The sequence below is a fragment of the Streptomyces sp. NPDC003034 genome (genome assembly GCF_053591375.1).
The window spans coordinates 78,001-134,732 of sequence record NZ_JBSFTS010000016.1 but is presented as its reverse complement, the minus strand read 5'-3'; the positions used below and the strand labels follow the sequence as shown (position 1 = coordinate 134,732).

Annotated in this window: 46 protein-coding genes and 4 pseudogenes (1 of these 50 running past the window's edge); 21 read left to right on the top strand and 29 right to left on the bottom strand. The window is 72.3% G+C overall.

All coding sequences use genetic code 11. The features are described from left to right. Both ACWDX7_RS18040 and ACWDX7_RS18035 read left to right on the top strand, forming a co-directional pair. Positions 1-1,205, top strand: the 3' portion of a protein-coding gene (locus ACWDX7_RS18040; RefSeq protein ID WP_451491043.1) for an acyl-CoA dehydrogenase family protein. 82 nt of this gene lie to the left of the window's left edge; 1,205 of the gene's 1,287 nt are visible here — the last part of the coding sequence; the start codon falls outside the window, past its left edge; it ends in the stop codon at positions 1,203-1,205. Then, entirely contained in the window at positions 1,205-1,678 is a 474-nt protein-coding gene (locus ACWDX7_RS18035) for a nitroreductase family deazaflavin-dependent oxidoreductase (protein ID WP_451491042.1), read from the top strand. Before ACWDX7_RS18040 ends, ACWDX7_RS18035 begins: the two co-directional genes overlap by 1 nt. Before the next feature lie 158 nt (positions 1,679-1,836). On the opposite strand, the gene ACWDX7_RS18030 is transcribed toward ACWDX7_RS18035, so the two are convergent. Further along, positions 1,837-2,484, bottom strand: a complete 648-nt coding sequence (locus ACWDX7_RS18030) for a TetR family transcriptional regulator (RefSeq protein WP_451491041.1) — start codon at positions 2,482-2,484, stop codon at positions 1,837-1,839. A gap of 350 nt (positions 2,485-2,834) precedes the next feature. Between ACWDX7_RS18030 and ACWDX7_RS18025 the strand changes: the two genes are divergently transcribed. From ACWDX7_RS18025 to ACWDX7_RS18015, 3 genes are all read left to right on the top strand, one after another. Continuing rightward, positions 2,835-3,629 (top strand): VOC family protein, encoded by a 795-nt coding sequence (locus ACWDX7_RS18025; protein ID WP_451491040.1) that lies wholly within the window; start codon positions 2,835-2,837, stop codon positions 3,627-3,629. Positions 3,630-3,917: 288 nt separating this feature from the next. Then, on the top strand, positions 3,918-6,419 hold the full coding sequence (locus ACWDX7_RS18020; protein WP_451491039.1) for a serine/threonine-protein kinase: 2,502 nt from the start codon (positions 3,918-3,920) through the stop codon (positions 6,417-6,419). A gap of 58 nt (positions 6,420-6,477) precedes the next feature. Next, a complete protein-coding gene (locus ACWDX7_RS18015) occupies positions 6,478-6,975 on the top strand; it encodes a peptidylprolyl isomerase (protein ID WP_451491038.1) in 498 nt (165 codons plus the stop codon). Between the two features lie 104 nt (positions 6,976-7,079). Here ACWDX7_RS18015 and ACWDX7_RS18010 read toward each other — a convergent pair whose 3' ends face one another. Next, positions 7,080-7,751, bottom strand: coding sequence for a hypothetical protein (locus tag ACWDX7_RS18010; RefSeq protein ID WP_451491037.1), 672 nt, complete (start codon positions 7,749-7,751; stop codon positions 7,080-7,082). A gap of 125 nt (positions 7,752-7,876) precedes the next feature. Here ACWDX7_RS18010 and ACWDX7_RS18005 point away from each other — a divergent pair, with 125 nt between their 5' ends. Next, entirely contained in the window at positions 7,877-8,497 is a 621-nt protein-coding gene (locus ACWDX7_RS18005; protein ID WP_451491036.1) for a hypothetical protein, read from the top strand. 202 nt (positions 8,498-8,699) lie between these two features. On the opposite strand, the gene ACWDX7_RS18000 is transcribed toward ACWDX7_RS18005, so the two are convergent. The 3 genes and pseudogenes from ACWDX7_RS18000 to ACWDX7_RS17990 form a co-directional block, all read right to left on the bottom strand. Then, positions 8,700-9,476 (bottom strand): enoyl-CoA hydratase/isomerase family protein, encoded by a 777-nt coding sequence (locus ACWDX7_RS18000; protein ID WP_451491035.1) that lies wholly within the window; start codon positions 9,474-9,476, stop codon positions 8,700-8,702. Continuing rightward, positions 9,473-9,907: pseudogene (locus ACWDX7_RS17995) on the bottom strand (Zn-ribbon domain-containing OB-fold protein); the annotation flags it as partial. The pseudogene ACWDX7_RS17995 and the gene ACWDX7_RS18000, both read right to left, overlap by 4 nt. A gap of 166 nt (positions 9,908-10,073) precedes the next feature. Continuing rightward, the gene (locus ACWDX7_RS17990; protein WP_451491034.1) at positions 10,074-11,225 is read right to left on the bottom strand and encodes a lipid-transfer protein; all 1,152 of its coding nucleotides are present in this window, start codon (positions 11,223-11,225) and stop codon (positions 10,074-10,076) included. Positions 11,226-11,413: 188 nt separating this feature from the next. On the opposite strand from ACWDX7_RS17990, the gene ACWDX7_RS17985 reads away from it, so the two are divergent. Further along, positions 11,414-13,018, top strand: a complete 1,605-nt coding sequence (locus tag ACWDX7_RS17985; protein WP_451491061.1) for a FadD3 family acyl-CoA ligase — start codon at positions 11,414-11,416, stop codon at positions 13,016-13,018. 172 nt (positions 13,019-13,190) lie between these two features. On the opposite strand, the gene ACWDX7_RS17980 is transcribed toward ACWDX7_RS17985, so the two are convergent. The 3 genes from ACWDX7_RS17980 to ACWDX7_RS17970 all read right to left on the bottom strand — a co-directional run bounded on the left by ACWDX7_RS17980 (position 13,191) and on the right by ACWDX7_RS17970 (position 18,018). Further along, positions 13,191-14,129: a methyltransferase domain-containing protein gene (locus tag ACWDX7_RS17980; RefSeq protein WP_451491033.1), complete on the bottom strand. Its 939-nt coding sequence runs from the start codon at positions 14,127-14,129 to the stop codon at positions 13,191-13,193. Between the two features lie 256 nt (positions 14,130-14,385). Next, positions 14,386-14,580 (bottom strand): hypothetical protein, encoded by a 195-nt coding sequence (locus tag ACWDX7_RS17975; RefSeq protein WP_451491032.1) that lies wholly within the window; start codon positions 14,578-14,580, stop codon positions 14,386-14,388. A gap of 195 nt (positions 14,581-14,775) precedes the next feature. Next, positions 14,776-18,018 carry a BTAD domain-containing putative transcriptional regulator gene (locus ACWDX7_RS17970; RefSeq protein ID WP_451491031.1) on the bottom strand — a complete coding sequence of 1,081 codons (3,243 nt, stop codon included), beginning with the start codon at positions 18,016-18,018 and terminating at the stop codon, positions 14,776-14,778. Positions 18,019-18,149: 131 nt separating this feature from the next. Between ACWDX7_RS17970 and ACWDX7_RS17965 the strand changes: the two genes are divergently transcribed. Next, on the top strand, positions 18,150-19,376 hold the full coding sequence (locus tag ACWDX7_RS17965; protein ID WP_451491030.1) for an amidohydrolase family protein: 1,227 nt from the start codon (positions 18,150-18,152) through the stop codon (positions 19,374-19,376). Between the two features lie 134 nt (positions 19,377-19,510). On the opposite strand, the gene ACWDX7_RS17960 is transcribed toward ACWDX7_RS17965, so the two are convergent. After that, positions 19,511-20,791, bottom strand: coding sequence for a ricin-type beta-trefoil lectin domain protein (locus tag ACWDX7_RS17960; RefSeq protein ID WP_451491029.1), 1,281 nt, complete (start codon positions 20,789-20,791; stop codon positions 19,511-19,513). 286 nt (positions 20,792-21,077) lie between these two features. On the opposite strand from ACWDX7_RS17960, the gene ACWDX7_RS17955 reads away from it, so the two are divergent. After that, on the top strand, positions 21,078-21,962 hold the full coding sequence (locus ACWDX7_RS17955) for a trypsin-like serine peptidase (RefSeq protein WP_451750973.1): 885 nt from the start codon (positions 21,078-21,080) through the stop codon (positions 21,960-21,962). On the opposite strand, the gene ACWDX7_RS17950 is transcribed toward ACWDX7_RS17955, so the two are convergent. Then, positions 21,948-22,322, bottom strand: coding sequence for a DUF4180 domain-containing protein (locus ACWDX7_RS17950; RefSeq protein ID WP_451491027.1), 375 nt, complete (start codon positions 22,320-22,322; stop codon positions 21,948-21,950). The genes ACWDX7_RS17955 and ACWDX7_RS17950 overlap by 15 nt on opposite strands. An 82-nt stretch (positions 22,323-22,404) precedes the next feature. Further along, positions 22,405-22,857 carry an NUDIX hydrolase gene (locus ACWDX7_RS17945; RefSeq protein ID WP_451491026.1) on the bottom strand — a complete coding sequence of 151 codons (453 nt, stop codon included), beginning with the start codon at positions 22,855-22,857 and terminating at the stop codon, positions 22,405-22,407. Between the two features lie 172 nt (positions 22,858-23,029). On the opposite strand from ACWDX7_RS17945, the pseudogene ACWDX7_RS17940 reads away from it, so the two are divergent. Continuing rightward, positions 23,030-23,518, top strand: a pseudogene (locus tag ACWDX7_RS17940) (class I SAM-dependent methyltransferase); the annotation flags it as partial. A gap of 2 nt (positions 23,519-23,520) precedes the next feature. On the opposite strand, the pseudogene ACWDX7_RS17935 reads toward ACWDX7_RS17940, so the two are convergent. Beyond that, positions 23,521-23,619: pseudogene (locus tag ACWDX7_RS17935) on the bottom strand (alpha/beta fold hydrolase); the annotation flags it as partial. A gap of 363 nt (positions 23,620-23,982) precedes the next feature. On the opposite strand from ACWDX7_RS17935, the gene ACWDX7_RS17930 reads away from it, so the two are divergent. The 8 genes from ACWDX7_RS17930 (at position 23,983) to ACWDX7_RS17895 (ending at position 33,739) form a co-directional block, all read left to right on the top strand. Further along, complete coding sequence (locus ACWDX7_RS17930) at positions 23,983-24,810, top strand: L,D-transpeptidase family protein (RefSeq protein WP_451491025.1); 828 nt, start codon at positions 23,983-23,985, stop codon at positions 24,808-24,810. Between the two features lie 276 nt (positions 24,811-25,086). Next, entirely contained in the window at positions 25,087-26,034 is a 948-nt protein-coding gene (locus ACWDX7_RS17925; protein WP_451491024.1) for an LLM class F420-dependent oxidoreductase, read from the top strand. A gap of 9 nt (positions 26,035-26,043) precedes the next feature. Then, positions 26,044-26,841 (top strand): SDR family NAD(P)-dependent oxidoreductase, encoded by a 798-nt coding sequence (locus ACWDX7_RS17920; protein WP_451491023.1) that lies wholly within the window; start codon positions 26,044-26,046, stop codon positions 26,839-26,841. 129 nt (positions 26,842-26,970) lie between these two features. Further along, the gene (locus ACWDX7_RS17915) at positions 26,971-28,092 is read left to right on the top strand and encodes an LLM class flavin-dependent oxidoreductase (protein WP_451491060.1); all 1,122 of its coding nucleotides are present in this window, start codon (positions 26,971-26,973) and stop codon (positions 28,090-28,092) included. Between the two features lie 96 nt (positions 28,093-28,188). Next, entirely contained in the window at positions 28,189-29,928 is a 1,740-nt protein-coding gene (locus ACWDX7_RS17910; protein ID WP_451491022.1) for an N-acyl-D-amino-acid deacylase family protein, read from the top strand. Between the two features lie 8 nt (positions 29,929-29,936). Continuing rightward, entirely contained in the window at positions 29,937-31,433 is a 1,497-nt protein-coding gene (locus ACWDX7_RS17905; RefSeq protein WP_451491021.1) for an aldehyde dehydrogenase family protein, read from the top strand. A gap of 301 nt (positions 31,434-31,734) precedes the next feature. Further along, positions 31,735-33,285 carry an APC family permease gene (locus tag ACWDX7_RS17900; protein WP_451491020.1) on the top strand — a complete coding sequence of 517 codons (1,551 nt, stop codon included), beginning with the start codon at positions 31,735-31,737 and terminating at the stop codon, positions 33,283-33,285. Positions 33,286-33,424: 139 nt separating this feature from the next. Further along, entirely contained in the window at positions 33,425-33,739 is a 315-nt protein-coding gene (locus ACWDX7_RS17895) for a hypothetical protein (RefSeq protein WP_451491019.1), read from the top strand. A 4-nt stretch (positions 33,740-33,743) separates the two neighbouring features. Here the strand turns inward: ACWDX7_RS17895 and ACWDX7_RS17890 are convergent, their stop codons facing one another. The 7 genes from ACWDX7_RS17890 to ACWDX7_RS17860 all read right to left on the bottom strand — a co-directional run bounded on the left by ACWDX7_RS17890 (position 33,744) and on the right by ACWDX7_RS17860 (position 43,938). Further along, positions 33,744-34,142: a VOC family protein gene (locus ACWDX7_RS17890; RefSeq protein ID WP_451491018.1), complete on the bottom strand. Its 399-nt coding sequence runs from the start codon at positions 34,140-34,142 to the stop codon at positions 33,744-33,746. 74 nt (positions 34,143-34,216) lie between these two features. After that, positions 34,217-35,509, bottom strand: coding sequence for an ATP-grasp domain-containing protein (locus ACWDX7_RS17885; protein WP_451491017.1), 1,293 nt, complete (start codon positions 35,507-35,509; stop codon positions 34,217-34,219). 71 nt (positions 35,510-35,580) lie between these two features. After that, positions 35,581-37,701: a prolyl oligopeptidase family serine peptidase gene (locus ACWDX7_RS17880; RefSeq protein ID WP_451491016.1), complete on the bottom strand. Its 2,121-nt coding sequence runs from the start codon at positions 37,699-37,701 to the stop codon at positions 35,581-35,583. Next, positions 37,698-39,614, bottom strand: a complete 1,917-nt coding sequence (locus ACWDX7_RS17875; protein WP_451491015.1) for an MFS transporter — start codon at positions 39,612-39,614, stop codon at positions 37,698-37,700. The genes ACWDX7_RS17880 and ACWDX7_RS17875 overlap by 4 nt, the downstream gene beginning before the upstream one ends. A gap of 51 nt (positions 39,615-39,665) precedes the next feature. Beyond that, positions 39,666-42,008 (bottom strand): tetratricopeptide repeat protein, encoded by a 2,343-nt coding sequence (locus ACWDX7_RS17870; RefSeq protein ID WP_451491014.1) that lies wholly within the window; start codon positions 42,006-42,008, stop codon positions 39,666-39,668. Between the two features lie 788 nt (positions 42,009-42,796). Then, the gene (locus tag ACWDX7_RS17865; RefSeq protein ID WP_451491013.1) at positions 42,797-43,105 is read right to left on the bottom strand and encodes a DUF397 domain-containing protein; all 309 of its coding nucleotides are present in this window, start codon (positions 43,103-43,105) and stop codon (positions 42,797-42,799) included. Continuing rightward, the gene (locus ACWDX7_RS17860) at positions 43,102-43,938 is read right to left on the bottom strand and encodes a helix-turn-helix domain-containing protein (protein ID WP_451491012.1); all 837 of its coding nucleotides are present in this window, start codon (positions 43,936-43,938) and stop codon (positions 43,102-43,104) included. Before ACWDX7_RS17860 ends, ACWDX7_RS17865 begins: the two co-directional genes overlap by 4 nt. 126 nt (positions 43,939-44,064) lie before the next feature. Here ACWDX7_RS17860 and ACWDX7_RS17855 point away from each other — a divergent pair, with 126 nt between their 5' ends. Continuing rightward, positions 44,065-44,586, top strand: coding sequence for an ATP-binding protein (locus ACWDX7_RS17855; RefSeq protein WP_451491011.1), 522 nt, complete (start codon positions 44,065-44,067; stop codon positions 44,584-44,586). Here the strand turns inward: ACWDX7_RS17855 and ACWDX7_RS17850 are convergent. The 7 genes from ACWDX7_RS17850 to ACWDX7_RS17820 form a co-directional block, all read right to left on the bottom strand. Beyond that, positions 44,534-44,818, bottom strand: coding sequence for a type II toxin-antitoxin system RelE family toxin (locus ACWDX7_RS17850; RefSeq protein WP_451491010.1), 285 nt, complete (start codon positions 44,816-44,818; stop codon positions 44,534-44,536). The genes ACWDX7_RS17855 and ACWDX7_RS17850 overlap by 53 nt on opposite strands. After that, positions 44,815-45,096, bottom strand: coding sequence for a type II toxin-antitoxin system Phd/YefM family antitoxin (locus tag ACWDX7_RS17845; protein WP_451491009.1), 282 nt, complete (start codon positions 45,094-45,096; stop codon positions 44,815-44,817). Before ACWDX7_RS17845 ends, ACWDX7_RS17850 begins: the two co-directional genes overlap by 4 nt. Before the next feature lie 41 nt (positions 45,097-45,137). Continuing rightward, positions 45,138-45,998 (bottom strand): TIGR03619 family F420-dependent LLM class oxidoreductase, encoded by an 861-nt coding sequence (locus ACWDX7_RS17840; RefSeq protein WP_451491008.1) that lies wholly within the window; start codon positions 45,996-45,998, stop codon positions 45,138-45,140. 391 nt (positions 45,999-46,389) lie between these two features. Beyond that, positions 46,390-47,628 carry an ADP-ribosylglycohydrolase family protein gene (locus ACWDX7_RS17835; protein WP_451491007.1) on the bottom strand — a complete coding sequence of 413 codons (1,239 nt, stop codon included), beginning with the start codon at positions 47,626-47,628 and terminating at the stop codon, positions 46,390-46,392. A gap of 176 nt (positions 47,629-47,804) precedes the next feature. Beyond that, on the bottom strand, positions 47,805-50,411 hold the full coding sequence (locus tag ACWDX7_RS17830; protein ID WP_451491006.1) for a bifunctional FO biosynthesis protein CofGH: 2,607 nt from the start codon (positions 50,409-50,411) through the stop codon (positions 47,805-47,807). A 39-nt stretch (positions 50,412-50,450) separates the two neighbouring features. Continuing rightward, the gene (locus ACWDX7_RS17825; RefSeq protein WP_451491005.1) at positions 50,451-51,116 is read right to left on the bottom strand and encodes an SDR family oxidoreductase; all 666 of its coding nucleotides are present in this window, start codon (positions 51,114-51,116) and stop codon (positions 50,451-50,453) included. Positions 51,117-51,253: 137 nt separating this feature from the next. Then, the gene (locus ACWDX7_RS17820) at positions 51,254-52,453 is read right to left on the bottom strand and encodes an aminotransferase-like domain-containing protein (RefSeq protein WP_451491004.1); all 1,200 of its coding nucleotides are present in this window, start codon (positions 52,451-52,453) and stop codon (positions 51,254-51,256) included. A 152-nt stretch (positions 52,454-52,605) separates the two neighbouring features. Here ACWDX7_RS17820 and ACWDX7_RS17815 point away from each other — a divergent pair, with 152 nt between their 5' ends. Continuing rightward, entirely contained in the window at positions 52,606-53,493 is an 888-nt protein-coding gene (locus ACWDX7_RS17815) for a hypothetical protein (RefSeq protein WP_451491003.1), read from the top strand. 213 nt (positions 53,494-53,706) lie between these two features. Here the strand turns inward: ACWDX7_RS17815 and ACWDX7_RS17810 are convergent, their stop codons facing one another. The 3 genes from ACWDX7_RS17810 to ACWDX7_RS17800 form a co-directional block, all read right to left on the bottom strand. Continuing rightward, positions 53,707-53,922 (bottom strand): DUF397 domain-containing protein, encoded by a 216-nt coding sequence (locus tag ACWDX7_RS17810; RefSeq protein WP_451491002.1) that lies wholly within the window; start codon positions 53,920-53,922, stop codon positions 53,707-53,709. A 239-nt stretch (positions 53,923-54,161) separates the two neighbouring features. Further along, the gene (locus tag ACWDX7_RS17805; RefSeq protein WP_451491001.1) at positions 54,162-55,049 is read right to left on the bottom strand and encodes a helix-turn-helix domain-containing protein; all 888 of its coding nucleotides are present in this window, start codon (positions 55,047-55,049) and stop codon (positions 54,162-54,164) included. Positions 55,050-55,364: 315 nt separating this feature from the next. Beyond that, positions 55,365-56,120: a GOLPH3/VPS74 family protein gene (locus ACWDX7_RS17800; protein ID WP_451491000.1), complete on the bottom strand. Its 756-nt coding sequence runs from the start codon at positions 56,118-56,120 to the stop codon at positions 55,365-55,367. A 163-nt stretch (positions 56,121-56,283) separates the two neighbouring features. Between ACWDX7_RS17800 and ACWDX7_RS17795 the strand changes: the two are divergent. Further along, positions 56,284-56,732: pseudogene (locus ACWDX7_RS17795) on the top strand (hypothetical protein); the annotation flags it as partial.

The window sequence follows — 56,732 nt, the reverse complement described above, 5'->3', positions numbered from 1 at the left end:
AGGTCAAGGCCGCCGTCCGCACCGCCGCCGGATATGACCGGGCGCTGTGGCAGCAGCTCGCCCGGCAGCTCGGGCTGCCGGGCATCGCCGTGGCCGAGGAGTGCGGCGGCGTCGGCTGCGCGCCCGCCGACCTGGCCCTGGCCTGTGAGGAGACCGGGCGGGCACTGATGCCCTCGCCGCTGCTGGCCACCGCCGTGCTGTGCGTGCCGCTGATCACGGCCCTCGGTACCGCCGCCCAGCGTGCCGCGCTGCTCCCGCCGCTCGCGGCCGGCGGCCTGACGGCCACCCTCGCCGTGCCCGGTACGGCGCTGGCCACCGCGCTGGCCCTGACCGGTGAGAACGCCGCCGGTGAGAACGCCGCCGGGGAGTGGGCCGGCGGCGGCCGCGCGGGTGGCGTCCAGGCGCGGCCCGCCACCGCCACCGCCCCCGACGCCGGAGGCTGGCGGCTCTACGGGGAGGTCGCCCAGGTGCTCGACGGGCACAGCGCATCGCTGCTGCTGGTCGCCGCCCACGCCGGAGGCTTCGCGCGGAGCCGGACGCTGCTGTTCCTCGTACGGGAGGGCGCGCCCGGCCTCGTACGGTCGCGGCGGTCGGTGCTGGACGAGACCCGCCCGCAGGCGACCGTCCAAATGCGCGACGTGCCCGCCGAGTTGCTTGGCGGGGCCGACCACGTCCGTGGGGGCGAGGTCCTGCGGGCCCTCGCCGCCACCGGCCGTACCGCCTCCGCCGTACTGGCCGCGGAGGCGGTCGGCGCGGCCGCACAGGCGCTCGCCCGCACCGTGGAGTACGTGCGGCAGCGCGAACAGTTCGGCCGGGCGATCGGCTCCTTCCAGGCGGTCAAACACCGGCTCGCCGACCTGTACGTCCAGGTGCAGGCGGCCCGCTCGGCGGCCTATTACGCCGCCTGGGACCCGCATCAGGGCGGCCTCGCCCTCGCCCAGGCGCTGGAGGCCCTGCGGGCGACCGCCGGCGAGGCGATCCAGCTGCACGGGGGCATCGGTTTCACCTGGGAGCACGACGCGCACCTCTACTTCAAGCGGGCGGCGGCCGACGAGCTCCTCTTCGGTCCCGCCGACCGGCTGCGGGCACACGCCGCCGCCCGCGCGGGCCTCTTCACCCCCGCGACGGCCCGCGCTCGCACACCCGCGACGCCCCCCGCCCCCGTAGGCGCACCCGTACCCCCGAGCGCGAAGGCGGCGGTGTGATGGGTATCGGCGTCACGCTGATGCAGAAGATCTCCTCGACGCCGCTCTTCGCCAGACTCGCGCCGCACTTCATCCCGGCGATGGACAAGGCGGTGCACCGACTGGCCCGGGGCAAGGTCATGCTCAGCGCCCGGATGCTGCCGGGACTGGTCCTCACCGCCACGGGCGCCCGGACGGGCGAACCGCGTACCACCCCGCTCGCCTGCATGCCGGAGGACGGGGGCGCCAGCTGGGTACTGATCGGCTCCAACTTCGGCCGGCCCGGGCACCCGGCGTGGACCGGGAACCTGCTCAAGCACCCTGAGGCACAGGTGAGTTGGAGGGGCCGGGACATCGCTGTGCGGGCCCGGCTGCTGGAAGGCGAGGAGCGTGCGGCGGCGTGGCGGGCGGTGCTTGACTTCTGGCCGCCGTATGCGACGTACCAGGCGCGCATCGAGCGCGAGATCCGGTTGTTCCGCCTGGAGCGCCGCTGATCGCCCGCCCCTGCCCGTACGGCGCACGGCCTGCCCGTACGGCGCGCGGCCCCCCGCGTACGGCGGTGCGGCGCGCGGCCCCCGGCCCCCGGCCTCCGGCGGACGGCGGTACGAAGCCCGCCCGCGGACGGCGGCGGACCCCGGAAGGAGGTCCGCCGCTACTTGGCCGGCTTCTTGCCGGTGATGCCGAGGTGGACGAGCAGCGCCAGGTTCGGCTTGAGTTCGGCCTGCTTGACGCCCCAGGTCTGGAAGCCCTTCTGGTGCGAAGCGACGGCGGCCAGCATCGCGACCAGTGAACCGGCCATCGCCGCCGGGCTGACGTCCTTGTCGACCTTGCCCTTGGCCTGGAGCTCCTTCACCGATTCCGTCAGGGAGTTGGTGACCGAGCTGAGAATCTTCATGCGGATCTTGTAGAAGCGCTTGTCGCCCTCGGCCGCGCCGAGGTCGACCACGCGCAGGATGGCGTCGTTGCGCCGCCAGAAGTCCAGGAAACCCTCGACGAGTTCCTCGGCAGCCGCCCAGCCGGACTTGCCGACCCAGGTGCGGCCTTCCACGAGCGAGGTCAACTGAGCGCCCTCGGTGGCCATTTCCTCGGCGATCTCCAGGACGGCACCCTCGACGTCCGGGAAGTACTGGTAGAAGGTCGCGGGGGAGGTGCCGGCCTTGCGGGCGACGTCGATCACCTTGACGTCCCGGTACGGCGAGGAGCTGAGCATCTCGCTCAGGCAGTCGAGCAGCTTCTGCCGCGTCGCCTGGCCGCGCCGGCCGGCGACACGCCCGTCGACGGTGCGTACTTGTCCTGTCATGCCGTCAGCTTACCGAGGGGTGATGGGCGCGCTATTCGGCCGCCTGCAAATGGGGCTACGGGGACCCCGGCCCGGGTCGGAGCCGGTCCGGGTGGGGTGCGTGGGCGGATTCCGGCCGGGGCGCGCTGCCGCGCACGCCGTCCGTAACCTCACGATATCCCCCGAATAGTCTTATCAACAGGCTGTGGACAAGTTTTCTGGCGGATCATGGCTGGGAGGGGGACAGATGGAGCAGCAAGGACAGGTGCGACAGCAAAGACAGGTGCGACAGCTAGGACAGCTAGGACAGGTGGGACTGGTAGGAGAGGCGGGCAGGTGTATGACCCCGCACAACGGAAGGAACCGGGCTCATGACCGCATTCGCGGAAGGCGAACCCTGCTGGGTCGACGCCTCGCTTCCGGACGTCGAGGCGGGCAAGCGCTTCTACGGTGAGCTCTTCGGGTGGACCTTCGGCGAGAGCGCGGGAGCCGAGTACGGCAACTACACCCAGGCCTACAGCCGCGGGCGCAACGTCGCCGCCCTCGCCCCCAAGCCCGACGGCCGGATGCCGACCGTCTGGGGCGTCTACCTCCACACCGCCGACGCCTACGCGTGCGCGGCCCGCATCCGCGCCTCCGGCGGCCAGCTGGTGATGGATCCGATGCCGGTGGGCCCGTACGGCACGGCCGCGCTGGCCGCCGACCCCGGCGGAGCCGTCTTCGGCCTCTGGCAGCCCGGCACCCACCACGGCTTCGAGGTCCGGCAGGAGCCGTACACGTACTGCTGGACCGAGGTCTACACCCGCGCCCGCGACGCCGTCGACGTCTTCTACGCGAACGTCTTCGGCTACGTCCCCCAGGACCAGGACGACGCCGGCGTCGAGTACCGCCTCTGGTCCCCGCCCGGCAGTACGCCCGGAACGGACACCGCCGTCATGGGCCGCAGCCTGATCACCGACGCCTTCCCGGAGATCATGCCGGCGCACTTCCTCGTGTACTTCGCCGTCCCCGACTGCGACCAGTCCGTCGCCATGGCGCAGCGGCTCGGCGGCCGGGTCACCGCGGACCCCTTCGACACCCCGTACGGGCGGATCGCGGTCGTCGCCGACAACCAGGGGGCGGTCTTCGGACTGCTCTCCGAACCCCGTACGAAGCCGACCGGCTAGCACCCGCACGCCCCTCCCCGGCCCGCGGCACGCCTTTCGGCACCGCTCCCGCGCACCGGGCCGCCCGCGCGGCGGTGTGAGCAATCCCGCACCCGGTCGCGTGGCCGGGGCCGGACCGGGCGCGGGCCTGACAGAATCGGGTTGCGCGACCCGGGCGGCGCCCGGGGGTGAGACGCTGCACGGGGCACGGCCCCGTGCCGGCGCGTGTGCGTGTACGTGTGCGAGTACCGGTGCGCGTGCTGGTGAAGCGGGCCCGTGAGGGGCTCGTACGGGGAGGTGTGGAGGCGAGTGGTGGAGCAGCTGACGCAGCACGACCCGAGACGGATCGGCCCCTTCGAGGTGCTGGGACGGCTCGGCGCCGGCGGCATGGGGCTGGTCTATCTCGCGCGGTCGGCGTCCGGGCGGCGGGTCGCGATCAAGACGGTGCGGACCGAGCTCGCCGAGGACCAGTTGTTCCGGGTGCGCTTCACCCGTGAGGTGGAGGCGGCGCGCGCCGTGTCCGGTTTCTACACCGCGGCCGTCGTGGACGCCGACCCGCGGGCGGCCGTGCCGTGGCTGGCCACCGCGTACGTCCCGGCGCCCTCCCTGGAGGAGATCGTCAACGAGTGCGGGCCCATGCCCGCCCAGGCCGTACGGTGGCTCGCGGCCGGAATCGCCGAGGCGCTGCAGTCCATCCACGGCGCCGGCCTCGTCCACCGCGACCTCAAGCCGTCCAACGTGCTCGTCGTCGAGGACGGTCCCCGCGTGATCGACTTCGGCATCGCGAGCGGCGTCTCCAACACCCGGCTGACCATGACGAACGTCGCCGTGGGCACCCCCGCCTACATGTCGCCCGAGCAGGCGAAGGACTCGCGCAGCGTCAAGGGCGCCAGCGATGTCTTCTCGCTCGGCTCGACGCTGGTCTTCGCGGCGACCGGGCACCCTCCGTACCACGGGGCGAACCCGGTGGAGACGGTCTTCATGCTGCTGCGCGAGGGACCCAATCTGGAAGGGCTCCCCCAGGAGCTGCGGCCGCTGATCGAGTCGTGCATGAAGATGGACGCCGCTCAGCGGCCGACACCGGCCGACCTCCAGGCGCAGCTGGCCCCGCACCTCTTCGACGGCGGTGACGACAGCGGGACCGCCTCGGCGTGGCTGCCCGCGCGGGCCGTCGCGATGATCGAGGGCCGGCGGGCGGGGAACCGTACCCCTCCCGTACCGGTCGTACCCGGGCCGGGTGGTCCGGGCGGTCCGGGCGGTCCCGGCGGCGGTCCGGGCGGCCCCGGAGCCCGCGGGCCCGTCTCCGCGGCCCCCACCCACCGCCGCCCGCGCGGCGGCGAGGCCTGGGTGGACCCGCGCACCGGCCAGGCCGTCCCGCAGCGCCCGCACCACCCGCCGATGTCCCCGGTGCGCTCCGGCGAGCCCGTCCGGATCGGCGGCTCCCCGGTGCCGATCGGGCCGGGCCCGCGTGCGTCGGCCTCCGCGCCGGCCGCGCACGCCCCGGCCGCCGCCGCGGACTCGGCGACGGGCTGGGTCCGCCCGCCCGGCGGCGCGGCGTCCGCCCTGCCGTCCCCCTCCCCCTCCCCCTCCCCCTCCCCCTCTCCGGCGCCCGCGGGCCAGGCCTCGTCGGCCGTACCGGGTGGCGGCCCCGGGCAGCCGGGCCCTGACGGCGGCCGCTGGCGCCCGTGGCGCTTCCGCATGTCCAACGAGGTGTGGGGCACGCCGACCGTCGCCGGCGACCTGCTCTACGTCACCTCCTTCGAGGTGCACGCCCTGGACGTGGCCACCGGCCGCCGCCAGTTCAAGACGCGCGACGTCGCCTGGTCGATGGCCGTCTCGGACGGCAGGATCCACGCCTCCGACGGCCCCTCCCTCTTCGCGCTCGACGCCACCGACGGATCCGAGCGGTGGCGGCTGTCCACCGACGCCTGGGTGTACGCGCTGCGCGCCGACCGCGGCACGGTCATCACCGCCACGCGCGGTGGCGGCGTTCAGGGCTGGGAAGCCTCGAACGGCCAGAAGCTGTGGGAACTGACGGGCGCCCAGACCGACTTCGAGACCCCGGAGGCGGCCCCCGTCCTCCACGACGGCACGGTGTACGTGTGGCAGGACGCGCGGCTGCGCGCCCTCGACGCCCGCAGCGGCCGCGAGTCCTGGACCTACCCGGTCGGCGACGCCGCCTCCTGCGGGAACGTCCCCGTACGGGTCACCCCCGCCCCGGACGGCAATGTCTACGTGTCCGCCGGCACCCGGGTGCTGTCCGTGGACCGGGCCTCGGGGCGGGTCCGCTGGCACTTCGAGGCGCCCGCCGTCTTCCTGGCGGCCCCGGCCTTCGCGCCGGGCGCGGCGGTGACGGGCGGCGGGGTCTACCTCGTCGACCACCTGGGCACCGTCTACGCCCTGGACGCGGCCACCGGCACGGACCGCTGGCGCATCGCGACCGAGACGCGGCCGTCCTCGGACCCGGTGCTGGTGGCCAACGGCAACGTCCACCTGGGCGCGGGCAGCGCGCTGTACACGCTCGACGCGGTCACCGGCACCCCGAAGTGGCGCTTCGCCGCGGGCGGCGAGATCACCGGCCTGCCGGCGGTCGCCGACGGCCGGGTGCACTTCGGCTCGGCGGACCACTGCCTGTACACCCTGGACGCGGCGGGCGGCCAGCTCCGCTGGAAACTGGCCACGGGCGGGGAGATCACGGGTGCGCCGGTAGCGGAGGCGGGCGTGGTCTACGCGTGCAGCAAGGACCGCTGCGTGTACGCCCTGGACGCGGCGAAGGGCACCGGAACCCGCACGGCCGGGGCCGCTTCCTGACGCGCCGAACGGGGCCCTCCCGGTCGCGCACCGCACCGGGAGTGACAGGATGGACCCCATGAGCAACGTCTACTTCGACATCAACATCAACGGCGAGTCCGCCGGCCGCATCGTCTTCAACCTCTTCGACGACGTGGTTCCGAAGACCGCCAAGAACTTCCGCGAGCTCGCCACCGGCGAGCACGGCTACGGCTACGCGGGCTCGCCGTTCCACCGCGTGATCCCGCAGTTCATGCTGCAGGGCGGCGACTTCACCAACCAGAACGGCACCGGCGGCAAGAGCATCTACGGCGAGAAGTTCGCCGACGAGAACTTCCAGCTGAAGCACGACCGCCCGTTCCTGCTGTCGATGGCGAACGCCGGCCGCAACACCAACGGCTCGCAGTTCTTCATCACCACCGTCCCGACCCCGTGGCTGGACGGCAAGCACGTCGTCTTCGGCGAGGTCGTCGAGGGCTCGGACCTGGTCCAGAAGATCGAGTCCCTGGGCTCCCAGTCGGGTGCCACCCGCGCCAAGATCGAGATCGCGGCCTCGGGCGTAGTCGACGCCGCCTGACCCCACCCCATGCCGGTCGGCCCCGCCCCCTCCGGGGGTCCGGGGCCGCCGCCATTTCCCCTGCCTACGCCACCGCACCGCGCGGAAGCGTGGGCTGCGTATGGCTACGTACGGTCCTGGCGAGGCGGTGGGTCGGGGTCGTGGGGTGGGTGGGTGGGGGGTGAGTCATGGGGGTCATGGGATTCCTGACGGCCAGCCCGGTCCGGGTAGTGCCCCCGGTCCGCCCGGTCCGGATAGTCCGCCCGGTCCGGGTAGTCCGCTTGGTCAGCCCGGTCAGCCCGGTCAGCCCGGTCAGCCCGGTCAGCCCGGTCCGGGGAGTCCGGGGAGTCCGGGGGTGTGTGGCGGGGGCGGGTGCGGTGGGGGCGGCCGCGCATGACCGCCGCCGCCAGGAGGAGCAGCGCGCCCGCGCCGCAGGCGCTCGCGACGCCGTCGCCGAGGCCCCGGCCGTCGCTGCCCACGGTGAGGCTGCCGGCGTCCTGGCCCTGGCGGACCATCCAGAGCACGGTGAAGCCGAGGACCACGATGCCCGCCAGCGCCATCAGCAGCCGGGACCGGAGCACGATGGCGACCAGGGTGAGCAGGGCCGCGACGAGGAAGGGCAGCAGGAGCGATTCCAGCAGGGAGGCCTGGCGGCCGGTGATCCCGGCGCCGGTGAACAGGTCCTGGAGGCGGTAGTCCCGTCCGCGGCGGCCGTCGTACCAGGCGCGGAATGGACTCCAGACGGCGGCCGTCGCTCCGATCAGCCCCATCAGCGAACCGAGTACGTTGCGGATCATGCGAGGCGCCCTCCCGAAGTAGGGGGTCTTGATCCCCAAGCTACGCCGGGCTCCCGGGCCCCGCACATCCGGCAGGTCCCGGCTGATAGCGTGGCCCGCCGTTGTCCAGGGGGAGGGGCTCGGTCATGGTGGCTGGACGTCGTATCAGGCTGACCGCGGTGCTGGTGACCGTCGTGTTCGCGCTGACCGGTTTCTCTTCGACCGGCGGCGGCAGTGGCGGCAGCGGCGGGAAGAGCAAGAGCAAGAGCAGCGGTGGCGGGGGCGGCTGCTCCAGTTCCAAGAGCAGCAAGAAGAAGACGCACGCGGGCAGCGGCGGCAGTACGGCCAGCGCGTCGCCCTCGGCCAGCCCCAGCGGTGATCCGGCCACGGCGGTCGTGGTCAGCTGCGTCGGTGCCGGCGGGCCGGTCACCACCCTCAAGGTCACCTCCCGGCTGGGCCGCAAGGCGGCCTTCGAGGTGGGTCTCCACCGGCAGACCGCGTCCGGGGCCGAAGCCGAGGCGACGGTCGTCAAGGTGACCCTGGACGCACGCGAGACCCGCACGGTCGACGTAGCCCTGGAGAACCCGGCGCGCGCCACCGAGGTCAAGACCTGCCGGATCGGCACGATCACCGTCCTCGCCGCGCCGGGCTCCTCCGCCACGGGCAGTGCCACACCGGGGGCCACACCCAGTGGCTCCACACCGAGCGGCTCGACTTCGACGTCCCCGTCGAAGCCCAAGTCCCAGCCCACCAAGCGGCGCCCCTAGGCCCTGTCCTGGCGATCTCCGCGGGCCCGCGCTGCCTGGCACGGCGCCTCCCTTCGTTGTCGGAGCGCGCGAGTACGGCCACGTACGAGCTGCGCCCCTGCGCCTTGCGATGCACCGCACCAGACAACGCGACCTGATCCACGAAGACCGCCCGGACAGGACCTAGCCAAGGCACAACCCGCCCCGCGCCCGGCCCCGCCGCTCAGCGGAGGCGGAAGTCGGGGCCCGGGCGGCGGGATGTGAAGAGGGATGCCTGGCGGTGCGGCGGCAGGTTGCCCAGTGCGATCAGCGCCGGCGCCTGGTCGAGTGCCTGCCGCAGCGCTGCCTGCTTCGCCGACCACAGGGCCCGTACGGTGCCCTGTACGGCCTCCGTCGGGAGGCCGGCCAGCGTCCGCGCCGCGCGCAGGGCCGCCCCGAGCAGTTCCGCGGGCGGCGCCAGCTCCGAGACGAGGCCGATCTCGTACGCCCGCCGCGCGGAGAGCCGTTCCGCCGTGCCCATGAGGGACATCCGGGCGACCTCGCCGAACGGCATGCGCTGGGCCATGTACACGGCCTCGTAGGCGCTGACCATCCCGTACGTCGTGTGCGGGTCGAAGAAGGTGGCCGTCTCCGAGGCGATCAGGAAGTCCGCCTCGCCCAGCAGGTAGAACGCCCCGCCGCAGGCCATGCCGTTGACGGCGGCGATCACCGGCTTCCACAGGTCGCCCGCCTTCGGGCCGATCGCGAGCAGCGGATCGTCGGCCGAGTACGGGGACGGCGGCTGCGGGACCTGCGCCTCACGGTCGATCCCGGTGCAGAAGGCGGCCGTGCCGGCCCCCGTCACCACCACCGCCCGTACGTCCTCCTCGTACCGGAACCGCCGCCACACCGCGCTCAGCTCGGCGGCCGTCGCCAGGTCGATGGCGTTGTGCCGGTCCTCCCGGTCCAGGGTGAGGACCGCGACCCCGGTGTCCTCGTCCTTATCCACCCGCAGCGTCACGGCCTCTCCAGGATCCAGCGCGGCACGGCCATCCCGCCCGTCTCGGTGAAGACCGCCTGGACCCTCGCTCCGATGCGCAGCCGGGCCGGATCCACGGAGTCCAGCGGTGCGCCGGCCGAGGTGACGAGATTGCCCACCAGCCGGATGTGCGGGGCGTCGGCCAGCTCCACGAGGATCACGTTGTACGGGGCCTGCGCGGCGTACGCCGGAAGCAGCGGCGGATGCGGCCGGACGTAGGACCAGATGCGGCCGCGCCCGCTCATCAGGCGCCAGTCGGAGGCGAAGGACCGGCAGGAGGGGCAGCAGGGGCGGGGCGGGAAGCGGAGCTTGCCGCAGGTGGGGGAGGCGCAGGCCTGGACGCGCAGCTCGCCCCGGGCGGCGTACTCCCAGAAGGGGGCGCCGTCCTCGTCGGGTACCGGGAGGAGAAGCGATTGCGTGGTGCCCGGCCCGCTGGTGTTCGGGTCACCGGGGGCCGGGTGGTTCGTGCCCGGCCCGCCGGTGGTCGCGTCGCTCGTGGCCGGCCCGCCGGTGGCCGAGTGGCTGGTGGCCGGCTCCCCGCTGAGCGGTTCTTCCGTGGTCCTCATGGCGCGGCTCTCCTCAGGTTCGCAGCAGGATCGCGGAGGTCGGGACGCCTTCGCCCGCCGTCACGAGACAGGTGGAGGCGTCCGGCACCTGGGCGGTGGAGGTACCGCGCAGCTGTTTGACGCCTTCGTTGATCAGGTTGAAGCCGTGTACGTAGGCCTCCGACAGGCCGCCGCCGCCGGTGTTGAGGGGGAGCCGGCCGCCGGTCTCCAGGGCGCCGCCCTCGGTGAAGGAGGCACCCTCGCCGCGCCCGCAGAAGCCGTACCCCTCCAGCGAAAGCGGGATCAGGGCGGTGAAGGCGTCGTAGATCTGGGCGACGTCGACGTCCTGCGGGCCGAAGTCGGCCTGCTTCCACAGGTGGCGGGCGGCCGTCCAGGCGGGCCCGGACAGCGGGTCGTCGTTCCAGTAGTTGACCATGCCGTGGTGCTGGGCGGGCAGGCCCTGGGCGACGGAGTGCACGTAGACGGGCCGCCGGCGGCAGTCCCGGGCCCGCTCGGCGGAGACGATCACGCAGGCCAGCGCGCCATCGGTCTCCAGGCAGTTGTCGAAGAGGCAGAGCGGGTCGCTGATCATGCGGGAGGTCATGTACATCTCGCGGGTCAGCGGGCGTTCGTACATCACCGCGGCCGGGTTCTCGTTGGCGCGGTTGCGGCAGGCCATCGCCACGTTGAAGAGGTGCTCGCGGGTGGCGCCGTACTCGTGCATGTAGCGGCGGGCCAGCATGGCGATCTCGTCGGCGGGGCGCAGCAGGCCGAAGGGACGGGTCCACTGACCGGGGGTGGGCAGCTGTGCGGTGGTGTTCTTCCAGGGGCGCGGCCCGGAGCCGCGCTTGCGGGAGCGCCAGGCGACGCCGACGGTGGCCTGACCGGTGGCGACGGCGGCCGCGAGGTGGCCGACGGTGGCGCAGGAACCGCCGCCGCCGTAGCCGACCTTGGAGAAGAAGGTGACGTCCCCGGCGCCGATGGCCTTGGCCACCTCGACCTCGTCGGTCTCCTCCATGGTGTAGGACGCGAAGGCGTCGACCTCGGAAGGCTCCAAGCCCGCGTCGGCGAGTGCGGCCAGGATGGCGCGGCAGGCCAGTTCCTTCTCGGACTGCGGTAGTCGTCTGGCGAACGCGGTCTGGCCGATGCCGACTATCGCCGTAGCGTCCTTGAGCGTTGCCGCCATCGCCACCTCCGGGGGTGCGTGCGTCGTCAGTGCGTGCGTCAGTGCGTCAGCGCGTGCGTCAGTACGTCCGTCAGTACGTCCGTCAGTACTGACAGCCGCGAAGGGTACAGCTAATCTGACGGATAGTCAGCTACTAGGTGTACCGGGAGGGGCGGACGATGGTCGAGCGTCGCGGGGTCGGTGAGGACGTGCGCGGGGATCTGCGGTGGGGCACCATCGCAGGGCTCGTACGGTCCGCGGCGGGGCGGTACGGAGACCGGGAGGCCGTCGTCGACGGGCGCGTCCGGATCAGCTACGCCGAGCTCGGCGACCGCGTCGAACGCGCCGCGGCCGCCTGCGTCGCCGCCGGAGTGGAACCGGGTGACCGGGTCGCCGTCTGGGCCCCCAACACCCTGGAGTGGATCGTCTCCGCGCTCGGAGCCGTCTCGGCGGGCGCGGTCCTGGTCCCCCTGAACACCCGTTTCAAGGGGGCCGAAGCGGCGTACGTCCTCCGGCGCAGCCGGGCCCGCCTGCTCTTCGTCACCGGCACCTTCCTCGGCACCTCCTACGTCGCCTCCCTGCGCCGCGCCGCCGCCGACGGGCCGGGCGCCGGCCCCCTGCCCGGGCTCCCGCACCTCGACCAGGTCGTCGTCCTCGCCGAGGACGCCCCCGAGTCCTTCCGCAGCTGGAAGGAGTTCCTGGCGGACGGCGACGGGATACCGGCCGAGGCCGTCCGCGCGCGGGCCGAGGCCATCCCCTCGGAGGCACCGTCCGACATCCTCTTCACCTCCGGCACCACCGGCAGCCCCAAGGGCGCGGTCATCACCCACGCCCAGTCCCTGCGCTGCTACGACGTGTGGAGCGAGCTCGCCGGACTGCGCGAGGGCGACCGCTACCTGATCGTGAACCCCTTCTTCCACACCTTCGGCTACAAGGCCGGGATCATCGCCTGCCTGATGCGCGGGGCCACGATGGTCCCGCAGCCCGTCTTCAACGTGGACACCGTCCTCGCCAACATCGCCGCCGAGCGGATCTCCGTACTCCCCGGTCCGCCCACCCTCCACCAGTCCCTCCTCGACCACCCCCGGCGCGACCGCCACGAGCTGTCCGCGCTGCGGCTGGTCGTCACCGGCGCGGCCGTCGTCCCGCGCCGGCTCGTCGAGCGGCTCCGCAGCGAGCTGCGCATCGAGACCGTGCTCACGGCGTACGGGCTCTCGGAGGCCGGCGGCATCGTCACCATGTGCCGCAGGGGCGACCCGGCGGAAGTCATCGCCGCCACCTCGGGGCGGGCCATCCCCGGCACCGAGGTACGGATCACCGGCCCCGACGGCCGGGCCCTGCCCGCCGGGTCGGCCGGCGAGGTGTGGGTCCGCGGCCACCACGTGATGCGGGGCTACTTCGAGGACCCGGCCGAGACGGCCAGGGCCATCACACCGGAGGGCTGGCTGCGTACGGGCGACGTCGGAATCCTCGACGCGGGCGGCAACCTGCGCATCACCGACCGCATCAAGGACATGTTCATCGTCGGCGGCTTCAACGCCTATCCGGCCGAGATCGAGCAACTCCTCGGCCTGCACCCCGACATCGCCGACGTCGCGGTCGTCGGCGTCCCGGATCCGCGCCTGGGCGAGGTGGGCAAGGCGTACGCGGTCCGCCGCCCGGGCTCGACCCTCACCGCCGACGACCTGCTCGCCTGGTGCCGGCGGGAGATGGCCAACTACAAGGTGCCGCGGGCGGTGGAATTCGTCCCCGAGCTGCCGCGCAACGCGAGCGGCAAGGTGCTGAAGCGCGAGCTGCGGGCACGGCAGGACTAGGGGGTGTCTCTCGGATCTCCGCGGCGTCGCGAGCCCTGGCACGCACGCTCGCCGTGCTGCCGAAATGCCCGAGTAGCTCCGCTACTAGCGCACTCCGGCGCCTTGCGATTGCACGCACCAGACCCCGCTCCTACTCCCACGGAGATCCGAGAAACACGCCCTAGTCCTGCCGTCAAAGTCCCTCTGGGCCCGGGGCGCGGGCTACTCCCCGCCCGGGGGCCGCGCGGGCGAGGACCAGGCGCCAGCGCGGGCTGCCCTCCGCCGGGCCACCGGGCCGGGGCGAGGTCACCGGCCGGCGGCCGAAGTGCTCCAGCGGCACGGTCTCCACTGTGAAACCGGCCGCCTGGAGGTCCCTGCGGACGCCGCTGAGCGGGAAGGTCCGGTAGTACATGACGAAGGGCGGCCGCCATACCGCGTTCCGCACCCGCATCGCGGCGTCGAAGCCCGCCACCGCCCACCAGAGCGGCGAGCCGGGCGGGATCGGGGCGCCGATCGGGAAGGCGAAGAGGCCGCCCGGGCGCAGGGCGGAGTGGACGCCGGCGAAGAGGGCGGGCCTCTCGGCCGGGAGGAAGTGCCCGAAGGCGCCGAAGCTCACCGCGAGGTCGTACGAGTTCCCCAGCGCGGGCGGGAGCGCCCGCGCGTCGGCCCGTACGAAGTCCACGGGCGGGGAGTCGGCCGGTACGAAGTTCGCCGGGGCGAAGCCGGCCCGTACGGGGTCCGCCGGCCGGGGACCGGGCGCATCCGGCTGCCGTGGGTGGCGTCCGGCGGCGGCCGGGCCGGGGTCCGGGGCGTCGTCGGATCCATGGCGCCCGCCGTGGACGCGCTCGGCCTCGGCCAACATGCCCGCGCTGAGGTCCACCCCGCTCACCCGCTCCCGGCAGAGCCGGCGGAGCATGCCGATGGCGGCTCCGGTACCGCAGCAGAGGTCCAGCCCGGCGCCGAAGGAGCCCTCCCGCTGGGCGAGGGTCTCCTCGACCGCGTCGAGCATCCGGTCCGGGGTGCGGAAGGGCGTGTGGTCGAACTTCGGCGCGAGCAGGTCGTACCCGCGCTCGACCGACGTGAGGGCCTGTGCGGCGAGTTCGCGGACGCTCGGTCCGTGGCTGGTGAACACCCACCCAGCCTATTCCCGTGGCCCGGGCCGTGGAGGAGTCAAGCCGGCGCACACGAACGCGGCGGCCGCGGTGGCTCCCCCCTTGGCCACCGCGACCGCCGTCCCCCGTTCCCCCCCCGTGGCTCCACCGTCCCCCGTGGACCCGCCCCGTTCCCCCGTAGGTCCGGCCGTCCGCCCCGTGGATCCCCGGCCGTCCCCCGTGCCCCCCGCTCCCCCCCGCTCCCCCGCGTTCCCCCGTGGGTTCGCGCGGCCTCCGCTACGGAAGCGGCGTGGAGGCGTGGTTGTCCATGGTCTGGATCTCCTCGTCCGGCACGGCCGGGGCGGGATCGACAGGTTTGATCACGATGCCCGACGCGTGGTTGTCCAGCGGTGTGATCTCGGCGCCCGAGGCGGGCTTGTCCAGCGGCTTGGTGTCGCCGTCGATCGGCAGGATGTTCTCGTTCGTCGTCATCGGATCTCCTGATGGATGGGTAGGGCCCGTTCGGCGATTCCCCCGCGGACCGCCGAACGGGTGGTCCTCCAACCGACCTGCGTGCCCCCCGCCGCGCCCGGTCGATGCACTCATCTTGTCGCAGCGGGATAAACGAACGATGAACGCCTCGTTCATCAGGTCGGGCCCCGGTCCGGCCCAGGGCCGGACACGGACTCAGGCGGCGATCTCCGAGGCCAGCAGCGCCCGCACCTCGGCCAGTTCGGCCGAGCCCAGCTGCGTGAAGACGGCCTCCGCCTCCCGCCAGCACGCCCGCGCCCGGTCCGTCTGGCCGAGCCGCCGCAGCGCCTTGCCGAGGACGGTCAGCACCGTGGCCCGGCGCCACTCCCCGCCGATGCCGCGCAGCGCGATGGCCTGTTCGGCGTGCGAGGCGGCCAGGGCGGGCCTGCGCGCCGCCAGATGGGCCTCGGCCAGCCGGAAATGCGTCACGCCCTCCCACAGCGGCTGGCGGTTGTCGTGGAACAGGGACAGCGCCTCGGCGAGCTGCGACAGGGCCTCGCCCAGTCGGCCGGCCTGGGTGAGCGCGATGCCCAGCGCGTACCGGCCGTTGGCCAGACGCAGGGTGAGGCCCATCCGGTCGTAGACGGCGATGCCCTGCTGGGCGAGGTCGATGGCGCTGGTCAGCCGGCCCAGTTCGACGTGGATCCGGGAGAGGTTGCACAGCGCGCTGGCCTCACCGACGTGGTTGCCGTCGGCGCGGAAGTTGTCGATGGCCTCCAGCAGGTACCGTTCGCCGTCCGCGTGGCGGCCCTGGTAGAGGGCGATGATCCCGCGGTCGTTGGGCGCCCAGCAGCTGGGCAGCGGGTCACCGGCCTCGCGGGCGAGCGCCATGGCCTGGCGGGCCTCGTCGTCGGCCTCGGCGAAGCGGCCGGCGACCAAGTGGACGTTGGTGAGGGTGGTACGGGCCCGGCCCTCGGACTGCGGGTCCCGGGCGGTGCGCGCGGCGTCGCGCAGGGCCACGGCGGCCGATTCGTACTGCTTGGAGTTGGCCCCGGACTCGGCGAGGTCCTTGGCCGCCCACAGCAGGTCCACGGCGCGCCGCAGGACGCGCGTACCGTCCTCCCGTACGGCGGCCTGCCGCACGCAGGCCAGCAGCGGGCCCGCCTCCGCGTACAGCCAGTCCAGGGCGGCGCGCGGCTCGGTGAAGGCCAGGCCGGGGTAGCAGGTGGCGGACAGGTGGGCGGGGAGCCGGTCGCCGGGGCGTTCCAGCGCGTAGACCCCGGAGGCGGTGGCCAGGTAGAAGTCCAGCAGCCGGTCGAGGGCGGCGTCGCGCCCGCTCGGCGGCTGCTCGTCGCGTTCCGCGCACGCACGCGCGTAGAGCCGTACGAGGTCGTGGAAGCGGTAGCGGCCGGGGGCGGCGGATTCGAGGAGGGAGCAGTCGACCAGCGCTTCGAGGAGGTCCTCGGTGTCGTGTTCGGGCAGGTCCAGTACGGCGGCTGCCGCGGAGAGGGAGATGTCGGGGCCGTCGGCGAGGCCCAGCAGGCGGAACGCGCGCTGCTGGGCGGGCTCCAGCTGGCCGTAGCCGAGCTCGAAGGTGGCCTTGACGGCCAGGTCGCCGGCCTGGAGCTCGTCGAGGCGGCGGCGTTCGTCGGCGAGTTTGGCGGCGAGGACGGAGACGGTCCAGGTGCGGCGGGCGGCGAGCCGGGAGGCGGCGATGCGGATGGCGAGCGGCAGGAACCCGCAGGCGCCCACGACGTCGAGGGCGGCCTGGCGTTCCGCGCCGACCCGCTCGGCGCCCACGATCCGGGTGAACAGTTGGAGGGCCTCCTCGGGGCTCATCACGTCGAGGTCCACGAGATGGGCCCCGGCGAGGCCTGCCATCCGGACCCGGCTGGTGACGAGCGCGGCGCAGCCGGCGGTGCCGGGCAGCAGCGGGCGTACCTGGGCGGCGTCGCGGGCGTTGTCGAGGAGGACCAGGACGCGGCGGTCGTCCAGGGTGGAGCGGTAGAGCGCGGCGCGTTCGGCGGGGGAGTCGGGGATGGCCGTGTCGGGGGTTCCGAGGGCGCGCAGGAAGGAGCCGAGGACGGCTACGGGCTCGACGGGGCGGGCCTCGGTGCCCTGGAGGTCGGCGTAGAGCTGCCCGTCGGGGAAGTGCGGACGGGCGGCATGGGCGACGTGCACGGCGAGGGTGGTCTTGCCGACGCCGCCTATTCCGGCGAGCGCGGAGACGGCCATGACCCGGCCGTGCGCGCCGCCGGACAGGATGGCGCCGAGCTCCCCCACGAGGCTGGCGCGGCCTGTGAAGTCAGGGACGGTAGCCGGGAGTTGGGCGGGCAGTACCTGGCCGGGGGCGGCGGCGGGAGCCGGGTCCTCGGCGAGGGCCAGATCGGCGTCGGCGCTCAGGATGCGCTGCTGTAAGGCGGCGAGCTCGGGGCGCGGGTCGACGCCGAGTTCGTCGGCGAGGAGCCGGCGGGTGTCGGCGTAGACGGCGAGGGCCTCGGCCTGCCGGCCGCTGCGGTAGAGGGCGAGCATGAGCAGCTCGCGCAGCCGCTCGCGCAGGGGGTGGGCGGCGGTGAGCGCGGTGAGCTCGGAGACGGCCTCGGCGTGGTGGCCGACCTCCAGGTCGAGGTCGAGGCGGGTCTCCAGCAGTTGGAGGCGCCATTCGGCGAGCCGGGTGCGCTCGGTCTCGGCGTGCGGGCCGGGGATTCCGGCGAGGGGTTCGCCCTCCCACAGGTCGAGGGCGCGGGCGAGGAGCGTACGGGCGAGGGCGCGGTCGCCGGCGGCGCGGGCCGCCTCGGCTTCGGCGGCGAGGCGGCGGGCGTCGCCGAGGTCGAGGGTGGCGGTGGAGCGCAGCCGGATGGCGTACCCGCCGGACTCGGTGACGAGGAGCCCCGGGTCGAGGACCTTGCGCAGGCGGGAGGCGTACGTACGGATGGTGGCGAGGGCCTGCTGCGGCGGGTCCTCGCCCCAGATGGCGTCGATGAGCTCGGGCGCGGTGGCGGTGCGGCCGTCGCGCAGCAGCAGCGCCGCGAGCAGGGCGCGCTGCTGGGGGGTGCCGGAGGGCAGCGGCTCGGCTCCGCGCCAGGCGCGGATGGGGCCGAGGACGGCGAACCGGGAGCCGCCGGCGGGGATGAGGGCGGCGGAGGTGGCGGGCATGGTGGCGGGCGCGGTGGCGGGGGGCTCGGCGTCGGCCGCGGCCGCCGGGGGCTCCGCCACGGTTGCGGCCGTCGTCGTTGCGGCCGTCGTCGGTCCGGCCGCCGTCGGTCCGGCCGTGCCCGAGGCGTCCGGGCGGACGGTGCCCTGGGCGGCCGCCGTGCTCGCGCGGACGGTGCCCGCCGGGGCCGTGCCGGTGGATACGGCGCGTGCGGGAAGCGTGCTTGTGGGACGCGTGCTTGCGGGGGTGAGCCGGGCTGCCTCGGGGTGGTTCCGCGGGTGCGGGATGGCCGGTATGCCGTCCATCTGTCGTCCCCCCTGCCTTCCGTCGGTTTAAGGGTCAGTCTGCCCTGTGTCGCGGGTACGCGTCAGCCCGTAACGGACCGATCGCCTCCCGAGTAGCTGACGGTGCGTCAGATAAACGCTACGGTGGAGACATGGAGACCTTCCCCAAGATCATCTCGGTGGACGACCACACGGTCGAGCCGCCCCACGTCTGGCGGGACCGGCTCCCGTCCAAGTACCGGGACACCGGACCGCGCGTCGTGCGTGCCCCCTTGAAGGAAATGACCTTCCTCGGCGGGAAGTTCGCCCCCGTCATGGGAGCCGAGGGCGACGACGGCCCGATCGGCGACTGGTGGGTGTACGAGGACCTGCACCGGCCGCTCACCCGCCTCGACACCGCCGTCGGGTACGACAGGGACGAAATCAAACTGGAAGTCATCACCTACGAGCAGATGCGCCCGGGCTCCTTCTCGGTTCCCGACCGGCTCGCGGACATGGACGTCAACCACGTCCAGTCGGCCCTCTGCTTCCCGACCTTCCCGCGCTTCTGCGGCCAGACCTTCACCGAGGCGAAGGACCGCGAGCTCGGGCTGCTCGGCGTACGGGCGTACAACGACTGGATGGTGGAGGAGTGGTGCGGCCCCGAGGCGCGCGGCCGCCTGATCCCCCTCACCCTCATCCCGCTCTGGGACGCCCGCCTGGCGGCGGCGGAGGTACGCCGCAACGCCGCGCGGGGCGTACGCGCGGCAGCCTTCTCCGAGATACCCCCGCACCTGGGCCTGCCCTCGATCCACACCGACGACTGGGATCCCTTCCTCCAGGCGTGCGACGAGACGGGCACGGTCATCGCCATGCACATCGGCTCCTCGTCGCGCATGCCGTCGACCTCGGCCGACGCCCCGCCGGCGGTCGGCTCCACCATCACCTTCGCCAACTGCTGCTTCTCGATGGTCGACTGGCTGATGAGCGGCAAGTTCGAGCGCTTCCCCGGCTTGCGGATCATGTACGCGGAGGGGCAGATCGGCTGGATCCCGTACATCCTGGAACGCGCGAACGTCGTCTGGGAGGAGAACCGCGGCTGGGGCGGTGTCGCGGACAAGGTCCACCGGCCGCCGTCGGAACTCTTCGCCGAGCACGTCTTCGGCTGCTTCTTCGACGACGCCTTCGGGCTGAAGAACCTCGACGCGATCGGGGTGGGCAACGTCCTCTACGAGACGGACTACCCGCACTCGGACTCGACCTGGCCGAAGTCGCGCGAGGTCGGAGAGTCCCAGATGGGGCATCTGCCGCCGGACGTGGTGGACCGCATCGTGCGCGGCAACGCGATCGAGCTGCTGGGGCTCACGGCGGAAGGGCTGTGGGCGGGACCGGGCGCCTGACGGGGCGGGGACCGGCGAGCGGGCGGGCGTCGGCACGGGAAGGGCCGGCCGGGCATGTGCCCGAACGGCCCCGGCCTGCTTCCCTATGTCCCTACGCGGCCGACGTCCCCCGACGTCCCCCGACGTCCCTTACGTCACGACTTCGGTGTGGCCCAGATCTGGGCCTTGGTCGAGTTCGACGTGTAGAGCTGGATCGCCGTGCCGTTGGCCGTGTTGCCGCCGGTCACGTCGAGCACCTTGCCCGACGCGGTGTGCACGATCTGGCCCTTCGCGTTGGCGGACCACCGCTGCGCCGGCGTGCCGTTGCAGTCGTAGAGCCTGATCTTGTTGCCGTTGGCGGTCCCGTTGCCCGCGTTGTCCAGGCACTTGCCCAGCGCGCGGAACGTGCCGTCCTTGGCCAGGATCCAGGACTGCGCCCAGCTGCCGTTGCACGTGTAGAGCTGGATCGGCGTGCCGTTGGCGGCCTTCCCGCCCTTGACGTCCATGCACTTGCCGGCGAGCCCGCTCACCTTGCCCTGCGGGGGCAGCGCGGCGCCGGCGCCGGCGGCGAGGTACCGCAGACCCTGTACGTCGAACTGCTGGACGAAGGCGCCCGCGCGCTTGTCCTGGTACGCGTAAGCCGGCGTGCACATGACCGGCACCTGCCCGGAGTCCGTGCCCTTCGCGCAGTCACCGCGCGTCTCGCTGCGGTTCGCGTGGGCTATGCCCAGGCTGTGCCCGAGCTCGTGGCTGATGTGGTTGCGCATGTACGTCTCGCCCATGGATGCCGAGGGCTTGCCGTCAGCGGTGAAGAACTCGCTGTCGATGTAGGCGTGTCCGCTCGTCACCGTGGCCGGCTCGGACGCGCTGTGGAATCCGCAGCTCAGGTTGGGGCTGCCCGACCCGTCACGGACGACCTGCCAGCCCGTCTCGGTGGAACCGGCGGCCGGCGGGAGGCACGGGCGGTGCAGGACACCCATGATCACCTCGCCCTTGGGCCGGGCGTAATCCCAGCCCACCGGCTTGGTGTCGACGCTGACGCGCACGTTCGTGTTCCGCTGTATGTCCGCGGCCGACGCCTTCACGTAGGGCGCCAGCCAGTCGGCGGACTTCTGGTCGTAGAACTTGACCGTGTAGCCGGCCGACAGCCACTTGACCGCCCCGCTCACGCTCAGCTTCCACCCCTCGCCCTGGGGCGGTGCGGCGGCGGCCGCCCGGGCGGCGGCCATCGGCGCGGGCCGCGGACCGAGCGACATGACACCGTTCTTGAAGCTCGTGTTGTCGTTCGCGGAGGCACCGAAGTCCTCCACGTGGGCGTCGTGCGCCTCTACGGCCGCCGGAGCCGGAGCCGGAGCCGAGGTCACGGCCTCCGGCTCGGCGGTCTCGGTACCGAACGCGCTGGCCGAGAGCTGCAGGCTCCCCGCGATCGCCGCCACGGCACACGCCGCGACGATGGATATTCGACGCTTACCCGCCAATTTCAAGTCCCCGTTGCCCTCTCATCAAGAATCACTTCCCGAACCTCCCCGCCTCGCCCCGTGCGCCGCACCGTCAAAGTCCCTTTTTGCAGGCCTACTTGACGAGAGAACCCAAGGCTGCCGGGAGTCGAACAGATGATAGTGAGCCGGCCGACGGCGCCGCACGCCCGCTCGGCCGGCCTTGCACCCCGGCGCACCCCCGAGGCATGCTTCGCCGGGGCAAAGTGGGAGGATCATCATGCCGGTGGACAAGCGGACCGCGGTGACGGTGGTGCTCTGCGCCGCCGCCGCGCTGGGCGCGTCCGCGGCGATGGCCAAGTTCGTGCCGCCGCCCGAAGCGGCCCCGGCCGTACGGGCGAAGTCGGGGCCGACGGGGTCAGCGACGGGCTCGGCGCCGGAGCCGTCACGTTCGCAAGCGGCGAAGCCGCAGCTCTCCACCCCGCCCGGAACCACGCTGCCGCCGCCCGTCACCCCCCGGCCGGGCGGCCCGGCCGCCTTCACCGGCGCGCTCTTCACGGGCGGCCTGGACGGGGAGCACTTCTGCACCGCGACCGTGGTGCACAGCCCCGGCCGGAATCTGATCGTCACCGCCGGGCACTGCCTGTTGGACGGCACGCAGACCGACGGGGAGGCGGTGTTCGCACCCGCGTACGCCAATGGTTTCGCCCCGTACGGGACGTGGAAGCTGGAGGAGGTCTTCGAGGACGACCGCTGGGCCGAGGGTACGGACGACGACTACGATCTCGCCTTCGCCCGCCTCGCCCTGGACCCGAACGGCCGCGCCATCGAGGACGTGACCGGCGCGGCCGTGCTCGACACGAGCGGGCGCACCGGCGAGGAGGTCACGGTGACCGGCTACCCCGCCGACCGCAAGGTGCCCCGTACCTGCACGGCGGTCGCGGTCCGCCAGAGCGCGACCGAGCAGCGCTTCGACTGCGCGGACTTCCCGGGCGGCACGAGCGGCAGCGCGTGGATCGCCGCGGACGGAAAGATCATCGGCATCCTCACGGGCGGCGACACCGACGACGTCTCGACCAGCACGGTCCTCGGCGACTACGCGGCCACCCTGTACGCGAAGGCCACGGGCACGCCCGAAGCCGCCGGGGGTCCGGGCCTAGGCGGGCGCTAGCCCTTCCAGCCGCTCGCGCAGCTCCTCCGCGTCGGCGAGGAACCACGTCTGGCGGCCCCGGTTGCACTCACGCACGAAGTCCTGGAGCGCCGAACTGGCCGCCGTGTGCCGCGTGATGTCGCCGAGTACGGCGATGCCCACCCGGTAGTTGGCGAACTTCTGGATGATGTCGCCGGCCACCCGGGTGCGCAGCTGGAAGAAGGCATCGTCGAACCGCCCGGCGGGGATGACGACCCACTGCACACCCTGGTACATGGCGTTTCCGACCAGATCAGTCACGTCGCGTTCGCACCCGATCGCCTCGCCCTCGGCAGGGCACATCAGGACGGGCACGTCGTGGATGGTCTGGAGGGTGCTCATGGGGTCGAGGCTAGCTTCGAACGCCCGCGCGGGCGACGCAATTCTGCGGCGGGTGGGCCGGTGGCGGTGCCCGGCCGCGGGCTCAGGCGAGGAGTCCCAGGTGGACCGGCTCGGCCTGGGCGTTGGCGGTGAGGTCTGCGAGGAGGTCCGGCAGGCGCGGCGGCCACAGCGGTTCGCCGAGGGCGGCGAGCCGCTGGGGGGTGAGCCACTGCCAGTGGATACCGGGGTGCTCCAGGACCGGTTCGCGGCGGGGGCCGGTGGTCACGTAGATGTGCTCGTGCTGGCGGACGGGGACGCCCTGGTGGGTGAAGTCGTGCTCCCAGGTGCACAGCAGCCGCCCGGGCTCCACGTCGGTCCAGCCCGTCTCCTCGCGCAGCTCGCGCCGTACGCAGTCCTCGGGGCTCTCGCCGGGGTCTATGCCGCCGCCGGGGGGCAGCCAGTGGATGCCGACCTCCACGTTGTTCTCGCGGAAGAGGAACACCGATCCGGCGGGGGACACGATGACAACGCGGGCGGCGTGACGTGGAGTTCGCATCGATTCAGAGTACGTCCGCACCACCCCAGATGGAGCCCCGCGGCGCGCTTCCGCCCCCGGTCCGACCGGCCCGGACCGGCGCCTCATGCGCCGACGGGCCCCGGGTCGGATCCGGGCGGGCGTGTCGGCTGGGGGCCCGTCCGGCGGATCACGTCATGACTAGGCTGCCACGATGGAACGCGTAACCGACGTGCCCGAGAGTCCCGCCCCGCCCGCCCATCGGGCCCAGGCGAATGACTACGACAGCTTCGCCGAGGCGTACGCGGCGGACAACGAGAACAACCTCGTGAACGCGCACTACGAGCGGCCCGCGATGCTGGCCCTCGCCGGAGACGTGGCCGGCCGCCGGATCCTGGACGCCGGCTGCGGCTCGGGCTCCTTGTCCGCTGCCCTGCGCGAGCGCGGTGCGGTCGTCACCGGCATCGACGCCAGCGCCGGGATACTGGCGCTGGCCAGGCGGCGGCTCGGTGACGACGCGGCCCTGCACGTGGTCGACCTGCGCGACCGCCTGCCGTTCGGTGACGGTGCGTTCGACGACGTGGTCGCGTCGCTGGTGCTGCACTATCTGGAGGACTGGGGCCCGACGCTGACCGAGTTGCGGCGCGTGCTCAGGCCCGGCGGCCGGCTGATCGCGTCGGTGGACCACCCTTTCGTGGCCTACGCGAACTCCGCCCGGAGCGCGGCAAGCTGCATGCTCCACTGTCCCGCGCTGAAACGCGTCCCGTGAACGAAGACTATGGGCACCGCATCGGCTGCTGTCATCAGTCCCCCACGTGACACCGTCCTCCACCGACTTTACCGGCGGGATGTTCGACGCGATCAAGTGAGATGCCGGAAGGCGCTCGTCCGAGATGGCCGCGCGGCGAGCAGCCTGTACGCCCTGGACACCCTCGCGACAGCACTCCACAGGCTTCCGGGACGCGGTCGTCCGCACGGGTGAGGAAGCGGGGCCTGCGGATGTCGATGGCCGCCTCGATCGCGCGGGCGGGGGCGCGGAGGTCGCGCCCCAGGCGGATCCGCCCCCCACGGCGGGCCCGACGGTCCGGGCCCGTTTCCCGGACCGGCCGGGCCGCGCTCGGCCGGTGTTCAGCGTCTGCGAAGAGCGCCTGCTGTACGGTCGGTTCAATGAGCCAGCACGCCCGGGCCCGCTCCCGTACGCCCCGCAAGACCGGCACGCCGCGCGCTTCACGACGTGTGGCCCTCGCCGCCACCTTCGGCCTGCTGACCTTCGGTGCGGGCTGGCTGTACGTGCTCCAGGACTCGGGCAGGGCCGCCGGCAGCGCCGCCCGGGCGGAGGCGGACAGCCGGCCGCCCGCCGCTGCCCGCGTCGCCGACCGGGCCGCGCGCGACGCCCGGCGGGACGTCATGCAGGGCCTGACCGGCATCAGCGAGCGGACCCGGGACAGGATCCCGGCCGACTCCCGCCAGCTCATCCTCGTCACCGGCAAGGCCAAGGACTCCTCGGAGTCCACGGCCACCCTCTACACCCGGCCCGCGCCCGGCGCCGACTGGGTCAAGATCGAGAGCTGGCCGGCCCGCAACGGCGCGAAGGGCTGGTCCACGGAGCGCACGTACGGCGATCTGACCTCGCCGCAGGGTGTCTTCGCGCTCACCGACGCCGGTGGCCTGCTGCCGCCGCCGCCCGGCACGCGCCTCCCGTACGACAAGGACCGCGCGTTCGTCGCCACGGGCCGCGGCGTCAACGGCGAGTCCCTGGCCGGTTCCTTCGACTACGTGGTCGCCATCGACTTCAACCGCAGGCCCGGCCGCTCACCGCTGGACCCGGCGAAGCCGGAGGGCAAGCGCAAGGGCGGCAACATCTGGCTCCACGTCGACCACGACGGCCCCTCGCAGGGTTGCGTCGGCATCCCGAAGGAGGCCATGCGGAAGGTGCTGGCCACCCTAGATCCGGCGGCGAAGCCGGTGATCGTGATGGGCCCCGAGGGCATGTGACCTCCGCCGCCGTCCTGTCGGCGAAGGGCATCCGCGAGTAGGGCATCCGCGAGCAGGCCAGCCCCGAGACGCCAGCCCCGAGAGGCCAGCCCGGAGTAGGCCCGCCCCGAGTAGGGCGTCCCAGGGGAGGCCTTCCCGGAGGAGGCACGCGCCTCCGCCCCCTTGCCTGACGTGCCGTCAGATATGACGATGGCCCCGCACCCCCGATACAGGCGCCGACGCACCGGCATCCGCGTCCGCATCGGCGTCGGCAGACGAAGGCGAGGCGGGTCCGGTATGGCGCGCGTGTTTACGGAAGGGCGGCTGGGCTACGGGATGCAGCTCCCGGTCCAGTCGCAGAGCACCCTCTACGCCGAGCCCTGGGAGGCTTCGGCCACCGTCTCCGACCTCGCCGAGGTCGCGCGGGCCGCCGACCGGGCCGGCTTCGGGTACGTGGCCACCTGCGACCACGTGGCCATACCGCGGCGGCTCGCCGGACCCATGGGCACCGTCTGGTACGACCCGGTGGCCACCCTCGCCTTCCTGGCCGGCATCACCGAGCGCGTGCGCCTGCTGAGCCACGTCGCGGTCGTCGGCCTGCGCCACCCCCTGGTTACCGCCAAGCAGTACGCCACCCTCGACCACCTCAGCCGCGGCCGGCTGATCCTCGGCGTCGGCGCCGGGCACGTCCGGGAGGAGTTCGAGGCCCTCGGCGTGGACTTCGAACGCCGCGGGGCGGTGCTGGACGAGACCCTGGATGCCCTGCGGGCCGCCCTCGGACCCGAGGAGTATCCGCGGTACGAGGGCGAACTGTTCTCCTTCGCGGACCTCGGGCAGCTGCCCCGGCCCGCGCAGGCGCGGATCCCCGTCTGGGTCGGCGGCTCCTCGCCCGCCGCTCTGCGCCGCGCCGCCGTCCGCGGGGACGGCTGGCTGCCGCAGGGCGACCCGCGCCACGAGCTGCCGGCGCGCATCGCCCGTATCAAGGAGCTGCGCGCGCGGGCCGGGGTCAGCGCTCCCGTGGAGTTCGGTGCGATCACCGAGGCGCTGTACGTCGGCGAGCCCGGCTGGGACACCGGCCGGCGGACCCTCACCGGCAAGCCGGAGGCGCTCGCCGAGTCCCTGCGCGCGTACAAGGGGCTCGGCGTGGACCAGATCCAGGTCCGCTTCCGCAGCCGCGACCGGGCGGAACTCGTCGACCAGATCACGGCTTTCGGGGCCGAGGTGGCCCCGCTCCTGGGCGGTTAGGGGACGGGCATGGGCAAGCTGGACGGACGCGTCGTCATCATCACGGGCGCAGCACGCGGCCAGGGCGAGCAGGAGGCCCGCCTCTTCGCCGCCGAGGGCGCCAAGGTGCTCCTCGGCGACGTACTGGACGAACAGGGCGCGGCGGTCGCCAAGCGGATCACCGAGGAGATCGGCGAGGACCGGGCCCGGTACGTACGGATGGACGTGAGCCGCGAGGAGGACTGGGCGGCGGCGATAGCGGCCGCGAAGGAGGCCTTCGGTCCGATCGACGGGCTCGTCAACAACGCGGGGATCCTGCGTTTCAACGAGCTGACCGCGACCCCGCTGGAGGAGTTCCAGCAGGTGGTCCAGGTGAACCAGGTCGGCACCTTCCTCGGCATCAAGTCGGTCGCCCCCGAGATCGAGGCGGCGGGCGGCGGCACGATCGTGAACACCTCCTCGTACACGGGCCTGACGGGCATGGCGTACGTCGGTTCGTACGCGGCCACCAAGTCCGCCGTGGTCGGCCTGACGCGGGTCGCCGCCCTGGAGCTGGCCGCGAAGGGGATCCGCGTCAACGCGATGTGCCCGGGCGCGGTGGACACGCCCATGGCCAATCCGGGGCTCCTGGACCCGGCCGGGATGACGGACGAGGCCAGGGAGGCGATGGCGGAGCTCTACCGGCGCGTGGTGCCGATGGGACGGGCGGGCCGGCCGGAGGAGATCGCCAGGCTGGCCCTCTTCCTGACCGGCGAGGACTCCTCCTACATCACCGGTCAGCCGTTCGTCATCGACGGTGGCTGGATGGCGGGCGTCAGCCTCCTCTGAGGAGACCTGATGCTCCATCGGATGTCGCGGATGCCGCGCACCCCGGGTCTTGACGCTCGCGCCTGTGCGGTGGAACAGTCGACCCATCTCATCTGACGGTCCGTCAGAAACCGAAGGACGGTGAACCCCTTGGAATTCGGGCTCTTCGTGCAGGGATACGTGCCTGAGGCGCGGTCCAAGGTCGACCCCGAGGCAGAGCACAAGGCGCTGATCGAGGAGACCGAGTACGTCATCCAGGCCGACAAGTCCGGCTTCAAGTACGCCTGGGCCTCCGAGCACCACTTCCTGGAGGAGTACTCGCACCTGTCGGCGAACGAGGTCTTCCTCGGCTACCTCGCCCACGCCACCGAGCGCATCCACCTCGGCTCGGGCATCTTCAACCCGCTCGCCGCGGTGAACCACCCGGTCAAGGTGGCCGAGAAGGTCGCCATGCTCGACCACCTCTCCAAGGGCCGCTTCGAATTCGGCACCGGCCGCGGCGCGGGCAGCCACGAGATCCTCGGCTTCTTCCCGGGCATCACGGACATGAACCACACCAAGGAGATCTGGGAAGAGACCATCGCCGAGTTCCCCAAGATGTTCCTCCAGGAGGAATACGAGGGGTTCTCCGGCAAGCACTGGTCGCTCCCGCCGCGCAAGATCTTCCCCAAGCCGTACGGGAAGGCCCACCCGGCCATGTGGTACGCCGCGGGCTCGCCGTCCTCGTACGCGATGGCCGCGAAGAAGGGACTCGGAGTCCTCGGTTTCAGCGTCCAGAAGGTCTCGGACATGTCCTGGGTCCTGGAGCAGTACAAGACCGCCATCCAGGAGGCGAAGGCCATCGGCGCCTTCGTCAACGACAACGTCATGGTCACCTCGACCGCGATCTGTGCGGAGACCCACGACAAGGCCGTCGAGATCGCCGTCAACGGCGGGCTGAACCGGCTCCAGTCCCTGGTCTTCCGCTACCACGACACCTTCCCGCGGCCCGAGGGCATCCCGGAGTGGCCGGAGCTGCTCCCCGAGTACAGCGCGGAGATCATCGAGCTGCTGATCGCCGAGGAGCTGATGATCTGCGGCGACCCGTCGGAGGTGCTCCAGCAGTGCAAGCGGTGGGAGGCGGCGGGCGCGGACCAGCTGTCCTTCGGCCTGCCGATCGGGGTCTCGTACGAGGACACGCTGACCAGCATCCGGCTCATCGGGCAGCACGTGATCCCGGAGATCGACACGGACCCGGTCCACCGCACGACGCGCTTCCGCGAGGCCGCCTGACCCGGCGGGGCTGAAGAACCAGCCCCGCCGGCGGGCCCGGTCCGGGGCGCTGCCCGGCACACGGCCCGCAAGGCGCACACCGGCAGAAGGGACGTCATGCTCGACCACCTGATCAAGGGCGCGACCGTCGTCGACGGCACGGGCGCCCCCGCGTCCACCGCGGACGTCGGCATCCGCGACGGCCGCATCGCCGTCATCGCCGCGCCCGGCACCGTCACCGGCACCGCCCGCACCAGCGAGGACGCCACCGGCCTCGTCCTGACCCCCGGCTTCATCGATCCGCACACGCACTACGACGCCCAGCTGTTCTGGGACCCGTACGCCACCCCCTCCATGAACCACGGCGTCACCACCGTCGCCGGCGGCAACTGCGGTTTCACCCTGGCGCCCCTGCACCCCGCCCGCCCCGAGGACGCCGACTACACGCGCCGCATGATGAGCAAGGTCGAGGGCATGGCCCTCAAAGCCCTGGAGGAGGGCGTCGACTGGACCTGGTCCACCTTCGGCGAGTACCTCGACGCCCTGGAGGGGCGGATCGCCGTCAACGCCGGTTTCATGGTCGGCCACTGCGCGCTGCGCCGGTACGTGATGGGCGCGGCGGCCGTGGGCGGGCAGCCGACCCCCGCGCAGCTGGACGAGATGCTCGCCCTCTTCCATGACGCCATGGACGCGGGCGCCTGGGGCCTGTCCACCACCCAGTCCTCCACCCACTCCGACGGCGCGGGCTCCCCCGTGCCCTCCCGGCACGCCAGGCCGGCCGAGCTGCTGGCCCTGTCCAAAGCCGTCGCCGCACACGAGGGCACCCAGCTGGAAGCGATCGTCGCGGGCTGCCTGGACCAGTTCTCGGACGAGGAGATCGATCTCTTCGTGGAGATGACCGCCGCCGCCGGGCGCCCGCTGAACTGGAACGTCCTCACCATCGACGCCTCCGTCCCCGAGCGGGTGCCGCGCCAGCTCGTGCCCAGTGAGCGGGCCCGTGCGGCGGGCGGCCGGATCGTCGCGCTGACGATGCCGATCCTCACCCCCATGAACATGTCGCTCGGCACCTTCTGCGCGCTCAACCTCATCCCCGGCTGGGGCGAGGTCCTCTCCCTGCCCGTCCCCGAGCGGATCGAGAAACTGCGCGACGCGCAGGTGCGCAGGCGGATGCTGCGCCGGGCCGACAGCAAGGAGGCCGGTGTCTTCCGCCGCCTCGCCGACTTCGGGCGCTATGTCATCGGTGACACCTACAGCAAGGAGAACGAGGGCCTGCGCGGCCGCGTCGTCAACGACATCGCGGCCGAGCGGGGCCAGGACCCCTTCCACTGCCTGGTGGAGATCTGCGCCAACGACGATCTGCGTACGGTGCTGTGGCCGATGCCCACCGACAACGACCCGGCGAGCTGGGCCCTGCGCCGGGAGACCTGGCAGCACGAGGACGTCATGCTGGGCGGCTCCGACGCCGGCGCGCACCTGGACCGGATGTGCGGCGCCCCGTACACGACCCGCTTCCTCGGCGACTGCCTGCGCGGCCGCCGCCTGGTGCCGCTGGAGCAGGCCGTACGGATGCTCACCGACGACCCGGCCCGGCTGTTCGGGCTGCGCGAGCGCGGCCGGATCGCGGAGGGCTTCCACGCGGACCTGGTCCTCTTCGACCCGGAGCGGATCGACGCCGGCCCGGCGACGCTCGTCCACGACCTGCCGGGGAGCAGTCCGCGCCTGGACGCGCGGGCCGTCGGCATCGTCTCGGTACGGGTCAACGGAGTCGAGACCGTCCGCGACGACGAGGTGACGGGCGCCATCCCGGGCACCGTGCTCCGGTCGGGCCGGGACACGAGGACGGTGAGCACGAGGTGAGCGGCCGGGTGAGTGGTCTGGTGAGCGGTCAGGACGAGCCCCAGAAGCTGTACATCGGCGGGGAGTGGGTCGAGCCCGACGGTGGCCACTACGAGGTGGTGGACCCGGCGGACGAGTCGGTGGCCGGTCTCGCGCCCGAGGCCTCGCCCAGCCAGGTGGGGCAGGCGGCGCGCGCCGCGGCCGAGGCCTTCGCGGCCTGGTCCCGTACGGCCCCCGAGGCGCGGGCGGCGATCCTCGACCGGGCCGCGGACATCATCCGGCGGGAGTCCGAGCCGTGGTCGGCGCTGGCGCGGGCGGAGACCGGCGCGCCGACCGGGATCGCCCGCGGCATGCAGGTCGGGGTCGGGGCCGCCCGCTTCCGGCGGTACGCCAGGGGAGCCCTGGAGCCGGTGGAGCGGGGCCTGCCGCCGCAGGTCACCGAGGCGGGCCCGATGGGGCGGGCGAGCGTGCTGGGGGCGCTGGAGGTGCGCCAGCCGGTCGGCGTGGTCACCTGCATCACCTCGTACAACAACCCGTGGGCCAACGCGGCGGGCAAGGTGGCACCGGCGCTGGCGATGGGCAACACGGTGGTGGTCAAGCCCGCCCCGCAGGACCCGCTGTCGGTGTTCAAGATGGCCGGGGCCCTCCACGAGGCGGGCGTCCCGGCCGGGGTGGTGAACGTGGTCTCGGGCACCGCGGTGGAGGTGGGCGAGGCCGCCGTCGACTCCCCGTACGTGGACATGGTCTCCTTCACCGGTTCCACGGACGTCGGCCGGCGCATCGCGCAGGTGTGCGGCCGGACGATGAAGCGGCAGCTGATGGAGCTGGGCGGCAAGGGTGCGGCGCTCGTCTTCGACGACCTGGACGACGCGGGCCTGGACGCGGCGGTGCGGGGCATCGGGACCACCTTCTCCTTCTACTCGGGCCAGATCTGCACGGCCCCGACCCGGGTGATCGTCCAGCGGGCGGTCTACGGCCGGCTGGTCGAGAAGCTGACCGGCTACCTCGCGTACATGAAGGTGGGCGAGCCGGCGGCGCCGGGGACGGTGGTCGGGCCGGTGATCTCGGCGGCGCACCGGGACCGCGTCGAGGCGTATGTCGAACTCGGGCGCAAGGAGGGGGCGCGGATCGCGTACGGCGGCGGGCGCCCGGTCGTGGGGGCGGGCCGCGGTTTCTACGTGGCCCCCACCCTGCTGGTGGACTGCACGCCGGACATGCGCGTGGTCCGGGAGGAGATCTTCGGGCCCGTCGTCGTGGTCGTCCCCTTCGACGGCGGTGAGGACGAGGCGGTGGCGCTGGCCAACGACAGCGATTACGGGCTGCTGGACTACGTGTGGACCGGGGACGCGGCACGCGGGTTCCGGGTGGCGCGGCGGCTGCGGGCGGGCGGGGTCGGGGTGAACACCGTCGGGCGCAACATGGAGGCCCCCTTCGGCGGTTTCAAGCAGTCCGGCGTGGGGCGCGATGTGGGCTCGTACGCCCTGCACGCCTACAGCGAGACGCAGTCGATCGTCTGGGCGGGCTGAGGGAGCGGTCGGTCCGGTCGCCGCCCGCCTCGGCCGGAGACGGCCTTCACGGCGGGTTACCAGGGGTCACCCAAAGTCGTAAGGGAAACTTTAAGAACGCCTAAAACGGACATGGCTGCGGTTTCCGTACAATGGAAACCGCCGTCCAGGGCCTGCTGAACCGAGGCCCGAGTGCTGGATGAGCCTTGTATTACATGCTCATGAATGCTGTCGATCTCGAATTTCCAAGGCGTGTCAGCGCCTGTGGTTCCGGAGTCAAGACCTCCAGATGTGGAAAACGCAGGGTCTAACGTCCTGACCCATGACACAGATGGATGTCCGGCCCGAGGCTGGAGACACGGTGAACGGCGTCGCCCAGGGCGTACGCGGCAAGGGACTCGGCGGCAATTCCGTCGGCCTCATCGGCAACGCGGTCATCGGCGTATCGACGGTCGCCCCCGTCTACTGCCTCACCGCGACGCTCGGCCCCACGGTCAGCGAGGTCGGCGTGCAGATGCCCGCGATCTTCCTGGCCGGTTTCATCCCCATGCTGCTGGTGGCCTTCGCCTACCGCGCCCTGAACAAAGCGGTCCCCGACTGCGGCACCTCCTTCACCTGGTCGGTGAAGGCCTTCGGCCCCCGCATCGGCTGGATGTGCGGCTGGGGCCTGCTCGTCGCCACCATCGTGGTCCTGTCCAACCTCGCCGGTGTGGCCACCAACTTCTTCTTCCTCCTCCTCGGAGAAGTGAGCGGCAACCCGGACCTCGCCGCCCTGGACGGCAACAAGTACGTCCACATCCTCACCACCCTGGCCTTCATCGCGATCGCCACCGCGATCAGCTACCGCGGCATCACCGCCACCAAGTGGGTCCAGTACGTCCTGGTCGGGCTCCAGCTCGCGGTGCTGGTGATGTTCGCCTACATGGCCATCACCAAGTCCGGCGAGGCCGAGGGCTCGCTCGCCTTCTCCTGGTCCTGGATGAACCCCTTCGGCGTCGATTCGCTCGCCGCCTTCACGGCCGGTCTGTCCCTGTCGATCTTCATCTACTGGGGCTGGGACGCCTGCCTGTCCGTCAACGAGGAGAGCGTCGGCAGCGCCAAGACGCCCGGCCGCGCCGCGATGCTCGCCATGGTCGTCATCGTCGCCTCCTACCTGGTCGTGGCCATCGCCGCCCAGATGTACGCCGGTGTCGGCACCGAGGGCAACGGCCTCGGCAACGAAGAGACCTCGGACAACGTCTTCGCCACCCTCGCCGGACCGATCATGGGCTCCGGCCTCGGCATCCTGCTCTTCGTCGCGGTCCTGGCCTCCGCCGCCGCGAGCCTGCAGACCACCTTCATCCCGGTGGCGCGCACGGTCCTGTCCATGAGCACCTACGAGGCCCTCCCGGCCTCCTTCGCCCAGGTCCACCCCCGCTTCAAGACCCCGGGCCGCGCCACCGTCATGGCGGGCATCGCGACCGGCCTCTTCTACGCGGTGATGACCCTGGTCAGCGAGAACGTGCTGCTCGACACGATCTACGCCCTCGGCCTCATGATCTGCTTCTACTACTCGATCACGGCCTTCGCCTGCGTCTGGTTCTTCCGCGCCGAACTGCGCGCCTCGGTGCGCACCCTCTTCGTCAAGGGCATCCTGCCGGGCATCGGCGGCCTGATGCTCGCCGCGGTCTTCTTCAAGACGCTGTTCGACATGTGGGACCCGACCTACGGTTCCGGCTCCTCGCTCTTCGGCGTCGGCAGCGTCTTCATCATCGGCGTGGGCCTGCTGCTCCTGGGCGTGGTCATCATGGTGATCACGCAGCGCCGCAGTCCCGCCTTCTTCCGCGGTGAGGTCCTGACGAAGTCCACCCCGGCCCTGGTGGTCGAGGACTGACCCAGACCCCCTGCCTGTGTCGTCCCGAGAGGCCCCGGATCGATCCTCCGATCCGGGGCCGTCGGCGTTCCCGGGCCCGGGCGTGAGCCCCGCCCGGCGATCGCGGTGACCCCCGGTGCCCCCGGTCGTTGGTCACGCCATGAAGAAGACCGTGAAGCGCACCCTTGCCGCCCTGGTTCTTTCCGGCGGCACCGCCCTCGCCCTCACCCCCGTCGTCGCGCACGCCGACGAGTCCCCCGTCCAGGGAACGCCGATCACCCAGCGCGTCGGTGAGATCGTCGGGAACCCGGAGCAGGCCGTCGAGGACACGAAGACGGCCGTCGGCACCGCCGCGTCGGTGGCCGGCAGCTCCACGAAGGCCGCGGACACCTCCCTGGTGGGCGCGGACACCTCCCTCGCGGGCGCTGGCGAGGCCCTGGCCTCCGGGCTGCCCAAGAGCCCGAAGGTCGGCTAGGGGGTCAGCCCCAGGTGCGCGAGCACAGGACCAGCCGGTAGCCGTCCGGGTCGGCGACGGTGACCCCGTGCTCGTCCCAGTACGGGTTGTGGGAGGCGACCCGGGTCCCGCCGTGCGCGACGAGCCGCTGCACGAGGGCCTCGTCGGGCGCCTTCCCGAGGTAGACCACGAAGAGATCGTCGACGGTGGGGGCGGGTGCGACCGGGTTGCCGGCGTCGCGGGTGAGCTCGAAGTGCCACCCGCCTCCCGCCGGGCCGACCATCAGCAGATCGTGCTCCCCCGGCACGCTTTCGGCGCTGCGCCACTGCACTTCCAGCCCGAGCCCGTCGACGTAGAACCGCTCGGCGGCCTCCAGGTCGAGGGAGGGGCGGGCGACTCGGATGTGGGTACGTGAATCGATCATGCGGGGCAGCGTACGGCCGCACCCGGGGTGCCACCAGGGTGCGTCGGGCGGGTATCGGAGGTCGCCAACGAGCCCTAGTCGCCCTCGGCCCCGCCATCGCTCCCGCCGTCGGCGATGTCGTAGAAGCCGTCGCCGTCCAGGTAGTGCGCGGTCAGGATGTCGTGCAGCACGGTGCTCTGCGTCTCGTGCACCAGGTACACGCGCATGGGGTAGGTCCAGTCGTCCACCGAGCGGTGGATCCGCCCGCCCGGCCGGACGTTCAGGGCCAGGTCGTGGAAGCTGTCGAGCCCGCGCAGCAGCGCCATGTTCGGGTAGTCGCGCAGGATGCCCTCCCCGGGCGAGACCATGTTGACGAGCCCGGCGTGCCGGACCAGTTCGTAGGAGCTGCCGCAGCGCTCCAGGAAGCGGCCGGGGTCCACGTACGCGTCGACCGTCCAGTCCATCTGGCTCTCACCGATCGCCGCCTTCACGGGGACGTGGAGGTCGGCGCCGCAGGCGCGGGCGGCGGTCTCGATGAGCCGCGGGCCGTGCGGTGTCAGCTTCACCTCGCTGTGCGCGGGCCCGTTGCGCACGCCCAGGGCGTCGAGGACCCGGCAGGTGTACTCGACCAGCGCGTCCTGGTCCGGCCCGTGCCGGGGCAGCAGCCGTGCGCTGGCCCCCAGGTCCCGGACGCCGTTGGCGCTGAGGTGCTGCATCCGCCACAGGTCGGTGACGTGGTGCCGGCCGTCGAGGCTCACGGTGTTGACGATGTACTCGCCGCCGACGAGGTACTCCTGCGCGAGCACCGCCCGGTTGCGCGCGCCGAGAGCGCTGTCGGTGCCGATCAGCGCCGCGAAGGCCGCGCGCACGTCGTCGGCGTCGTCGCAGAAGTGGATGCCGTCGTTGCCGGCGCTCTTGACCGGCTTCAGCACCACCCGGCCCTCCGCCTTGGCGTGCCAGTCGAGCAGGGTGTCCAGGTCGGTGGCGAGGATCTGGTCGGCGGCTGGAACTCCCGCCGCACGTACCGTTTCCAGCATCCGGTACTTGTCCCGGCGGGCCGGGCTCAGCTCCGTGCCGTTGGTCCGCAGCCCCAGGGCCTCGCTCAGGACGTCGGCCAGCTCGACGCCGCTCTCGATGCCCGGCAGAAGACATACGGGTGCGTGCCGTGCGACGGCTCCGGCCGTGCGCGCGGCGTCGCCGTCGTGCACGACCTCCGCGACGAAGTCCCCCGGCCGGAAGCTGCGTTCGTACACGGGGTGCGCGGTGGCGGCGCTGCGGACGTGGAGGCAGTCGAAGCCGCGGTCGCGGAAGAGGGGCGCGAGACTGCGGGCGCTGGAGTAGGCGTCGACGATCGCGACGACGGGGCGGGCGGCGGGCTGTTCACTCATGCGATCCCTCATGGCTGGCTTGCTTGCTGTCGCGGCTGTCGCGGCTGTCCGGCTGGCTCGGCTGGTCTCCGTCAGGGCAGGGGCAGGCCCGTCCGCCAGGCGAGGAAGGCCAGGGTGTCGGCGGCGAGCGCGGCGACCCTGCTCATCGAGCGGCCCTTGTGCCCCGCCTCGGCCTCGGCGCGCAGCAGGACCGGCGCCCGGCCGCCGGTGGCGTGCTGGAGCGCCGCGCACATCTTGCGGGCGTGCATCGGATCGACCCGGGCGTCGTTCTCCGAGACGGTGAACAGCACGGCCGGATAGTCGGTCCCTTCCCGTACGTGGTGGTAGGGCGAGTACCCCAGGAGCCAGCCGAGCTCCTCGGGCTCGTCCGCCGATCCGTACTCGGCGGACCACAGGCTCCCCATCCCGAAGTGCTCGTACCTGACCATGTCCAGCAGCGGTGCCTCGCACACCACCGCCCGGTAGAGGTCGGGCCGCTGGGTCAGCGCGGCGCCCACGAGCAGCCCGCCGTTGGAGCCCCCGTAGATGCCGAGCCGCTCGGGGGTGGTCCAGCCGCCCTCGATCAGCGTTTCGGCCGCGCGGTGGAAGTCGTCGAAGACCTGCTGCTTGTGCTCGCGCATCCCGGCGCGGTGCCATTCCTCGCCCTCTTCGCCGCCCCCGCGCAGGTTGGCCACGACGTAGACGCCGCCGGCCTCCACCCAGGCCAGCACCGACGGATCATAGGCGGGGACCTGCGAGGAGCCGAAGCCCCCGTAGCCGAAGAGGATGGTGGGACGCGGCCCGGTGCGGCCCAGCGGCTCGACCACCAGCATGCGTACGGTCGTTCCGTCGGTGGAGCGGTAGCTGACCTGGGAGCTCCGCACCTCCGGGACCGGCACCATGCCCGGGGCCGGCGCCCAGACCTCGGTGGTGCCGTGGCGGGCGTCGTAGCGCAGGATCGAGCCCGGCGAGGTGCTGTCGGTGTAGGAGAACCACGCCTCGTGGCCGCCCTCCGGCCGTTCGAAGAGGCCGCCGAGCGATCCGACGCCCGGTGTCGGGACGGTGCCGAGCCGGGCGCCGGTCTCCAGGTCGTGGACGGTGACCTCGTTGACGGCGTGCCGCGTCCAGCCCACCAGGAGGCGCGGCCGGACCAGTTCGGGGCCGTCCAGGATGGCGAAGTCGGTCAGGACCGCCTCGGGGTCCTCGGGCACCAGGTCGCGCCAGGCCCCGTACGAGAGGTCGGCGGGGGAGGCGACGCACAGGCGTGAGCGCGGGGCGTCGCGGTCCGTGAAGAGGTACGCCCGGCCGTCGCGCCACATGTAGAGGCCGGTGTCGGCGTCGACGCCGACCTGCACCGGCTGGAACCACGGCGCCTCGGGCCCGCCCTCCGCCAGGTCGCCGAGCCACAGGTCGCTGCGGTTCTCGGTGCCCCGGGAGGCGCCCAGGCTCAGCCAGCGCCCGTCGCGGCTGACGAGCATGCCGAAGTCGGTGGTGTCGGGCATGCCCGCGCCGAAGACCTCGACGTCCTCCAGCTCCGGATCGCAGCCCACCCGGTGCAGGTAGACCCGCCGGCCCGGCCCGGAGCCGGGCAGCAGCCGGACGTAGTAGTAGGCGTCGCCGCCCGGAAGCCAGGCGATGGCCGAATGCCGGGTGCGGGGGATCGGTCCTTCCAGCAGGGCGCCGCTCGCGACGTCCAGGACGTGCAGGTGGGACTCCTCGGTCCCGCCCCGGGAGGTCTTGTAGGCGAGGCGGCGGCCCTCCACGTCCGGATGCCAGGAGTCGAGGGTGGTGGCGCCGGAGGGGTCCAGGCGCATCGGATCGAGGAGGACGCGTTCTTCTCCGGAGGGGTCCACCGTCAGCAGGACCGCGCGCTCCTCGCCGGGCAGGCGGCGGGTGAAGAACTGCCGCTGCCCCCGCCATACGGGAGCGCCCACGCTGCCCGTTCCCAGCAGTTCGGCGACACGCTCGCGCAGGCCGGCGCGTCCGGGCAGCCCGGCCAGGACGCGGTCGCACACCTCGCGCTGGCCGGCCGTCCAGCGCCGGGTCTCCTCGCTGCCGGAATCCTCCAGCCAGCGGTAGGGGTCCTCCACCACGTGGCCGTGGAGCTTGTCCTGCCGTGGATCGCGGCGCGCGGCCGGATAGGGGAAGTCCGGCAGGCCGCTCGTCGGGTCGTACGTCGGGTCGCTCGCCGGCCGGCTCGTCGGGTCGCTCATTGGTCCGCTTTCTGCAGGCCGGCCGCAACCGGCGGGACGGGCGGGGCGGGCGGGACAGCCGCCACCGGCGGGGCGGTCGAGGCAGTCGGGAGGGTCGGTGAGTCGCCCAGGGCGTGGAACGCGCCGCCGAAGAAGACCAGGGGTCCGTCCCCGGTCTCCTCCGACGGGGTGAAGGCCAGGACGCGGGCCAGCACGATCTTGTGGTCCCCGGCGGGCAGGAGCGTCTGCACCCGGCATTCCAGCCATGCGGCGCCCGCCTCCAGCAGGGGCGCGCCGGTCTCCTTGCCGGGGCGCCACGGGTGCCCCTCGAACTGGGTCTCGCCCACCGGGCGGTCACCGCGGGCGAAGTACACGGCGGTGTCCCGCTGCCGCGCCGACAGGACGGTGATCCCCAGGGGGGAGCCCTCGGTGATCAGCGAGGCGAGGTGCGAGCCGTGCGCGACGCAGATCAGTACGAGCGCCGGGTCGAGGGAGACGGTGGTGAAGGAGTTGACCGTGGTGGCGTGCGGGACGCCGGCGTTGACGGTCGACGCGACGGTGACCCCGGTCGCGAAGGCCCGCCCGGCCTGCCGCACCAGCAGGGCGACCGCCTCGGCGTCCAACTCGGGGTCCGGCCCTCGCTCGGCCTCCCGCTCCGGGCCGGTGTCCGACTGATGGCCGCGGTCGCCGTCGAGGCCCTCCGGCGCGGACGGCACCGGCGCCGTGACCCCGTGACGGCGGGCGGCGGCGTGCCCGATCCAGGCCGACACCAGCGCCGAGGCCGCGGCGATGAGCAGCAGCACGGTGAAGGAGCCGCGCAGCGGGCCGATGCTGGTGATCCCCATGAACAGCAGGATGCTGAGCGTCACGCCGGCGAAGGTCCCGAGCGTGAAGAGGCCGGACACCCGGCCGGCCACCGCCACCGGTTCGTTCTCCAGGATGCGGGCCTGGAAGACCACCGCGAACACCTGCCCCGCCATCAGCATGGTGGAGCTGGCCAGGACCGCCACCCAGGCCGTCGTCACCGAGGTCATGCACACCAGGGACGCGGCCACGGCCAGCGCGGCGAGCACCCCCGGACGCAGTCCCCGCTGTTTGCGCAGCCGCGCCGCGAGGGTGGCGCCGAGCACCGCCCCGGCCCCGTTGGCCAGGTTGATCACGCTCAGCCACACGGCGCCGCCGCCCAGGAAGTCCCGGGCGACGACGTTCGGGTAGACGTTGATGATCCCCGCGCCGGCGTTCAGCGCGAAGACGCTGCCCAGCAGCCACTTGCTGCTCGCGGTCAGCCGCGGCTTCCCGGAGCCCGCCGCCGTGCCCCCCGGCCGGTCGTCCCGTGGGGCGGGCGCGGGGACCAGCCGGATCAGCAGCAGCCCGGAGACCACGAAGCTGGCGATGTCCAGGGAGATCAGCACGGGCAGGTTGCTGACCTGGAGCATCACGGGCGCGGCCGCGGTGCCCAGGATGAACATCGACCAGTCGACCTTCGACACCGCGGCCAGTGCCGAAGGCATCCGGTCGGTGGGCAGGACCCGCCGCAGGTAGGCCGTCTGCGAGGCGGTGAAGAAGGGCGTCAGCAGGGAGAGGAAGCCCATCACGCCGATGGTGGCGGCGGAGACGAAGCCGATCCCGCCCCACACCGCGGCGAGGAGCACCGCGAGCACCACGGCGCGCAGCGCGTCCAGCCCGATCAGCATCCGCCGGGTCTCGTAGCGGTCGGCCAGCGGAGCCAGCAGCCGCGAGCCGAACAGGATCGGCAGGTATACGAGCACGATCGCCGTGGTGAGCAGCGCGGTCGAGCCGTGGCTCTGGTTGTAGGCGTAGTAGACGACGCCCGTGCGGAACAGCCAGTTGCCGAACTGGCTCACGGCGTACGCCGCCAGCAGCGAACGGAGGGAACGGCGCTCGGCGCTGCCGCGGCGCTCAGTGGGTGGCACGAGGTGCTCCTGCTCCTTGTGGATGCTCGGCGTACGAGCGGATCGAGCGGTTCAGCCGCGCGCCTCGGCCAGTTGGGCGCGCAGGTCGTCCAGCTCCGCGGTGTCGGCGCCCCGCTCGGCGGCGAGCTCGATGTCGGCCGAGGCGCCGTCCACATCGGCCAGTTCGAGGCGCAGCACCGCCCGGTTGTAGACGTAGTCCGGGTCGTCGGACAGGGCGACGGCGCTGTCGAGGCAGGTCAGGGACTCCTGGGGGCGCCCGCTCGCGTGGAGCACGTGGGCGAGGTTGTTCCAGGCCTCGGTCAGCTTCGGACTGCGGGCCACCGCGGTGCGCAGACTCTCCTCCGCCTCCTCGGCGCGCCCGAGCTCGGACAAGGCCAGGCCCCGGTTGCTCCACGCCTGTGCGTTCTTCGGGTCGTGGTAGACGGCGGCGTCCAGGCTGGCCAGCGCCTCGGCCGCCCGGCCCTGCTTGAGCCGCAGCGTCCCGAGCCCCAGGTGCGCCCGCGCCTCGCCCGGCTTGAGCTCCACCACACGCCGGAAGTCCTGCTCGGCGGCTGCCGAATCGCCCCTTTGCAGATGGAGCCGGGCGCGGTTGAGATGCGCTTCGTAGTAGGGCGGGCACAGGGCGATGGCCCGCTCGTAGTATTCCAGCGCCTCATCGAATTGGCCGGTGCGCTGGAGCATGTTGGCCAGGTCGTTCGCGTATTCCCCGTAGTTCGGGTCGAGGGCTATGGTCCGCTGGTAGGTCTCGTAGGCCTTCGGGAAGTCCTTGACCATTTCGTAGATCTGCGCGGTGTTGTAGACGAGGATCGACTGGTGGAGTGCGTACTTCTCGTCTCCGTAAATCTTCTGCATCCGGTCCATGCCCTCGGTGCAGAGTTTGAGCGCCTCGTCCATCCGCCCCTGCCGGGCCCGGATGTAGGCCAGGGCGTTTTCGGCGAAGACCTTGATGTACTCGAACTTGGGGTGGTCCTGGAATTCGGTGCCGAGCTTCTCCAGGTTCAGCAGGGCGAACCGCTCGGCGGTGACGAGGTCGGGCGGCGACTGGTAGCGGCCGTGCGCCATGCTCTGCGAATACAGCACCGTGGGCGTGTAGAGGCTCTGCGGGAAATGCTGGTAGAAGGTGTCCAGATAGGGAATGGACACGTGCGCGAGGCCCAGCGAGTACAGCACGAAGGACATGCGCAGATAGACCAGGTTGTGCGTCTGCCCGCCGCCGGGGAGGGTGCGCAGCTGCGGGTCGGCCCAGAAGCGGGAGAACAGGTCGAACCAGGTGTCGTACAGCCCGATCTCCTGGAGGGAGATGGACAGCGGCGCCAGCGCCACCATCCGGTCCGAAGCCGTCGGCAGGGCCAGGTGGTGGACCGGGTGGAAGACCTCCTCGGGCGTACCGGCGAGGCCGGCGAGCACCTCGCGGTGGACGCGCTCCTTGACGCCCGCGTCGTAGGTCTCGTAGTTGCGCACCGCCACCGGGTCGTCGTCCGCGCAGTGGGCCCGTACGTACCGCTCCAGCAGGTCGTGCCGGGGCCGCTCGCCGAGCAGGCTGAGGTAGAGGTCCAGGTGCGTCTCGAAGGTCAGGTAGTCGGGCAGCGACACCTTCGCGTCGGCGCAGCGCATCAGCGCCGCGAGCCGGGCGGGCCTGCCCTGCGAGAGCCGCCACATGGTGTCGAGCTGCTTGGGCGCCAGGGGCGCGAACCCCCAGCCCTCGATCAGCTCCCGCGCTTCGCGCCTGGTCAGCGGCGGCAGGGCGACCTGGACGCCCTGCTCCGCGAGGGCGACGTCCGGTTCCCCGTTGACCAGGAGCACGATCGTCAGCCGGCGGCACAGGCTCCGGCGGCGGGCGACGATGTCGAGGAACTGCGTCACCGTCGGCGACAGGCGCTCGGCGTTGTCGATGACCAGGGTGTAGGGCGGCCGGTCGGCGGAGCCGAGGAAGGCTTCGAGGAACTCGTACACGCCGTTGAGCAGCTTGCCCTGGTACTCGTGGAAGTAGAAACGGGTCCGCTCGTCCCGGCTCGCGACGCCCGTGAGGTCCTTCGGCACGCGGAAGGCGGGGGATTCCAGGTCCGGGAAGATCCGCTTGAGGGACTGCTCGGCGGCCGTCACCAACTCCGGGGCGTCCGCCTCCGCGACCGCGATCGCGTGGTCCACGAGCGGCTGGAGACCGGCCAGGTAGCCGTGGGCCAGCCGGTCACCGTTCCCCACGATCACGGGTCCCTGCCGTCCGCCCCGCTCGGAGTCGAGCCAGGCGCGTACGGTGTCCGCCTTGCCGCCGCCGTCCGGTGAGGTGACCAGAAGGAATACCGGGCCCTGCGGGTCCCCGGAATCCAGTCGGCTGCTTGCATGGTCGAGCTCCGCGAAGAGGGCGGGGCGCACGCGCGAATAAAGAGCGGTCATGCCGGAATCTCCCGTGTCGCAATGTTCGCAATGTGTCTCACCGAAGGGAGTGGGGGGCCCGAATGAACGGACCCCCCACTCGTCATCGCCTTAGCCGGCGACGTAAGGCGTGGTGGTGCGCACGGTGTCCTGCTTCTCGGCAACCTTGACCTTCATTTTTCGTCACCCCTTTTCTTTGGAAAGTGAAGCTCTGTGTCCTGGATTTCGGACGTCAACAGCATGGTGGGGCCCACTTGTTGGCGTCAAGGACGCCCTGGGGCATGTGGCTTGGCGTTTGCGGTCCTGGCCGGATCGGTACGGGTGGGGAAGAGGCGCGCATGGTGCGAAAGCACTAGGTGAAGATCATCCCGGTGGCGGAGCGCGGGTCTTCTGCCGGTTTCGACCCCGGCAGAGGGCGTGGGTGCGCCAATGGGTGGGCCAATTCCGGGATGTAATGACCGCCAAAGCGGCCCCCGTTTTGTATACGAACCGGTGGCACGGTTCTCTCACGCTGCGCATACATGCGCTGGTGGGCGGGAGGGGGCGGCGTACGGGTGGCGGCCGGCCGGTGGACTCACGGGCGACTGCCGGTCATGTGTTCGGCCGGGCGGCGGCTGAGCGGGCAGCGCGGGCGCGACGAGGGGCCCCGGCGCGGCGCCGGCCGCCCCGGGTGGTCGCGCGGGGGCCGGACCGGGGCGCACGCCGAAGCGCACGCCCTGCCGGATGAGGGCGGCTGCCGTCTCCGTCCGGGGGCGGGCGCCGGTCGGCGCCGCGCCAACTATGGCTTGAAGCTGATGGTTTGCTTCAGGTCAGCGTCCGCTGGTGACTCCGCCCAGGAAGGCGGTCCAGCTGGCGGAGGCCACGGCCAGCTCGGGCCCGGCCGTCACCTTGGAGTCCCGGATGTGGATGATGTCGGGGCAGGCGGCGACCTCGACGCAGCAGTCACCCTCGCTGCCGCTGTAGGTGGACTTGTGCCAGGGGAGGGCGACCTCGACGCAGTTGTCGCCGTCACCGCTGCTGTAGGTGGACTTGCGCCAGGAAAGGGCGACTTCGACGCAGTCATCGCCCTGGCTGCCGCTGTAACTGCTCTTGAACCACCGTAGCTGGGAGCTGTTCACAGGGATCCTCGCATTCGCATCAACAGGCCCACGGTGTCCGCAGGATTGAGGGCCTGAATGCGAAGTTTGGCATACCGCTGGTGGAGGAGGCTGACGTCTTTTGGGCTTGAGATCACTTGACCCGACTGCTGTCCCTCGGTGTACCCGAGCCACTCATGCTCTTCGGACTCAAGGAGACGAAAGGGACCATCGGTACCCGCGTGCTCCGGGCTGACCGTTGGCATGATCTGAAGGTCGACGTTTGGGCAGTGGGCACATTCCAGCAGGTGATCGATCAGCTCTCGGGTTACTTCCGGCCCACCTGTCTGCCGCTCGATGACCGACTGCTCGATGATGAAACTGAAGGCGGTGAAGGGCGTCTTGCGCAGAAGTGCCTGGCGGGACAGGCGGAAGGCGATGCGTGCCTCCGCCTCCTCCGGCGTAGGCAGCGGCGGAACGTGTTCGATCTGAGCCCGGGCGTAGGCCTCGGTCTGTAACAGTCCCGGTATCGACCGGCACTCGTAGGTATTGAGGGTGATCGCCGTCTCCTCCAGCTCGGCCCACCGCCTGAACCACTTCGCCAGCCCCCGCCGCTTGGTCAGCTCCTTCGCCGCGATGCGGATGACCCCGTACGCGTCGAGCGACACCTCCGCCCGGTCCACGAACTTCGTGGACGGATGGCGGCGGCCCTGTTCCACCGAGCCGATGTACTGCACCGAGTAGCGGACCTCGGAAGCCAGCTGCTCCTGGGTCAGCCCGGCCCGCTTGCGTGAGGCCTTCACCGTCTTGCCGAAGTTCCTCAGGTCGTTGTCCGGCTCGACCTCACCGTCACCGCTCTCATCGGCATGTGCCATCGCGGTCACCTCCCGCGGACATGCTTACGGACGGTGACCACTACTGTCCAGAGCGTGGACTCGTACAGTTTGTGAGTAGCGGTCGCGGTGCTGGGAACTCGCCTGCTCAGCCGGGACGTTGTCACCATGACTGCACCCTCACGCCCCGGGCCCGTCCTCGTACGCATGTTCACACAGCGTTTCAGCTGCACTCCGCGCGGGGCCCGCCTCGCCCGGCAGCTGACCCTGGTCGAGCTGGACGACTGGGGCATCCCCGAATCCACAGCGCTCTCCGCCGACGCGGGGCTCCTCGTGGCCGAGCTCGTCGCCAACGCGGTGACCCACGGCCGGGTTCCCGGCCGGGACTTCGAGCTCAAACTGACCCTGCTGGAGGGCGTCCTGCGGGTGGAGGTGTCCGACGCCCGCCGCGACCGCCGGCCCGCGGTGCGGCCGCAGGAGTACCAGGCCGAGGCGGGCTACGGGCTCCGGATCGTGGAGGGAATCGCCGTGGGCTGGGGTGTCACGGACCGCCTGATCGGCAAAACGGTCTGGGCCGAGCTCTCGACCCGCCGCCCGGGCGCGCCGGGCGGGGCGCCGTCTCGGGCGACGGTAGGCCTCAGCGGTCCCGGTACACCTCCCGCCGGTGCCCCGCTGTCAGGACCCAGATGATGAGCTGCCCGTCCTCGACGGTGTAGATCACGCGGTAGTCGCCGATGCGGATGCGCCAGCGCGACGCATGGCTCCGCACGGCCTTGATGTCGCACGCAGCCGTTTCTCCAGCCGTCAGTGCCTTCCGCAGTTCGGTGAGCCGATGGAGGATCCGCACTGCGTCGGGGCGGGGGACCTTCAGCAGGTCGCGCTGTGCGTGGGAGGTGAACCGAGTGACGTATCCCACCGTCATGCCTGCTGGTCGCGAAGCATGGCGGCCATTTCCTCAAGCGATACGGAGCCCTCGATGCCCTCGCTCTCGGCTTCGTCGGCAAGTTTGTTCAGCCATGCATCCTCGGCGTCGTCGGCGAGGCGGCGAAGCCGTTGGTACTCGTCGATGTCGATCACGACGGCCTCCTGCTTGCCGCGACGCGTGATGATCGTGGGCACTCCGTCGCGGTGGGCGCGGTCTATAGCGTCCGCGAGGTGGTTGCGTACTTCAGCCATGGACTCGATCACAGGCTCACTCATGTCATAGATGTACCAGCTGTACATGAGAGCCGCCTCGGGGCTCATAGATACTGCGCGAAGTCGTCCAGGGTGCGCAGGACCTCCGGTTCCGGCCCCGAGGGGAGCTGGAGGACGACCTCCTCGATGCCGAGGTCGGCGAAGTGGGCCAGCTTGCCGGGGCTGGGGTGGACCCCGTACGGGACCACCTGGAGGGATTTCGGGTCGCGGCCCGCCGTCTCCCAGACCTGGCGCAGGACCGGGAGGGACTCGGACAGGCCGCGACCGCCGATCGGGAGCCAGCCGTCGGCGTGGTCGGCGATGGCCGTGAAGAGCTTCGGGCCGGCCGCGCCGCCGATGAGGGTGCGGGGGCCGTACTGGGGGACGCCCGAGGCGAGCTCGCGCGGGGCCTGGACCGGCTTCGGGTAGGCGGCGCTGGCCCGGACGGAGCAGTACTGGCCCACGTACGCGGTCGGCTCGGGCGCCCACAGCGCGCGCATCAACGCCAGCCGGTCGCGGACCAGTTCCCGGCGGGTGCTCCACTCGACGCCGTGATCGGCGGCCTCCTCGACGTTCCAGCCGTAGCCGATGCCGAAGGTGAGGCGTCCGGTGGAAAGGTGGTCCAGGGTGGCGATCCGCTTGGCGAGGCCGATCGGGTCGTGCTGGGCGACCAGGGTGACGCCGGTGCCCAGGTGCAGCCGTTCGGTCACGGCGGCGGCCTGGCCGAGGGCCACGAAGGGGTCCAGGGTGCGCCCGTACATCTCGGGGAGCTCGCCGCCCATGGGGGCGGGCGTGTCGCGGCTGGCCGGGATGTGGGTGTGCTCGGGCAGGTAGAGGCCGGAGAACCCGCGCTCTTCGAGGGCGCGGGCCATACGGACCGGGGACAGGGTGCGGTCGGTGAGGAAGACGGTCGTGGCGATCCGCATGGTCCGGCACCTCCGATACGTGGGGACCGCCACGCTACGGCCTCCGGCCGGAGGCGGGCAGGGGGCGTCGCCATGACGGTGCCGTCGTGTCGCATTCCGCCCCCCCCCGCAGCCGTCGCCCGCGCCCCGGATGGCGCCGTCACCGTCGCCCCGCTCCGATGCCGGCTTCGGTTACGAGCCGGGCGAATCCCCCAGCCCCGTGAGGAGGCGCCCGGACAGGGCCGAGGTCCTGTCCGGGCGGTCTTCGTGGATCAGGTCGCGTTGTCCGGTGCGGTGCATCGCAAGGCGGAGGGGCGCAGCTCGTACGTGGCTGTACTCGCGCGCTCCGACAACGCAGGGAGGCGCCGTGCCAGGCAGCGCGGGCCCGCGGAGATCACACGGAGGACAGGGCCTAGCCGCGCGGGTAGCGGGAGAGCCAGCCCGGGGAGGCCGTGGTGGGGGTGTGGAGGGAGGGGGACTGGGTCATTTCCAGGGCGAAGTCGTCGGAGAGTTCCAGCAGCGTGGCGCGGCCTTCGAGGTCCGCGAGCCAGGCGGCCGGGAGGGCCGTCTCGCCGTGCAGGGCGCCCAGCAGGGCCCCGCACAGGGCGCCGGCGGCGGCGGAGTCGCCGCTGTGGTTGACGGCGAGGCGCAGGCCGTGCGGGACGTCCTCGGCCACGAGGGCGCAGTACAGGGCCACGGCGAGGGTGTCCTCGGCGGAGCGGTCGGCGGGGTCGTCGCTCGCGGCCAGGGCCTCTACCGCCGCGGGCCCGGGTGCCCCTCGGGTGACGGCCGACAGGGCGCGCAGCAGGGCGTCCGTGACGGGCTGGTGGGCCGGGCGGGCGCCGAGCAGGGCGAGGGCGGGCCGCACGGCGGCATCCAGGGTGTCGCCGCGCGTCAGGCCGTGGACGATGACGGCGAAGGCCCCCGCGGAGAGGTACGCGGTGGGGTGCCCGTGGCTCTGCGCGGCGCATTCGACGGCGAGTTGGAACACGAGGGCCGGCTCCCAGCCGACCAGCAGCCCGAAGGGCGCCGAGCGGGCGGCGGCGCCCGCGTCCCGGGCGGCGGGGTTCTTGGGCTGGTCGAGGGTGCCGAGGATCGCGTCGCCGAAACCGGTCAGGCAGGCCCGGCCGGGTGCGCGGCGGTCGTAGAGCCACTCCTGTTGCGCCAGCCAGCCGTTGTCCTCGCGGCGCTCGTCGGGACCCCAGTCGCTCTGGGTGGCGGCCCAGCGCAGGTACGCGCGGTGGACGTCGGTGGGCGGGTGCCAGGCGCCGGTGTCCCGGCGTACGTGGGCCCGTATCAGGCCGTCCGCGGTGAAGAGGGTGAGCTGGGTGGAGGCGGTGACCGCGCCCCGGCGGCCGAACGCGGGGGCCGGCGCGGGCGCGGTCAGGCCGTCCGGGCCGTGGGTCTCGCGGATGCGGTCGAGGGAGAGGGCGGCCAGGGGCGCGCCGAGGGCGTCCCCGAGGGCGGAGCCGAGGAGGGTCCCCCGGACCCGGCTGCGGAAGTCCTGCTGCTCGACGCGCCCCCACAGCCAGGTGGCCACCGCCCGCCCGGCGGCTGGCCCGGTGCCCGCCGCGGCCACCGGCTGGGCCGGGGGGCCGCCTTGCCCCGGGGCGGGCCCGGTGCCCGTGGCGGCCGCCGTCGTACCCGTCATGTCCATGCTGTTCCCCCCGCCGCCTTTGGCGCGCACTGTAGTGGACGGGTGCGAACGGAGAACGCGCGGATCCGCCGGGATGGGCCGGAAAACGAACACGTTCCGGACCGCCCGCCCGCCCGCCTGCCTGCCCGCGCCCGCCCGCGCGCGCGCCCGCCCCCAGAGCCCCGCGCTCGTCAGTCCAGCACGGGAAGCAGCTCCGGCAGGTGCCCGTCCGAAGCGCGGGCCGCCTCCTGGCGCTCCCGCGGCACCTTGCCGTACAGCGTCGTACGGGCCTTCGCGGGCCGCCCGGCGGCCTCCGCGACCGCGATCAGGTCCCGTACCGACTTGTACGAGCCGTAACTCGACCCCGCCATCCGCGAGATGGTCTCCTCCATCAGGGTGCCGCCCAGGTCGTTCGCCCCCGACCGCAGCATCTCGGCCGCGCCCTCCGCGCCCAGTTTCACCCAGCTGGTCTGGATGTTGGTGATGTGCGGATGGAGCAGGATCCGGGCCATCGCCGTCACGGCCCGGTTGTCGCGGACCGTCGGGCCGGGCCGGGCGATGCCCGCGAGGTACACGGGCGCGTTGGTGTGGATGAACGGCAGCGTCACGAACTCCGTGAAGCCCGCCACGTCCTTCGCCCGCGCGGCCTGCTGGATCCGGGCCAGCGTGCGGAAGTGGCCGAGCCAGTGCCGGGGCTGGTCCACATGCCCGTACATCATCGTGGACGAGGAGCGGATGCCCAGTTCGTGCGCGGTGGTGACCACGTCGATCCAGTCCGCCGCCGGGAGCTTGCCCTTGGTGAGGATCCAGCGGACCTCGTCGTCCAGGATCTCCGCGGCCGTACCGGGAATGGAGTCGAGCCCGGCCTCCTTGGCCGCCGTCAGCCAGTCCCGTACGGACATCCCGGTGCGCGTCGCGCCGTTGATGACCTCCATCGGCGAGAAGGCGTGCACGTGCATGCCGGGGACCCGCTCCTTCACCGCCCGCGCGATGTCGAAGTACGCCGTCCCGGGCAGGTCCGGGTGGATGCCGCCCTGCATGCACACCTCGACCGCGCCGAGCTCCCACGCCTGGGCGGCGCGGTCCGCGACCTGGTCCAGGGAGAGCGTGTACGCGTCGGCGTCCGTGCGGCGCTGCGCGAAGGCGCAGAAGCGGCAGCCGGTGTAGCAGACGTTGGTGAAGTTGATGTTCCGCGTGACGATGTACGTGACCTCCTCGCCCACCACCGACTTGCGCAGGTCGTCCGCGACGCGGCACAGCGCGTCCAGCGCCGGCCCGTCCGCGTGCAGCAGCTCCAGCGCCTGCGCGTCCGTGAGGGCGGTCGGGTCGTCGGCGGCTTGCGCGAGGGCGGTGCGTACGTCCGTGCCGATGCGCTGCGGCGCGGCGCCTTCCCGCAGCCGGTCGGCCGCCACACTCTCGCGCAGGGCCTCCCAGTCGCCGTAGACGTGGTCGAAGTCGTCACGCCGGTCGCCGGTGCGGCCCTCGGTGTCGATGGTGGCGTGCAGATCGGTCCGCCCGTACGCGGTGAAACCCTCGTCCGGCTCCTGCCAGGGCCTGCCCTCGACGCTCGCACCCTCGTCCGCGAGCCCGCTCTCCGCGTCGGCCAGCGCCCGTACGTGCGGCAGCAGCCGGGGGTCCAGCCAGGGCTCGCCGCGCTGGAGGAACTCCGGGTAGACGGTCAGGCGTTCGCGCAGCTGGAAACCGGCGGCGGCGGTGCGCGCGGCCAGCTCCTCGATGTGCGGCCAGGGACGTTCGGGGTTGACGTGGTCGGGGGTGAGCGGTGAGACGCCGCCCCAGTCGTCGATGCCCGCGCCGATCAGCAGCGCGTACTCGGCGTCCACCAGATTCGGCGGCGCCTGGATCCGGGCACCGGGGCCCAGGATGTGCCGGGCGACGGCGACGGCGGCGGCCAGCTCCTCCAACTCCGCGTCCGGCATGCCGCGCATCGCGGTGTCCGGCTTGGCGCGGAAGTTCTGGACGATGACCTCCTGGATGCCGTGGTAGCCGCGCTGGATCCGGCGCAGCTGGAAGAAGGCGTCCGCGCGCTCCTCGTAGGACTCGCCGATGCCGATGAGGACACCGGTGGTGAAGGGCACGTTGGAGCGGCCGGCGTCCTCCAGTACGCGCAGCCGTACGGCCGGCTCCTTGTCGGGGGAGCCGTGGTGGGGGCCGCCGGGCTCGGACCACAGGCGGGTGGCGGTGGTCTCCAGCATCATGCCCATGGACGGCGCGACGGGCTTGAGGCGCTGGAGGTCGGACCAGGTCATGACCCCGGGGTTGAGGTGGGGGAGCAGGCCCGTCTCCTCCAGGACGCGGATCGCCATGGCCCGTACGTAGGCGAGGGTGTCGTCGTAGCCGTGCGCGTCCAGCCACTCCCGGGCCTCCGGCCAGCGGTCCTCGGGCCGGTCGCCGAGCGTGAACAGGGCTTCCTTGCAGCCCATCGCGGCGCCCCGGCGGGCGATGTCGAGGACCTCGTCGGGGGACAGGTACATCCCGTGGCCCTCGCGGCGGAGCTTGCCGGGGACGGTGACGAAGGTGCAGTAGTGGCACTTGTCGCGGCAGAGGCGGGTGAGGGGGATGAAGACCTTGCGCGAGTACGTGATGACGCCGGGGCGGCCGGCGGCGGCGAGGCCGGCGTCCCGGACGCGGGCGGCGGAGGCGGAGAGGTCCCGCAGGGCTTCACCGCGCGCCTGGAGGAGTACGGCCGCCTCGGTCGCGTCGAGCGCGACGCCGTCGCGGGCCCGCCGGAGCGCGCGGCGCATCGCGTTTTCGGTCGGAGCGTCACTCGGAGTGGTCATGCGGTGAGCATACGATCCCGCGGTCGGCGCACGGCCGGCTCATCGCATCAGCTCACCGGCATTGACCAGCAGGGACTGGCCGGTTATCGCCCGCGCCCGGTCGGAGGCGAGGAAGACGGCGGCGTTCGCGACATCGCCGTCGGTCGCGAGGTCGGGCAGCGCCATGCGCTCGGTGAGGCGGGCGTGGACCTCGGCTTCGGGGACGCCCTCGCTGTGGGCGGTGAAGGTGACGAAGGCCTGGACCGGCGGGCCCCACATCCAGCCGGGCAGCACGGTGTTGACGCGGATGCGGTGCGGGCCCAGTTCGCGGGCCATGGAGTACATGGCGGAGGTCAGGGCGCCCTTGGAGGCGGCGTAGGCGGCCTGTTGGACCTCGGAGGGCGGGGAGATGGAGGACTGGGTTCCGATGATGACGACGGAGCCGCCGCCGGCCGCCTTGAGGGCGGGCAGGCAGGCGCGCGTCATCCGCAGGGTGCCGAGCAGATTGACGTCGATGACCTGCTGCCAGGTCCCGAAGTCGGCGTCTTCGAGTCCGCCGAAGGCGGAGTCCCAGACGGCCACGTGCACGACCGCGTCGATCCTCCCGAACCGCTGCGCACCGAGAACGGCGTTCCCGCCGTCCCGCACGACGGCGGCGGCGACCTGGTGCCCGAGACCGGCGCCGACGCCGGAGACGATGACGGTCTTGCCTCGCAGCAGCGGCATGGTGGCGGGCCTCCGGGGGAGGGTGGGTGGGCCGTGCTGGCTGACGGCCCGTCAGGTATGGTGCTCAAGCGGGCCAGGGTAGGGGAGGGGGGTCGGCTTGTGAAGGGGAGGGGCGGGGCCGGGGGTGGCGGGCGTTCTCAGGTGGCCGCGCGGCGCAGTCGGGCCAGGCCCTCCGTGATGTCCTGCGGGGTGTGCGTGGTGAAGGAGAGGCGCAGGGTGCGCGGATCCGGGCTGCCCGTGAAGAAGGGGGCTCCCGGGACGAAGGCCACACCCTGGGCGATCGCCGAAGGGAGGAGGGCCGTCGCGTCGTGGCCCTCCGGGAGGCGGGCCCAGACGAACATGCCGCCCTCCGGGCGGTTCCAGGAGGAGCCCGGCGGGAGGGCCTCGCCCAGGCCCGCGAGCAGGGCGTCCCGGCGCGCCCGGTACGCGGTGCGGACCTTGGCGATGTGGGCGTCCAGATCCACCGCGCCGAGGTAGTGCGCGGCGGCCAGCTGGTCCACCGTGGAGGTGTGCAGGTCGGCCGCCTGCTTCGCGACGACCGCGGCTCGGCGCAGCGCAGCCGGCGCCCGGAGCCAGCCGAGCCGCAGCCCGGGCGCCATGACCTTGGAGAAGCTGCCGAGCAGGGCCGTACGGTCCTCCGCTCCCGGGTGGGCGGCGAGCCAGGGGACCTCGCACCCCTCGTAGCGGAGGTCTCCGTAGGGGTCGTCCTCCACGAGCCACAGCCCGAGGCGCGCCGCGATGTCCGCCACCGCCGCCCGGCGCTCGGCCGGCAGGGTGCGCCCGGTCGGGTTCTGGAAGGTGGGGACCGAGTACAGCAGCTTGGGGCGTTCCCGCGCCACGAGGTCGGCGAGGGCGTCGGGAATGATGCCCTCCTCGTCGCACGGCACGGCCACGACCCGGGCTCCGGCGAGCCCGAAGCACTGCAGGGCCGCGAGGTACGTCGGGTTCTCGACCAGGACCACGTCCCCGGGCTCGACCAGGGCGGCCGTGATGAGCGTGAGGGCCTGCTGCGAACCCGAGGTGATCAGCACGTCGTCCGCGGAAGTCGGCAGGGAGCGGGCCGCCGCCCGGGCCGCTATCGCCGCGCGCAGTTCCGGCGCGCCTTCGGTGGTCGAGTACTGGAGCGCCCGGCGCGCCGACACGGCGAAGGCGGCGTCGTACGCGGCCCGCAGCCCCTCGGTGTCGAAGAGCTCCGGCGCGGGCAGTCCGCCGGCGAAGGAGATCAGGCCGGGGCGCTCGGTGAGGGCGAGGATCTCGCGTACGGGGGAGCTTGCGACCCCCTCGGCGCGGGCGGCGAACGCGGGCGGTGGCGACGTGAGGACGGCGGCAGCGGGCACGGGGAGCTCCTCGGGGAGGTGGGTGCGCGCATCCTAACCACAGAAAAGTGCAGACGACACGTATATGTCAGGTCGTGGACGGCCGCCACCGGAGCCGCGCCGACTGGCCCCTGTCTCTCGTTAACTGACGCTGGATCAGCTAGACCGTACCCATGACGACAGGAGAGCAGGAGCGGCGGGAGCCCGTGGATCACGGGGAGCGGCGGGGGCAGGACACCCGGGCGGCTGACTACGCCGCCCTGGCGGCCGTCGGTCCGTACGGCGTCCGGCCGGGCCATGCGCTGATCACCATGGTGGAACCGCACCCGGGTCACGAGTACGCCTACAACCGCTGGTACGAGGACGACCACTACTACGCCGGCGCGATGGCCATGCCGTGGATGTACGCCGGCCGCCGCTGGGTGGCCACCCGCCCACTCCAGGAACTGCGCTACCCGGAGAAGTCGGCCGTCGCCCAGCCGGTGACCGCCGGGTGCTACCTGTCGACGTACTGGGTGACCGAGGGGCGCTACGACGAACACATGAGGTGGACCGTCGCCATCAACCAGCGCCTCAACCGGGACGGCCGGGTCCACCAGGACCGCACCCACGTCTTCACGGCCTTCCAGGACCACGAGGCCACGGTCTACCGCGACGGAGCCGCCGGCCCGCGGGACTTCCACGCGCTCGACCACCCGTACGCGGGGCTCGTCCTCCAGGTCATCGACGCCGACGGGCCGCGGCAGCGGGCGGAACTCCTCGCATGGCTGCGCTCGCGCGCCCTGCCGAAGCGGCTCCACGGCTCGCCCGCCGCGATGGTGACGGTCTTCCGGCCGACGCCGCTGCCCGGGGACCGGATGACGTACGTCAAACAGGTGGAGGGGGTCGACACCCGGCTCACGCTGCTCTGGTTCCTGGAGGAGCGCCCGCGGGGCTGCTGGGGGCGGTTCGAGGGGCTGGACGCGGAGGTGGCGGAGGCGGGGATGGGGCGGGTGGAGCTGGTGGCGCCGTTCGTTCCGACGGTTCCGGGGACGGATCGGTACGTCGACCAGCTGCGGTGACGCGGGGCGCGGGCGGCCCGGGCGGCGCGGGCGGCCGGTGGCAGCGGACATGGCCGAGCCCCCTCGGCCAAGACGGCGGGCCGGTCGAGAGGGCTCCAGTCAGTGGTGCGTGTGGTGCTGGTGGTGCTGGTGGTGCGTGTGGTGCGGGTCGTACTGGTGGTGCGGGTTGAGCGGCTGTGCAGGTGGGTCGGTCGGGGGTGCGCATGGTGACGTTCAGACGAGGCGTCCCAGCCCGCCCTCGGTGACGACATCGGCGACGAACGAGGTCCAGGAGCCCGGCGCGAAGGTGAGGGACGGACCGTCCTGCACCTTCGAGTCGCGCACCGCGATGGCTTCCACAGCAGGGGACTTGACCTCGACGCAGGCACCGTTGGGGCCGGAGTAGGAGGACTTGGTCCAGTTTTCCGTAGCGCCCTGACGAATAGCCATGTTTCTCTCCGGTTCAACGAGTGGTGCGGGTGGGGGTGAGACGTCGGCCCCAATTGCCTTTTCCGGCCGACGTGATCGACGCTACCCGCACCTCCCGACGGGTGACGGACTCATTCACCCGACCGAGTGGCATATTCCATTCAGGCCTTCTGCGGTCGGGGGGCGGCGGTGTACCGTACCGGCCCCTCCTCGCCGACTGCCCCGTTCTCGCCGCTTATCCGACCCCTGGGCCTCTCCGCTTACCGGTCGTCCTGGGCCGCGTAGCCGGCGATGATCTCGGCGATGAACTGCCGGGTCTGGTCGACGTTGAGCGCCTGGGCGCGCAGATGCTCGTACATCACACTGTATTTCTGAACATCGTTCGCCTTCTCCAGGTACAAATCGCTCGTTACGCCCTCGATGTAGACGACGGTCGAGTCGGAGGCGTCCGGGAATTCCAGAATGGAGTACTGGCCGTTCACGCCGGGGTGCGCGCCCATCGAGAAAGGCATCACCTGCACGGTGATGTAGGGCTGCTCGGACTGCTCTATCAGGTACTCCAGCTGCTGGATCATCAACTTCGGGTTGCCCACGTGCCGGCGCAGCGCCGCCTCGTCGATGACCGCCCACAGGCGCAGCGGACCGACTTCGGCGTTGTTGTTGTCCGTCTCCGACAGCCGCTTCTGGCGGTGCATCCGGACCTGCACCCGCTTGTCCACATCGGCCGCCGCCGTCTCGGGCTGTGCGCCGCGGATGAGGGCGTGGGCGTACTCGGGGGTCTGGAGCAGCCCCGGCACCATTTGCGGCTCGTACGTGCGCAGGCTGGCGGCGTCCGTCTCCAAGCCGATGTAGACGCTGTACGGGATGTCGCCGAAGGCGTGCCACCAGCCCTGCTGGCGGGAATCCTTGGCCATCTGCATGAGGGATTCCACGAGCCGGCGGTCCTCGACCTCGTACACGTCGCACAGGTCGCGGACATCGCGCTGGCTGATGGAACGCCGGCCGTTCTCCAGTCGGCTGATCTTCGACTGGGAGACCAGCAGGCGTTCGGCGACCTGCTCGGCCGTCATGCCTTTGTCCTCGCGGAGCTTGCGCAACTCCATGCCCAGTCGGCGGCGTCGGACGGTGGGATTGACATTGGACGCCACGTGAACGGCACCTCCGCCTTCTTTTGTTTCTGTCTCTCTGCGTGCTTGATGATGAGCAGACTGCCACCGAAGGACGCGCCACCGCTCGGGAACGGCCGGGAAAACAGACGCGCGGGGTGGCGAGACCGGCGAACCGGCCCCGCCACCCCGCGCGCTGGCGGCTCCCGAACCGGGTCATTGCGGACGTCGGTTGCGGTGGTGGCGTTGCTGTGGAGCGGTGAACTGTGCTGCGGTGCGGTGAACTGTGCTGCGGTGGACCGTGCTGTGGTGCTGGGTGTTGCGGTCGGTACGGGTCGTGCGGGTCGTGCGGGTCGGTCAGTGTGCGGCCGCGCGGGCCATCGCACCGGTCCGGCGCGGCTGTAGCGGAATACCGCTTGCCGTGGCGGTGGGCGCGGCTGTGGCCCGGGCGGTGGGCGGTACGGGGGCCCGGTCACGGCGTGGCTGTGCACCCACGCCGTTCTGGACGTCCATCACGGCATGCGCCACGAGACCGCCCATCGGGTCGTGCCGGATCAGGTCCCGCAGCCGGGACCTGGACGAACGCCCCTCGTTGCCGGGGTACAAGTGCTTGCCGAGCCCGACCGCGTGGGCCAGGGCGGCAAGCGCCGCGGTCCGCGGGTCCGGCGGTACGCCGGTGCGGATCGCGGTGTCCAGCCGGGCACGGATCTCCCGGCTGATCGCCGTGTCCGTCGCCTGGTAGCGAGTCGTCGGCAGCACCCCGCACATCTGTCCCGCAACGGCATGAACCATGCCGCAACGCTCCAGGTGGGCGAGGTAAATCTGGCGGAGGCCCAGGCGGGGTCCGCCGATCCAGTGGACGGCCCGTACCGGGCTGCCGCGCCTGCGCAGCAGTTCCAGTGCGGAGTCCAATGTCGGATCTCCTGTCGGCCGTGGCATCACCACGGCGATACGATCCCCGTCAGGGGCTATCCGTCCTGCCAGAGCCAGCTCCACTAGCTGTGCCCCGGCCAGGCCGAGGTCGAGCGACTGCGGCTGCGCCGTGGTACCCGTGGCCGGGTCCAAAGCGAGCAGCAGAAGCTCCTCCGGAATTGTTCTGCGGCTCCTGCCCATCCATGCCTCCCCGCGTGGATGAGTGACAGGGTGACGCCTCTCACATTCATCTGTCGAGAGCGCCTGGCCGCTTTGTGGGGGAACCCGCAGCTATGTCGTTCTCGTCTAGCACGGGGGCGATGCCCCCTAGACGGGACACTGTTAGACATTCGGACAGCCGGACGTGGTGGCGATCGAGGAGGAACTGGTGGCGGGCGAGTCCCCCGACAAGTCGGTAGATGAAGCAGCGCCGGGGGCGGCGGAGTCTTCCGCGGAGCGCGATCCCAGGCTTTCGGTGTTCCGGCCGAGGGATCCTGAGCACGGCTCAGGCGGACCCACCGCCGAGCCGGACCCGAAGTCCGACTCCGCGCAGCGGGATCCCCTGCGGGAGGCGGTGGCGGCCTGGGTCGCCACGGCCGACGCCTCCCCGGCCCCCGACGAGCGCCCGGCCCCCACCCCACCGCCCCGGCCCGACGATGCCACCCCGGCGAAGCCGCCTGCCGATGCGGCTGCCGCCGCTGAGGCACGCGAGGATTCCGCCGCGGCGGACGCGGATCCGGCTGCCGCCGGTGGGGTGCCGGGTGCGGGTTCGGCTGCCGCGGGTGGGGCGGGTCGGGATTCCGCTTCCGCGGG

Excerpts from the sequence above, each read along its gene's own strand:
- ACWDX7_RS18035 (WP_451491042.1), top strand. The coding sequence starts at position 1,205 with ATGGGTATCGGCGTCACGCTGATGCAGAAGATCTCCTCGACGCCGCTC.
- ACWDX7_RS18030 (WP_451491041.1), bottom strand. The coding sequence starts at position 2,484 with ATGACAGGACAAGTACGCACCGTCGACGGGCGTGTCGCCGGCCGGCGC.
- ACWDX7_RS18025 (WP_451491040.1), top strand. The coding sequence starts at position 2,835 with ATGACCGCATTCGCGGAAGGCGAACCCTGCTGGGTCGACGCCTCGCTT.
- ACWDX7_RS18015 (WP_451491038.1), top strand. The coding sequence starts at position 6,478 with ATGAGCAACGTCTACTTCGACATCAACATCAACGGCGAGTCCGCCGGC.
- ACWDX7_RS18010 (WP_451491037.1), bottom strand. The coding sequence starts at position 7,751 with ATGATCCGCAACGTACTCGGTTCGCTGATGGGGCTGATCGGAGCGACG.
- ACWDX7_RS18005 (WP_451491036.1), top strand. The coding sequence starts at position 7,877 with ATGGTGGCTGGACGTCGTATCAGGCTGACCGCGGTGCTGGTGACCGTC.
- ACWDX7_RS17990 (WP_451491034.1), bottom strand. The coding sequence starts at position 11,225 with ATGGCGGCAACGCTCAAGGACGCTACGGCGATAGTCGGCATCGGCCAG.
- ACWDX7_RS17975 (WP_451491032.1), bottom strand. The coding sequence starts at position 14,580 with ATGACGACGAACGAGAACATCCTGCCGATCGACGGCGACACCAAGCCG.
- ACWDX7_RS17970 (WP_451491031.1), bottom strand. The coding sequence starts at position 18,018 with ATGGACGGCATACCGGCCATCCCGCACCCGCGGAACCACCCCGAGGCA.
- ACWDX7_RS17965 (WP_451491030.1), top strand. The coding sequence starts at position 18,150 with ATGGAGACCTTCCCCAAGATCATCTCGGTGGACGACCACACGGTCGAG.
- ACWDX7_RS17950 (WP_451491027.1), bottom strand. The coding sequence starts at position 22,322 with ATGAGCACCCTCCAGACCATCCACGACGTGCCCGTCCTGATGTGCCCT.
- ACWDX7_RS17945 (WP_451491026.1), bottom strand. The coding sequence starts at position 22,857 with ATGCGAACTCCACGTCACGCCGCCCGCGTTGTCATCGTGTCCCCCGCC.
- ACWDX7_RS17930 (WP_451491025.1), top strand. The coding sequence starts at position 23,983 with ATGAGCCAGCACGCCCGGGCCCGCTCCCGTACGCCCCGCAAGACCGGC.
- ACWDX7_RS17925 (WP_451491024.1), top strand. The coding sequence starts at position 25,087 with ATGGCGCGCGTGTTTACGGAAGGGCGGCTGGGCTACGGGATGCAGCTC.
- ACWDX7_RS17920 (WP_451491023.1), top strand. The coding sequence starts at position 26,044 with ATGGGCAAGCTGGACGGACGCGTCGTCATCATCACGGGCGCAGCACGC.
- ACWDX7_RS17910 (WP_451491022.1), top strand. The coding sequence starts at position 28,189 with ATGCTCGACCACCTGATCAAGGGCGCGACCGTCGTCGACGGCACGGGC.
- ACWDX7_RS17900 (WP_451491020.1), top strand. The coding sequence starts at position 31,735 with ATGACACAGATGGATGTCCGGCCCGAGGCTGGAGACACGGTGAACGGC.
- ACWDX7_RS17895 (WP_451491019.1), top strand. The coding sequence starts at position 33,425 with ATGAAGAAGACCGTGAAGCGCACCCTTGCCGCCCTGGTTCTTTCCGGC.
- ACWDX7_RS17890 (WP_451491018.1), bottom strand. The coding sequence starts at position 34,142 with ATGATCGATTCACGTACCCACATCCGAGTCGCCCGCCCCTCCCTCGAC.
- ACWDX7_RS17885 (WP_451491017.1), bottom strand. The coding sequence starts at position 35,509 with ATGAGTGAACAGCCCGCCGCCCGCCCCGTCGTCGCGATCGTCGACGCC.
- ACWDX7_RS17880 (WP_451491016.1), bottom strand. The coding sequence starts at position 37,701 with ATGAGCGACCCGACGAGCCGGCCGGCGAGCGACCCGACGTACGACCCG.
- ACWDX7_RS17870 (WP_451491014.1), bottom strand. The coding sequence starts at position 42,008 with ATGACCGCTCTTTATTCGCGCGTGCGCCCCGCCCTCTTCGCGGAGCTC.
- ACWDX7_RS17860 (WP_451491012.1), bottom strand. The coding sequence starts at position 43,938 with ATGGCACATGCCGATGAGAGCGGTGACGGTGAGGTCGAGCCGGACAAC.
- ACWDX7_RS17855 (WP_451491011.1), top strand. The coding sequence starts at position 44,065 with ATGACTGCACCCTCACGCCCCGGGCCCGTCCTCGTACGCATGTTCACA.
- ACWDX7_RS17850 (WP_451491010.1), bottom strand. The coding sequence starts at position 44,818 with ATGACGGTGGGATACGTCACTCGGTTCACCTCCCACGCACAGCGCGAC.
- ACWDX7_RS17845 (WP_451491009.1), bottom strand. The coding sequence starts at position 45,096 with ATGAGTGAGCCTGTGATCGAGTCCATGGCTGAAGTACGCAACCACCTC.
- ACWDX7_RS17840 (WP_451491008.1), bottom strand. The coding sequence starts at position 45,998 with ATGCGGATCGCCACGACCGTCTTCCTCACCGACCGCACCCTGTCCCCG.
- ACWDX7_RS17835 (WP_451491007.1), bottom strand. The coding sequence starts at position 47,628 with ATGACGGGTACGACGGCGGCCGCCACGGGCACCGGGCCCGCCCCGGGG.
- ACWDX7_RS17830 (WP_451491006.1), bottom strand. The coding sequence starts at position 50,411 with ATGACCACTCCGAGTGACGCTCCGACCGAAAACGCGATGCGCCGCGCG.
- ACWDX7_RS17825 (WP_451491005.1), bottom strand. The coding sequence starts at position 51,116 with ATGCCGCTGCTGCGAGGCAAGACCGTCATCGTCTCCGGCGTCGGCGCC.
- ACWDX7_RS17815 (WP_451491003.1), top strand. The coding sequence starts at position 52,606 with ATGACGACAGGAGAGCAGGAGCGGCGGGAGCCCGTGGATCACGGGGAG.
- ACWDX7_RS17810 (WP_451491002.1), bottom strand. The coding sequence starts at position 53,922 with ATGGCTATTCGTCAGGGCGCTACGGAAAACTGGACCAAGTCCTCCTAC.
- ACWDX7_RS17800 (WP_451491000.1), bottom strand. The coding sequence starts at position 56,120 with ATGGGCAGGAGCCGCAGAACAATTCCGGAGGAGCTTCTGCTGCTCGCT.